The organism is Streptomyces sp. NPDC107581, from assembly GCF_055657175.1.
Window position 1 is genome coordinate 132,728 of record NZ_JBVKBH010000001.1, and the last position, 54,546, is coordinate 187,273.

The window sequence follows — 54,546 nt, forward strand, 5'->3', positions numbered from 1 at the left end:
ACCACGCGGCGTACGAGTCACTGCAGGACTGGCAGAGCACCCATACCGCGCGGGGCGGTTACACCGAGCTGACGGGCCGGCGCAGCGGAGTCCGGACCGCCGATCCTGCCCGGTCCACCGGGTGCCGCTGCCGGCCCTGGACGCCCTGGCGCAATCACCGGGCCTGCTTCCCGGAGGTTCCCGCCACGCCCGCCGGCCATGAACTCGCCCGCGGCATCAGCTCGTTCCAGCGCAACACGGCCCCGCTGGTGCGCAAGGAGCTGGCGCGGCTGGCGCGGGAAGGGCAGCGGCCCTCGCAGCTCTTCCTCACCTGCGCCGACTCCCGGCTCGTCACGTCGATGATCACCTCCAGTGGTCCCGGCGACCTGTTCGTCGTCCGCAACATCGGCAACCTGGTGCCGCCACCGGGCGAGGAGCACGGCGACGACTCGGTGGCGGCCGCCGTCGAGTACGCGGTGGAGGTGCTCGGGGTGCGGTCCGTCACGGTGTGCGGGCACTCCGGTTGCGGGGCGATGCAGGCGCTGCTGACCGCCGAGCCCCGGGGTGCGGCGACGCCACTGAGGAGGTGGCTCAGGCACGGCCTGCCGAGCCTGGAGCGGATGGCCGACGGCCGGCACACCGGGCCCCGGCTGGCCGGACGGGCACCCGCCGACGCGGTGGAGCAGCTGTGCCTGACCAATGTGGTCCAGCAGCTGGAGCACCTGCGGGCGCACGGCCCGGTCGCGCGGGCGCTGGCCGCCGGCGCGCTGGAGCTGCACGGGATGTACTTCCACGTGGGCGAGGCGCAGGCGTATCTCCTCGGCGGCACGGGGAACCGTCAGGTGTTCGAGGACGTGAGAGACGACGGGAGAGCAGGAGCGGAACTGCACAGTCCGGTGTGAGCGGCCCACCATCAGACAGGTCTAAACCAATTTAGCGGTCGGGCCTTGTCATCGGCCCCCCGCTTCTGATGAGCTGTGGCTCAGGACACAACGGACACCCCGGGAAAGGGAGATGTCGTGAGCAACGAAAGCCTGGCCAACCTCCTCAAGGAGGAGCGACGCTTCGCGCCGCCGGCCGACCTGGCCGCGAACGCCAACGTCACGGCCGAGGCGTACGAGCAGGCCAAGGCCGACAGGCTTGGCTTCTGGGCCGAGCAGGCCCGTCGGCTGAACTGGGCCAAGGAACCGACGGAGACGCTGGACTGGTCGAACCCTCCGTTCGCGAAGTGGTTCAAGGACGGCGAGCTGAACGTCGCCTACAACTGCGTGGACCGGCACGTCGAGGCGGGCCTCGGGGACCGGGTCGCCATCCACTTCGAGGGCGAGCCCGGCGACAGCCGCTCGATCACCTACGCGGAGCTGAAGGACGAGGTCTCCAAGGCGGCCAACGCCCTGCTGGAACTGGGTGTCCGCAAGGGCGACCGGGTCGCCATCTACATGCCGATGATCCCGGAGACGGCGATCGCGATGCTGGCCTCGGCCCGCATCGGCGCCGCCCACTCGGTGGTCTTCGGCGGCTTCTCGGCGGACGCGCTCGCCACGCGCATCCAGGACGCGGACGCCAAGGTCGTCATCACCGCCGACGGCGGCTACCGGCGCGGCAAGCCGTCCGCGCTGAAGCCGGCCGTGGACGACGCGATCGAGCGCGTGGACAACGTCGAGCACGTGCTCGTCGTCCGCCGTACCGGCCAGGAAGTGGCCTGGAACGACGGGCGGGACGTCTGGTGGCACGAGCTGGTGGAGGGGCAGTCCGCCGAGCACACCCCGGAGGCGTTCGAGGCGGAGCACCCGCTGTTCATCCTCTACACCTCGGGTACGACGGGGAAGCCGAAGGGCATCCTGCACACCTCCGGCGGCTACCTGACGCAGGCGGCGTACACGCACTGGGCGGTGTTCGACCTCAAGCCGGAGACGGACGTCTACTGGTGCACGGCGGACGTCGGCTGGGTCACCGGGCACTCGTACATCGTGTACGGGCCGCTGGCCAACGGCGCGACGCAGGTCATGTACGAGGGCACGCCGGACACCCCGCACCAGGGCCGGTTCTGGGAGATCGTGGAGAAGTACCGGGTCACGATCCTCTACACGGCGCCGACGGCGATCCGTACGTTCATGAAGTGGGGCGACGACATCCCCGCGCAGTTCGACCTGTCCTCCCTGCGGGTCCTCGGCTCCGTGGGCGAGCCGATCAACCCCGAGGCGTGGGTCTGGTACCGCAAGCACATCGGCGCCGACAGGACGCCGGTCGTGGACACCTGGTGGCAGACCGAGACCGGCGCGATGATGATCTCGCCGCTGCCGGGTGTGACCGAGGCCAAGCCCGGTTCCGCGCAGCGCCCGCTGCCCGGCATCTCCGCGACCGTCGTCGACGACGAGGCGAACGAGGTACCGAACGGGGGCGGCGGCTACCTGGTCCTGACCGAGCCGTGGCCCTCGATGCTGCGCACCATCTGGGGCGACGACCAGCGGTTCCTCGACACCTACTGGGCGCGGTTCGAGGGCAAGTACTTCGCCGGTGACGGCGCGAAGAAGGACGAGGACGGGGACATCTGGCTGCTGGGCCGGGTGGACGACGTGATGCTGGTGTCCGGGCACAACATCTCCACCACCGAGGTGGAGTCGGCGCTCGTCTCGCACCCGTCGGTCGCCGAGGCGGCCGTCGTCGGTGCCGCCGACGAGACCACCGGCCAGGCCATCGTCGCCTTCGTGATCCTGCGCGGTTCGGCGTCGGAGGACGACAAGCTCGTCGGCGAGCTGCGCGACCACGTCGGCGCCACGCTCGGCCCGATCGCCAAGCCCAAGCGGATCCTGCCGGTGGCGGAGCTGCCGAAGACCCGCTCGGGCAAGATCATGCGCCGGCTCCTGCGGGACGTGGCCGAGAACCGCCAGCTCGGTGACGTCACCACGCTGACCGACTCGACGGTCATGGACCTGATCCAGGACAAGCTCCCGGCGGCCCCGAGCGAGGACTAGGCGCCTGGCGAGGACCGAAGGACCGGGCGGCAGCCCCTGAGGGGCGCCCGGCGTGCGAACGCCGGGCGCCCCTTTTGTGCGTAACGTGAACCTCACCGGATGCATCCTGCGGCAACCTTAGGTAAACTAAGCAAAGCTCTGAACGCGAAACGACCCTCAAGGTGTGCCGGGAAGTCTGGTCGGCATGTGCTCCGCCCTGCCCACCGACCCGGAGGTTCCCGCCGTGGCCGCGCCCCGCAACACCGCGCCCCGTATCCCGCACACCGCCCGCAAGGCACTCGGACGCCTGTCCCTGCCCGAGCGGACGTTCGTCGCGGATGCGCTGCGCACCGAGACCGTGGGCGGCGTCCTGCTCCTCATCGCGGCGGTCGCGGCACTGATATGGGTGAACATCCCCGCGCTGCGCCACAGCTACGAGTCGGTCAGCCACTTCCACTTCGGCCCCGGCGCCCTCGGCCTGAACCTCTCCGTGGCCCACTGGGCCGCCGACGGCCTCCTCGCGGTGTTCTTCTTCGTCGCCGGCATCGAACTCAAGCGTGAGCTGGTCGCCGGCGACCTGCGCGAACCCAGGGCGGCCGTGCTGCCCGTGGTGTCCGCGCTGTGCGGGATGGCCGTACCGGCGCTCGTCTACACCCTCACCAACCTCACCGGCCACGGTTCCACCCAGGGCTGGGCGGTGCCCACCGCCACCGACATCGCCTTCGCGCTCGCCGTCCTCGCGGTCATCGGCACCTCGCTGCCCAGCGCCCTGCGCGCCTTCCTGCTGACCCTCGCGGTCGTCGACGACCTCTTCGCGATCCTGATCATCGCGATCTTCTTCACCGACCGGATCAGCTTTCCCGCGCTCGGCGGGGCCGTCGCCGGACTGGTGATCTTCTGGCTGCTGCTGCGCAAGGGCGTCCGCGGCTGGTACGTGTACGTGCCACTGGCGGTCGTGATCTGGGCGCTGATGTACAACAGCGGTGTGCACGCCACCATCGCCGGCGTCGCGATGGGCCTGATGCTGCGCTGCACCACCCGGGAGGGTGAGCAGCACTCGCCGGGCGAGCACATCGAGCACCTGGTGCGGCCGCTGTCGGCGGGTCTCGCCGTACCGCTGTTCGCGCTGTTCAGCGCCGGCGTGTCGATCACCGGCGGGGCGCTCGGGGATGTGTTCACCAAGCCGGAGACGCTCGGGGTGGTGCTCGGGCTGGTCGTCGGCAAGACGATCGGCATCTTCGGCGGCACCTGGCTGACCGCCCGGTTCACCCACGCCGAGCTGAGCGAGGACCTGGAGTGGGCCGACATCTTCGCGGTGGCCTCCCTCGCCGGGATCGGCTTCACCGTCTCGCTGCTCATAGGCGAGCTCGCCTTTGTGGGCGACACGGCACTGACCGATGAGGTGAAGGCGGCCGTACTTGTCGGATCGCTGATCGCCGCCCTGTGTGCGACGGTGCTGCTGAAGATACGCAACGCCAGATACCGCGGGCTGTGCGAGGACGAGGAGCGCGACGAGGACCGGGACGGCATCCCGGACATCTACGAGCAGGACGACCCCGCCTACCACCTGCGGATGGCGAAGATCTACGAGAACAAGGCGGCGGAACACCGGCGCATCGCCGTCGAGAAGACCGCCGTGGCGCGCCACGGGCTTCAGGAAGTACCGGGCGGGGCAGGCGATGAGGACGGTCGTCCGGCATGATCTGACGAGACGGTACAAATCAAGACGGCCTTCAAGACGGCACGAGAAGACTTCAGAGGGAGAACGCGATGAGCGCACCCGACGGCAGCCCGGTCGGCGCCGAACGCAGCATCGGCCAGCTGTTCGCCTCGGCGACGACCGAAATGTCGGCGCTGGTGCACGACGAGATCGCGCTGGCCAAGGCCCAGCTCAAGCAGGACGTGAAGCGCGGCGCGACGAGCGGCGGAGCGTTCTCGGCGGCGGGCGCGGTGCTGCTGTTCTCCCTGCCCATGCTCAACTTCGCGCTGGCGTACGGCATTCGGACCTGGAGCGGCTGGAACCTGGCCGTCTGCTTCCTGCTCTCCTTCGCGGCGAACGTGCTGGTCGCCGGTCTGCTCGCGCTCATCGGCACGGTGTTCGCGAAGAAGGTGAAGAAGAGCCAGGGCCCGCAGATGGTCGCCGCGTCGGTGAAGGAGACGGCGGGCGTCCTGCAGAACGCCAAGCCGCACCCGCGCCCGGAGCTGCCGCAGGACCGGGCTCCGCAGGCCATCGAGGCTGTGGCACGCTCGTCGTCATGACGGAGCCCGCAGCGGCATCGGCCGTAAGGATCGAATTGCCCCACGGGGCGAAGGTGACGCACCGGGACGTCGCCGCCAATGGCGCGCGCTTCCACATCGCCGAGCTCGGCGACGGACCCCTGGTGCTGCTGCTGCACGGCTTCCCGCAGTTCTGGTGGACGTGGCGGCACCAGCTGGTCGCGCTCGCCGACGCGGGCTTCCGGGCGGTGGCCATGGACCTGCGCGGCGTCGGCGGCAGCGACCGCACCCCGCGCGGGTACGACCCGGCCAACCTCGCCCTGGACGTCACCGGCGTGATCCGCTCGCTCGGCGAGCCGGACGCCGCGCTGGTCGGCCACGACCTGGGCGGCTATCTGGCGTGGACGGCCGCGGCGATGCGGCCCAAGCTCGTACGACGGCTCGCGGTCGTCTCGATGCCGCACCCCCGGCGCTGGCGCTCCGCAATGCTCCGGGACGCCCGGCAGACCGCCGCCAGCTCCTACATCTGGGGATTCCAGCGGCCGTGGATCCCCGAGCGGCAGCTGACCGCCGACGACGGCGCGCTGGTGGGCCGGCTGATCCGGGAGTGGTCCGGGCCGCGGCTGCCGGACGACGAGGACGTGGAGACGTACCAGCGGGCCATGTGCATCCCGTCGACCGCGCACTGCGCGATCGAGCCGTACCGCTGGCTGGTGCGCTCGCTGGCCCGACCGGACGGCATCCAGTTCAACCGCAGGATGAAGCGGCCGGTGCGGGTGCCCACGCTGCATCTGCACGGCTCACTGGACCCGGTGACCCGCACGCGCAGCGCGGCCGGCTCGGGCGAGTACGTCGAAGCCCCTTACCGCTGGCGCCTGTTCGACGGCCTCGGCCACTTCCCGCACGAGGAGGACCCGGCGGCCTTCTCCGCGGAGCTGATCAACTGGCTGAAGGACCCCGAGCCCGACCGCTGAGGAACCGACCCGTCCCAGCCCGTTCGGTGACCGGGCCGGTGCGTGGAGTATCCGGTTCCCTGAACACATGTTCTTCGAACGGCCACATGCCTGCCGCATAGGCCAATTGGGGGGCGCGCAGGCGGTTATCGACCTTCGGGCAGGGGCAGACGTCGGGGTATGGGCTGGACGCACGACTACAGTGACGCACCCCGCAACCGCCGTTCCGCCGCCGGGCCGGGCTCCCCGCAGCGGGGCGCCCCGCAACTGGCGGGGACGGACCTGAGGGTGGGGATTCCGCGCATCCTGCGCCGCCGGGCCCGCTGGGTCTCCGTACGCCTGCGTCACCCACGCGGCTGAGCCCCCTCCCCGGGGATCACAGGGCGCAGCTGTCGGTGCCCACCTGCTCGTTCGCCGTACGGCCCCGGGTGATGTCCTGCTGGATCTCGTCCGCCGTGAGGGCGTAGCCGGTGTCGGCGTCGTCGAGGGACTTGGCGAACACCACGCCGTAGACCTTGCCTTCGGGCGTGAGCAGCGGGCCGCCGGAGTTGCCCTGGCGGACGGTGGCGTACAGGGAGTAGACGTCGCGGCGGACCGTGCCGCGGTGGTAGATGTCCGGGCCGTTGGCCGTGATGCGCCCGCGCACCCGCGCGGCGCGGACGTCGTACGAGCCGTTCTCCGGGAAGCCCGCGACGATCGCGCCGTCGCCGCCGGCCGCGTCCTGGGAGGAGAACCGCAGGGAGGTCGCCTTCAGGGCCGGTACGTCGAGGACGGCGATGTCGCGCTTCCAGTCGTACAGGACGACCTTGGCGGCGTATCTGCGGCCCACCCCGCCGATCTGCACGGAGGGCGCGTCGACGCCTCCGACGACATGGGCGTTGGTCATGACGCGGCGCTGGGCGAAGACGAACCCGGTGCCTTCCAGGACCTTGCCGCAGCTCTGGGCGGTGCCGGTGACCTTGACGATGGAGCGCTGGGCGCGGGTGGCGACCACGCTGTGCGCGAGGGCCGGGTCGGGCGGCCGGACGTCGGCGATCGGCTCGTTGGCGAACGGGCTGAAGACCTGCGGGAAGCCGTTCTGCGCGAGGACGGAGGAGAAGTCGGCGAACCAGGTGTTGGCCTGCGCGGGCAGGGCCCGGGAGACGCCGAGGAGCACCTTGGAGCCGCGGACCTCCTTGCCGAGCGTCGGCAGGGTCGTACCGGCGAGGGCGGAGCCGATCAGCCAGGCGACCAGCAGCATTGCGACGACGTTGACCAGGGCGCCGCCGGTGGCGTCCAGGGCGCGCGCCGGGGACCAGGTGATGTAGCGGCGCAGCTTGTTGCCGAGGTGGGTGGTCAGGGCCTGGCCGATGGAGGCGCAGACGATGACGACGACCACGGCGACCACGGCGGCGGTGGTGCCGACCTCCGCATTGTCGGTCACGGCGTCCCAGATGACGGGCAGCGTGTACACGGCGACGAGACCGCCGCCGAGGAACCCGATCACCGACAGAATGCCGACGACGAAGCCTTGGCGGTAGCCCACGACCGCGAACCACACGGCCGCGACCAGCAACAGGATGTCCAGCACGTTCACTGCTTCAGGCCTCGCCTATTCACTCCGCTCCCAGCACAGCACGGACGACACCCTGTCATGACCGCCAGTCGAGCGGGACCTGCTTCTCCCTGTCCCAGGGGCGCTCCCAGCCCGCGTAGTGCAGCAGGCGGTCGATCACCCCGGCCGTGAAGCCCCACACCAGGGCCGATTCGACCAGAAATGCCGGACCTTGGTGGCCTCTGGGGTGGACGGCGGTGGCACGGTTGACGGGGTCCGTGAGATCCGCCACGGGGACGGTGAAGACGCGGGCGGTCTCGTTCGGATCGACGACGCCGACCGGGCTGGGCTCGCGCCACCAGCCGAGCACGGGCGTGACGACGAATCTGCTGACCGGGATGTAGAGAGCGGGCAGGACGCCGAAGAGCTGGACGCCGGCCGGGTCGAGCCCGGTCTCCTCCTGGGCCTCGCGCAGAGCGGCTCTGAGCGGCCCCTCGGTCTTCGGGTCACCGTCCTCGGGGTCGAGCGCACCCCCGGGGAAGGACGGCTGGCCCGCGTGGGAGCGCAGGGAGCCGGAGCGCTCCATGAGGAGCAGCTCGGGGCCGTGCTCGCCCTCGCCGAACAGGATCAGCACGGCCGACTGGCGCCCCGAGCCGTTCTCCGGCGGCAGGAAGCGGCTGAGCTGGAGCGGCTCGATCGTCTCCGCAGCCCGCACCACCGGGTCCAGCCAGCCCGGCAGGCCCTCCTTGCGCAGCGTCACCGGGCCCTCGTGCGTGTCGCGCGTGTACGTCATGGCCTCCCCCGTCCTGCCGTGTCCAACGCCCGAGGGCATGGAGTTCGTTCCGTCATCCGGCCCCCAGCGGCGGCGCCGGCCTGCCGCCCGCGTCGAGATAGGCCTGCGGGGGCTTCAGACGCTGCCCCGGGAAGCCGCCCTTCTCGTACTTCAGCAGCTTCTTCGCCTTCTCCGGATCGGTCTCGCCCTCGCCGTAGGCCGGGCAGAGCGGGGCGATGGGGCAGGCGCCGCAGGCCGGCTTGCGGGCGTGGCAGATACGGCGGCCGTGCCAGATCACGTGATGCGACAGGTCGGTCCAGTCGCTCTTCGGGAACAGCGCACCGACGGCCGCCTCGATCTTGTCGGGGTCGGTCTCGCCGGTCCACTGCCAGCGCCTGACCAGCCGCTGGAAGTGGGTGTCCACGGTGATCCCGGGCCGCCCGAAGGCGTTGCCGAGCACGACGAACGCGGTCTTGCGGCCGACGCCGGGCAGCTTGACGAGGTCCTCCAGCCGGCCGGGCACCTCGCCGCCGAAGTCCTCGGCGAGGGCCTTGGAGAGCCCTATGACCGACCTGGTCTTGGCCCGGAAGAAGCCGCAGGGGCGCAGGATCCCCTCGACCTCCTCCGGGTTGGCGGCGGCGAGGTCCTCGGGGGTGGGGTACTTGGCGAAGAGCGTCGGGGTGGTCTGGTTGACGCGCAGGTCGGTGGTCTGGGCCGACAGCACCGTGGCGACCAGCAGCTGGAAGGGGTTCTCGAAGTCCAGCTCGGGGTGGGCGTACGGGTAGACCTCGGCGAGTTCGCGGTCGATACGGCGGGCACGGCGGACCAGGGCGGTGCGGGACTCGTTCGCCGGGGGCTTCACAACGGCCTTCGCAGCGGCCTTGTCGGCAGGCGCGGCCTTCCCGGCGGCGGCCCTCCCGACGGGCGAGGCCTTCTTGACAGCGGCTTTCCTGGCAGCCGTCTTCTTGGCTGCCGTCTTTTTGGCAGCGGCCCTGTCGACGGGCGCCGGCTTCTCGGCCGCCGCGGCCTTCCCGGCGGCCGCGGGCTTCCCGGCGGCGGCCTTCCTGACCGGCGCGGGCTTCCCGGCGGCGGCCTTCCTGACCGGCGCGGCCTTCCCGGCAGCGGCCTTCTTGGCGGGTGCCGGCTCCCCGGCAGGGCCCTTCCCGGCGGCAACGGTCTGCTCCGCGGACAGAGCCGTGCGGGCAGGCGTAACCTTCTTGGCAGGAGCGACCTCTTTAGTCGTTTTGCCTGTTTTATTACTACCGCCGGGGTCTTGTTCGCCCACAGCGGAATCACGACGTACAGCCACCCGCCCAGCCCCCTTGGCCTGTGCTCTCACCGGCGTTTTGGACACCCGGCCAGCCTAAAGCCCGGCACCGACATCCGCCCCGGACCCGGAAGATCAGCCCCCGATTGGACCCCTGCCGCTTACCTGGCGAGACCTGTGCGGCATCCTTGTGACAGATCACACTGTTTGGATCGTCCGGCAAAATGGGGAACACCGTCCCCTGGCACACGGGGGAGCAAGATCCCCTGAGCAGGTCGACAAGGAGAGAACTCGTGGACGACGTTCTGCGGCGCAACCCGCTCTTCGCGGCGCTCGATGACGAGCAGTCCGCGGAACTGCGCGCCTCCATGAGTGAGGTGACGCTCGCCCGTGGCGACTCCCTGTTCCACGAGGGCGACCCGGGCGACCGGCTCTACGTCGTCACCGAGGGCAAGGTCAAGCTCCACCGCACCTCACCCGACGGCCGCGAGAACATGCTGGCCGTCGTCGGTCCCGGCGAGCTGATCGGCGAGCTGTCGCTGTTCGACCCGGGCCCGCGCACGGCGACCGCCACCGCGCTGACCGAGGTCAAGCTGCTGGGCCTCGGCCACGGCGACCTCCAGCCCTGGCTGAACGCCCGGCCCGAGGTGGCCACCGCCCTGCTGCGCGCCGTCGCCCGCCGACTGCGCAAGACCAACGACGCCATGTCCGACCTGGTCTTCTCCGACGTCCCCGGCCGCGTGGCGCGCGCTCTGCTGGACCTCTCGCGACGCTTCGGCGTGCAGTCCGAGGAGGGCATCCACGTCGTGCACGACCTCACGCAGGAGGAGCTGGCCCAGCTGGTCGGCGCCTCGCGCGAGACCGTCAACAAGGCGCTGGCGGACTTCGCCCAGCGCGGATGGCTCCGCCTGGAGGCGCGGGCCGTGATCCTGCTGGACGTCGAAAGGCTCGCCAAGCGGTCGCGCTGACGTCCCTCCGCACCGAGACCCACGGGCTGCCGGCCCCGGGCTCCCGGTGGTGGCCGCTTCACACCGAGGTCCCCGGGACTGCCGCCCCGGACTCCCGGCGGTGGCCGCCTGGCACCAGAAGTTCCGGGACTGCCCTGCGCAGACTCCTGGTGCCGGTATGAACGGCTTCCTGGTCCTCTTCCTGGTCCGCGAGCACCGTGCGGGCCGATGTCCGCCGGCTCGGGCGCACAGGGCGCCGTGCCCCGTCGTAAATCAGCGGTCCCGGCGCTCCTGACCGGGCACAGTGGCCCCATGACCGCAACCGCTCCCCGTAGAGGCCTCGACGCCCAGGGCTGCATCGAACGCGAAGGCTCCCTCACGCGCGTGCCGCACGCCTTCCGCCCCGTCGTGGCCGCCGCGCGCGACCGGCTGCTGGACGTCTTCGGGCCGTCCTTGCACAGCGCGTACCTCAACGGTTCGGTTCCGCGCGGCACCGCGCGCGTGGGGCGCAGCGACCTGGATCTGCTGGTCGCCCTGCACACGGAGCCGGCCGACGCCGACCGGGAGGCCGTACGTGCCCTCGGGGAGGCGCTCGACAAGGAGTTCCGGCAGATCGACGGCGTCGGCACGCTGCTGTACAGCCGGGCGCGGCTGCTGAGCGACCTGGAGAGGTACGACATGGGCTGGTTCGTCGCCTGCCTGTGCACGCCGCTGCTCGGCGACGACCTCGCCGAGTACCTGCCCCGCTACCGCCCCGACTCCCTGCTCGCCCGCGAGACCAACGGCGATCTCGCGCTCCTGCTCCCGCGCTGGCGCGAGCGGATCGCCGCCGCCGGGGACGGCGAGGAGGCCCGGCGGCCCCTGGTGCGGTTCATGTCCCGGCACCTCGTGCGCACCGGCTTCACGCTCGTCATGCCCCGCTGGAACGGCTGGACCAGCGACCTGCGGGAGATGGCCGAGGCGTTCGGCACGTACTACCCGCAGCGCGCCGCGCAGCTGCGCAGGGCCGCGGAGTACGGCTACGAGCCCGTCGGCGACCCGGACGTCCTGCGGTCGTACGTGGACGACCTCGGGCCCTGGCTCGCCGCGGAGTACGCGCGCGTGCACGGCGTGAAGGCTCCCCGGCCGGACGGTCCCTAGCCGGCTAGATCAGCCCGTGCTCGCGCAGATAGTCCAGCTGGGCCCGTACCGACAGCTCGGCCGCCGGCCACAGGGAGCGGTCCACGTCGGCGTACACATGGGCGACGACCTCGGCGGGGTTGCGATGGCCGTCCTCGACGGCCGTCTCGACCTGGGCGAGGCGGTGGGCCCGGTGAGCGAGGTAGAACTCCACGGCGCCCTGGGCGTCCTCCAGGACCGGCCCGTGGCCCGGCAGGACCGTGTGCACGCCGTCGTCGACCGTCAGCGACCTCAGGCGGCGCAGGGAGTCCAGATAGTCGCCCAGGCGGCCGTCGGGGTGCGCCACGACCGTCGTACCGCGGCCGAGGATGGTGTCACCGGTCAGCACGGCCCGGTCGGCCGGCAGATGGAAGCACAGGGAGTCCGAGGTGTGTCCCGGGGTCGGTACGACCCTCAGCTCCAGGCCGCCGACGGTGATCACGTCCCCGGCGGCCAGGCCCTCCTCGCCTAGCCGCAGCGCCGGATCGAGGGCACGCACGCGCGTGCCGGTCAGCCCGGCGAAGCGGGCGGCGCCCTCGGCGTGGTCGGGGTGTCCGTGGGTGAGCAGGGTGAGGGCGACGCGCTTGCCCGCCTTCTCGGCGGTGTCCACGACCGTGCGCAGGTGGCCCTCGTCCAGGGGTCCCGGGTCGATCACCACGGCCAGGTCGGAGTCGGGCTCGGCGACTATCCAGGTGTTGGTGCCGTCCAGGGTCATCGCGGAGGGGTTGGGGGCCAGCACATTGACGGCCCGTTCGGTCGCGGGACCGGACAGGACCCCGCCACGGGGCTGGCCGGGCAGGGCTGCTGCGTCGGTCATGCGGAGCCTCCACCGGCGGTCGGAGCGGTCGGTATGTGCTTGGTGAACTCGTCGTGCCCCGGCCAGGACAGGACGATCTCGCCGTTCTCCAGGCGGGCGCGGGCCAGCACGGGGGTCATGTCCCGCGCGGGCGCGGCGGCGAGCGCCCGCGCGGCGGAGTCGTACGGGAGCAACTGGCGCAAAGTGGCGATGGTGGGCGGCATCATCAGCAGCTCGCCCTTGTCGTACCCGGAGGCGGCCGTCTCGGGGCGGATCCACACCGTGCGGTCGGCCTCCGTGGAGGCGTTGCGGGTGCGCTGGCCCTCGGGGAGGGCGGCCACGAAGAACCAGGTGTCGTAGCGGCGGGCCTCGAACTCGGGGGTGATCCAGCGGGTCCAGGCGCCCAGCAGGTCGGAGCGCAGCACCAGGCCGCGGCGGTCCAGGAACTCGGCGAAGGAGAACTCGCGCGCGACCAGGGCGGCGCGGTCCGCCTCCCAGTCGTCCCCGGTGGTGTCGCCGACGACCGACTCGGGGTCGGGCCCGGCGAGCAGGACGCCCGCCTCCTCGTACGTCTCCCGGACGGCCGCGCAGACGATCGCCTGGGCGCCGGACTCGTCGACGCCCAGCCGTTCGGCCCACCACGCGCGCGTAGGGCCCGCCCAGCGGACCCGACGGTCGTCGTCGCGAGGATCGACACCACCGCCGGGATATGCGTACGCGCCTCCGGCGAAGGCCATGGAGGCGCGTCTGCGCAGCATGTGGACGACCGGACCGGCCGGCGTGTCCTTCAGGAGCAGCACCGTGGCCGCGCGCCTCGGGGGCACCGGTGTGAGGGCGCCCTGCGCGAGCGCGCGGATACGGTCCGGCCACTCCTTGGGGTACCACTGCCCATTCGCCATGGCCGGAGGCTATCCCGTATAGGGCGAATGTTCGAGAGGTACCCGAGGTCAGAGGGGCTTACGGAGCCAGCTCGACCTGGATCTCGACCTCCACCGGCGCGTCCAGCGGCAGGACCGCGACGCCCACCGCGCTGCGGGCGTGCACGCCCTTGTCGCCGAGGACCTCGCCGAGCAGCTCGCTGGCACCGTTGACGACACCGGGCTGCCCGGTGAAGTCGGAGGCCGAGGCGACGAAGCCGACGACCTTCACCACGCGCGCGATGCGGTCCAGGTCGCCGGTCACGGACTTCACGGCGGCCAGCGCGTTCAGCGCGCAGATCCGGGCCAGGTCCTTGGCCTCCTCGGCCGTGACCTCGGCGCCCACCTTGCCGGTGACCGGCAGCTTGCCCTCCACCATCGGCAGCTGGCCGGCGGTGTACACATACACGCCGGACTGCACGGCCGGCTGGTACGCGGCCAGCGGCGGCACGACCTCCGGCAGGGTCAGGCCCAGTTCGGCCAGCTTGGCCTCGACCGCGCTCATGCCTGCTTCTCCCGCTTCAGGTAGGCCACGAGCTGTTCGGGGTTGGGCCCGGGCACGACCTGGACGAGCTCCCAGCCGTCCTCGCCCCAGTTGTCCAGAATCTGCTTCGTGGCATGGACGAGCAGCGGCACGGTTGAGTATTCCCACTTGGTCATGGGCCGACTGTAGCCGCTGTGACCCACGGGACAGACGGACGGCCGGGGGCGCCGTTGTCCACAGCCTCCCGCGTGACTGTCGGCCGGACTGGTTAGGCTCGAAGACGTGAGCAGGCTCCAGGTCGTCAGCGGCAAGGGCGGGACCGGAAAGACGACGGTCGCCGCCGCACTCGCGCTGGCCCTCGCGACCGAGGGGAAGCGGACGCTTCTCGTGGAGGTCGAGGGTCGGCAGGGCATCGCCCAACTCTTCGAGACGGAGGCGCTGCCCTACGAGGAGCGGAAGATCGCGGTCGCTCCCGGGGGCGGAGAGGTGTACGCCCTCGCCATCGATCCCGAACTGGCCCTTCTGGACTACCTCCAGATGTTCTACAAACTCGGGGGCGCGGGCCGGGCCCTGAAGAAGCTCGGCGCGATCGACTTCGCCACCACGGTCGCGCCCGGACTCAGGGACGTCCTGCTGACCGGCAAGGCCTGCGAGGCGGTGCGCCGCAAGGACAAGAGCGGGCGGTTCGCCTACGACTACGTCGTCATGGACGCCCCGCCGACCGGCCGCATCACCCGCTTCCTGAACGTCAACGACGAAGTGGCGGGCCTCGCCAAGATCGGCCCGATACACAATCAGGCGCAGGCCGTGATGCGGGTGCTGAAGTCACCGGAGACGGAGGTGCACCTGGTGACGCTGCTGGAGGAGATGCCGGTCCAGGAGACCGCCGACGGCATCGCCGAACTGCAGGCGGCGCGGCTCCCGGTGGGCCGGGTCATCGTGAACATGGTCCGGCCCGAGGTGTTGGACGCGGCCGGCCTGGAACTCGTACGGACCGTGCCGCGTTCCTCCGTTGCCCGGGCGCTGTCGGCCGCCGGGCTCGGCGGGGCGCGACGCGGCGGGAACGCCGAGCGGCTGGTGGACCCGCTGCTGGAGCAGGCCGCGGAGTACGCCGAGCGCCACGCGCTGGAGGAGGAGCAGCGCGCGGTCCTCTCCGAGCTGGGCCTGCCGCTGCACGAACTGCCGCTGCTCGCGGAGGGCATGGACCTCGCGGGCCTGTACGAACTCGCCACCGAGCTGCGGAAGCAGGGGTTGTCATGAGTCCGGACCCGGCCGAGGCGCAGGACGCCGCCCGCCCTCGTCTCTCCCCCGCGCGCGTGCTCGACATCGACACGCTGCTGGACGACCGGAAGACCCGGATCGTGGTGTGCTGCGGTTCCGGCGGGGTCGGCAAGACGACGACCGCGGCGGCACTGGGCCTGAGGGCGGCCGAGCGGGGCCGCAAGGCGGTCGTCCTGACCATCGACCCGGCCAGGCGGCTCGCCCAGTCGATGGGCATCGACTCCCTCGACAACGTGCCGCGGCGGGTGAAGGGCACCGAGGGCGAGGGCGAACTGCACGCCATGATGCTCGACATGAAGCGCACCTTCGACGAGGTCGTCGAGGCGCACGCGGACCGCGAGCGGGCGGCCGCCATCCTGGCCAACCCCTTCTACCAGTCGCTCTCGGCGGGCTTCGCGGGCACGCAGGAGTACATGGCGATGGAGAAGCTGGGCCAGCTGCGGGCGAAGGACGAGTGGGACCTGATCGTGGTCGACACCCCGCCGTCCCGCTCGGCGCTGGACTTCCTCGACGCGCCCAAGCGGCTCGGCTCCTTCCTGGACGGCCGCCTGATCCGTCTGCTGACCGCCCCCGCCAAACTGGGAGGACGTGCGGGGATGGCCTTCCTCAACGTCGGCATGTCGATGATGACCGGCACCCTGGGCAAGCTGCTGGGCGGCCAGCTGCTGAAGGACGTCCAGACGTTCGTGGCCGCGATGGACACCACCTTCGGCGGTTTCCGTACGCGCGCGGACGCCACGTACAAGCTGCTCCAGGCGCCCGGTACGGCCTTCCTGGTGGTGGCGGCCCCGGAGCGGGACGCGCTGCGTGAGGCCGCGTACTTCGTGGAGCGGCTGGCCGCGGAGGACATGCCCCTGGTGGGTCTGGTGCTCAACCGGGTCCACGACAGCGGAGCCGGCCGGCTGTCGGCCGAGCGGGCGCTCGCCGCCGCGGAAAATCTTGAGGAGCGCCGCATTGTGGATCAGGGGGGCGGGAAAGCTGGACTTCGTAACTCTCCCGACACGTACGGCAGTTCAGAATCTCCCGCTCCGGCGACACCGGCCCCGGAAGACGGCTCCCCCGCCGCCATGGACGATGGCTCCCCCGCCGCGGACCCGGAGCGATCCGTCAACCAGCTCACCGCAGGCCTGCTGAGGCTGCACGCCGATCGTATGCAGCTGCTCTCGCGCGAGCAGCGCACGCGTGACCGCTTCACCGCCCGCCACCCCGAGGTGGCGGTCGTCGAGGTACCCGCACTGCCCGGCGACGTCCACGACCTCATGGGCCTGCGCGACATCGGAGACCGACTGGCGGCGGGCCATGCGGATCCGTCGTAGCGGCAGCCGCTGCAGGGCGGTCACCGTCCTCACCCAGGACAACGCACAACCGGGCGCCGACCACTTTCGCCTGCCCGGCGCGGGCTGCCTTCGCCTGCCCGGCGCAGTCCGCTTTCGCCTGACCGGCGCGGACCTCCTTGGCCTGCCCGGCGCGGACCGCCTTCGCCTGCCCGGCGCGCGCGTCTCGCGAAGTCATTGCCCGTCCACATGCCTGAGACGGGCGTTGGTATGAGCCTGCCGACCGAGTGGTGCCGGGGCACACGTCTGCCCGATGCCCTGGCGCCGGTCCATCAGATGTTGTCCCAGGACACGGGTCCGACCGTTGCTTCCCGCGGCTCTGCGTCCGGCCGGAGCGGCCCTGGGGCCCTGTCAAAGGGCGATGCCCTCAGCTCACCGCCGCGAAGTTCTCGTACACCTCGTCGTCGTCGAGGGGTACGATCCCGACGCTCCGCTCGTACTCCGAGCGGGCGGTCTCCAGCAGCCTGCGCCACGAGGTCACGGTAGGCCGCCGGCGCAGCAGTGCACGGCGCTCCCGCTCCGTCATGCCTCCCCACACGCCGAATTCGACGCGGTTGTCCAGCGCGTCGGCCAGGCATTCGGTGCGTACCGGGCATCCGGTGCACACCGCCTTGGCCCTGTTCTGCGCTGCTCCTTGAACGAACAGTTCATCCGGATCGGTAGTGCGGCAGGCAGCCTGCGCACTCCAGTCGGTTACCCAGCCCATACCGGCGCCGTCCTCTCCCGAATCGAGGCTCCCCCACGGCGGCAGCGGCATATTCACCGCCGCCAGTTGAGGACGTTACGGAAGGTGGGGACAGCGCAACACCCCCTTCGGGCCCAATCTTGAATGGCCCGAACGGACTATGGGTAAGCGGCAGATCACCCGCGGGAGTGAGCTGACGACATGCGTGATCATTCCGGCAAACCGGGACGGCTGTGGTGCGCCACATCGGGCACCAGATGACACACGAGGTGGATTCGGACACGCCCCCATCAGAAAGTCGGGGTACTTCCGGAACGATTCGGGGTCGCCGGACGTATTGATACGTGGCCGCACCGCTGTGACAGTTGAGAGCAGCTTAGGCCAAGGCCTGCGCGCATGTCCGGCGAATGAGAAGGTAGGCGTCGCGCTGTGCCGTGCCGCAACGCGACGGCATCCCTCCGGCGTGCCCCGACACGGCCATCACCGGACAGACCGGACATCACGATCCGACACCCGAACATCCCGAGAAGCCGTCGCTCCATCGGAACGCTCAGCAGTACGGATTAGGCTGCCCCCATGCCAAAGAAGCGCTCGGGCAGTGGTCTGTCGGCAACACAGCAGGCCGCCAAGTTCCTCGGTGTCAGTGTGCTCGCGGGAGCCGTGATGGCGGGCATCGCGCTGCCCGCGGCCGGCGCGCTGGGCCTCGCGGCCAAGGGCTCGGTCAAGGGCTTCGACGAGATCCCTGCCAACCTCAAGAGCCCCCAGCTCAGCCAGCGCACCACCATTCTGGACAGCCGGGGCAACCAGATCGCGGCCGTCTACTCCCGCGACCGTACGGTGGTGGACCTCAAGGACATCTCGCCGTACATGCAGAAGTCGATCGTCGCGATCGAGGACTCGCGCTTCTACAAGCACGGCGCGATCGACCTCAAGGGTGTGCTGCGCGCCCTGAACCAGAACGCGCAGAGCGGCGGGGTCGCCCAGGGCGCCTCCACGCTCACCCAGCAGCTGGTGAAGAACTACTTCATCGAGGAGGCCGGCGACGACCCGACGAAGGTCGCCGAGGCCACCCAGCAGACCCTCGGCCGCAAGGTCCGCGAACTGAAGTACGCGATCCAGATCGAGGAGAAGCTCGGCAAGAAGAAGATCCTCGAGAACTACCTGAACATCACCTTCTTCGGCGAGCAGGCCTACGGCGTCGAGGCCGCCGCCGAGCGCTACTTCTCCAAGCACGCCAAGGACCTCACCCTGCAGGAGTCCGCGCTGCTGGCCGGCATCGTCCAGTCCCCGAGCCGCTACGACCCGGTCAACGACGAGGCCGAGGCCACCAAGCGCCGCAACGTCGTCCTGCAGCGCATGGCCGAGATCGGCGACATCTCCCAGGCGGAGGCCGACAAGGCCAAGGAGGAGCCGCTCGGCCTGCACCCGAGCCAGCCCAAGAACGGCTGCATCACCTCGGTCGACGGCGCCGGCTTCTTCTGCGACTACGTGCGCGAGGTCTTCCTGACCGACAAGGTCTTCGGCAAGACCCGGGAGGACCGGGCCAAGCTGTGGAACCGCGGCGGTCTGACGATCCGCACGACGCTCGACCCGCAGTCGCAGAAATCGATCCAGGCGTCCATCAAGGAACACGTCTACAAGAGCGACCCGGTGGCGACCGCCGCGACCATCGTCGAGCCCGGCACCGGCAAGATCCTCGCCATGGGACAGTCCCGCCCGTACGGCTTCGGCAAGGACGAGACGCAGATCAACCTGTCCGTGAACCAGAACATGGGCGGCGGCGCCGGCTACCAGCCCGGTTCGACGTTCAAGCCGATCGTGGCGGCGGCCGCCATCGAGGGCGGCAAGCCGGCGACGCAGCGGTACTCGTCGCCGTACGAGATGCCCTACCCGAGCTCGGTGGCCGCGTGCGACGGCCGGATCTGGCACAACGACCCGGCCAAGCCGGCCAAGCTGACCAACGAGAGCACGTCGGAGCACGGCCCGTACGGCATGAAGGAAGCGACCGCCAAGTCGGTCAACACCTACTACGTGCAGCTGATCGGCGACATCGGCATCTGCCCCGTCACCGACATGGCCCAGAAGATGGGTGTGGAGCGCGCCGACGGCCGCAAGATCGACCAGGCCCCCTCCATCGCGCTCGGCACCCAGGAGATGTCCCCGCTGACGATGGCGAGCGCCTACGCCACCTTCGCCTCGCGCGGTATGTACTGCACCCCGGTCGCGATCGAGTCGATCACCCAGACGGTCGGCAGCGAGACGAAGTCCCTGGAGGTGCCGAAGTCGACCTGCTCGCGCGCGATGTCGGAGAAGACCGCCGACACCGTCAGCACGCTCCTGAAGGGCGTGGTCGAGGACGGCACGGGTCAGGAGGCCGGCCTCGGCAGCCGCCCGAGCGCGGGCAAGACCGGTACGACGGACAAGCGGTACGCGGCCTGGTTCGTGGGATACACCCCGAACATGGCGGGCGCGGTCTGGGTAGGCGACCCGCAGCACAAGCGGCAGATGGTCAGCATCACCATCGGCGGCGTCCCGCACGCCAAGGTCTACGGCGGTGAGGTCCCCGGACCGATCTGGCGCGACATGATGACCGGCGCCCTGGAGGGCAAGCCCGCACCGGACTTCCAGCTGGTCGACATCCCCGACGACAGCAAGGGGGGCGACCGGGGAAAAGGCCGCGGGGGGAACAACGGCGGGAACGACGGGAACAACGGGAGCAACGGGGACAACACGGGCGGGATCATCGGCGGACTGATCGGCGGCCTCACTGACGGGGGCACGGCCGGGGACACCGCGGGTGACACGGCCGGCGGCACCACCGGAGGCACCGTCCCGACGCCTACGTTCTCCCTCCCGGGCAACTTCATCCAGGGCCAGGCGAACGGCGGGAGCAACGGGAACGGGAACGGGTTCGGGGGCCGCAGGGGCTGAGAGCGGTCCGGCGGGCCGAAGTTCCCCACGGCCCGCCGGAACACCGACTCGGGGGCTTGAGGGCTTGAGGGCCCGGGGTTGGGGGGCTCGGGGGCCTGGCGGAGACCTACCCGACGGATTCCGTGGAGATTCGTCTACGGATCCGCCGGGAAAGTCCGCATCCGGTCAGCCGGCCAGGAGCTTCTTCACCGCGGCGGCGACGCGGCCGCCCTCGGCCTGGCCGGCCACCTTCGGGTTCACGATCTTCATCACGGCGCCCATGGCCCGCGGCCCCTCGGCACCGCCCGCCTTCGCCTCCTCCACGGCCTGGGAGACGATCGCGATCAGCTCGTCGTCGGACATCTGCTTGGGCAGGTACGCGGCAAGGACCTCGCCCTCCGCCTTCTCCCGCTCGGCCGACTCGGCACGACCACCCTGGGCGAAGGCATCGGCCGCCTCGCGGCGCTTCTTCGCCTCCTTGGTGATCACCTTGAGGACCTCGTCGTCGGAGAGCTGACGCTTCTCCTTGCCCGCGACCTCCTCCTTGGTGATCGCGGCGAGCGTCAGCCGGAGCGTCGAGGAGCGGAGCTCGTCGCGCTCCTTGATCGCGGCGTTGAGGTCGTCCTGCAGCTTCGACTTGAGCGTGGTGGTCATGGGCTCGATTGTCGCAGGTACAAAGGCGCGACCGCCCCCTGATTTAACGGGCGGCCGGTCTCGGGACCGGCAGGGTCTGACACGATGGTCGTATGCGCGCGCGATACGGAGTACCCCTGGGAATCATGGCGGCAGGCGCCGCCGGACTGGCGTACGCGGCGGGCTTCGAGGCCCGCTCCTTCCGCCTCCGACGAGTGACGGTCCCGGTCCTGCCGCCGGGCATGCGCCCCCTGCGCATGCTCCAGGTCTCCGACATCCACATGGTCAGCGGACAGCGCAAGAAGCAGCGGTGGCTGCAGACGCTGGCGGGCCTGCGCCCCGACTTCGTGATCAACACCGGCGACAACCTCTCGGACCCCGAGGGCGTCCCCGAGGTCCTCGACGCACTCGGCCCGCTGATGGAGTTCCCGGGCGCCTACGTCTTCGGCTCCAACGACTACTACGGCCCCAAACTCCGCAACCCCGCCCGCTACTTGCTGGAGAAGACCAACGGCCGCCACGGCCTGAACGGCAATCCGCCCGCCGTGGGAGTGATCCACAACCCCTGGGAGGACCTCAGGGACGGCTTCGACGCGGCGGGCTGGCAGAACCTGACGAACACGCGGGGCGTGCTGAAGATCGAGGGCATGTCGATCGAGCTGACCGGCCTGGACGACCCCCACATCAAGCGCGACCGCTACGCCCGGGTGGCCGGCGGCCCCTCGGGCACGTACGACTTCTCGATGGGCGTGGTCCACGCCCCGTACCTGCGCGTCCTCGACTCCTTCACGGCGGACGACTACCCCCTGATCCTGGCCGGCCACACCCATGGCGGCCAGCTGTGCATCCCCTTCTACGGCGCCCTGGTCACCAACTGCGACCTGGACACGGACCGCGTGAAGGGCCTGTCCACGCACACGGCGGAGGGCCGTACGTCCTACCTCCACGTCTCCGCGGGCTGCGGCACCAACCGCTACACCCCCGTCCGCTTCGCCTGCCCACCGGAGGCGACGCTGCTGACGCTGGTGGGACGGGAGTAGGCCAGCGCGGCGGTCCGGGAACGGGCCGGGACGGGGCGAGGCGGGAGCCGGTCAGCCCGGGGAGCCGGGAGCGAGGCGAGGCGGGAGCAGGTCAGCCCGGGGGGCGAGGAACCAGGGAACCGGCCAGGTGAACGACAGGCCCCGACCTCGGCCGTCAGCCTCTGCCTCGGCCGTCACCCTCTGCCGAAGCCACCCACCCGGAGTACTCCACATAGCCCCTTTCACCCCCTTTGCCTAGCTTGAGGGCATGACGGCCCCGATACCCAGGGACATCCCGGACCTGCCCGCGGTCCCGAGCCCGCCCCTCGTCCTGCCCTCCCCGGTCCCGGCCACGGCGGTGGTGGCTCCGACCCGCCGTCCCCTTACGGCACTGTTCCGCCTGGTGACCGCAGTCGCGGCAGCCGCGGGCGTCGCCCTGGAGCTCCTCCTGGGCACCCCCGCCCGCATCCTGAGCTACTTCAGCATCCAGACCAGCATCCTGCTGGCCGTGGTGATGCTCCTGTCGGCGTCCAGGGCCTGGCGAGCCCGCCGCCCGCTGCCCTCAGCCGTGACGGGCGCCGCACTCCTCTACGTCCTGATCAACGCGCTGGTCTACCACCTGCTCCTGGCTCACGCGACGCCCCCGTTCCTCATGACGGATGCGAGCGCGCCCCCCGCACGCTGGCACACCCAGTGGGCGGCACTCCAGATCCTCCACACCCTGGTCCCGGCGGCAGCGGCCGCGGACTGGCTCCTGCTCACCCCCGCGGCCCGCCTGCACCTTCGCCAGGCCGCGGCCTGGCTCCTCTATCCCCTGGCCTACCTGACCTTCTACCTCTCCCGAGCCGCGTTCCTCGCCCCGTCCTCCCCCGCCCGCTACCTCTACCCCTTCCTCGACGTCGACGCCCACGGCTACCGCAGCACCCTGGCGAACGCCCTCCTCCTGGGCCTCGCGATGTACGGCCTGGCGGTCCTCCTGGTCGCCCTGGACCACACCCGTCCGACCCCGGTCCGACGCCGCTTCTAAACCGGATTTCGTCTCCAGCCACCAGTGGGCTAAAGTAAACGTCGTCGCCGCGACAAGCAGCGACATCGGGGTGTAGCGCAGCTTGGCAGCGCGCTTCGTTCGGGACGAAGAGGTCGTGGGTTCAAATCCCGCCACCCCGACAGCTGAGAAGCAGTTCAGAGGGCCCTCACCAGTTTGGTGAGGGCCCTCTGGCGTTGCTGCGTGTCTAACTGCGTGACTATCGATTCCTGAGTGATTCCTGCGTGCCTACGACGGCCGCGGATCCCCGCCGAAGATCCCGTCCATGACCACGGCGCCGGTCTGGATCACGGGCCGGATCTGCTTCCGGTAGACCTCCTCGGTCACCGCGGTCCCGGAGTGCCCGACGAGCCGGGAGATCTCCTCCAGCGGGACGCCACGGTCGGAGAGCAGGGACACGAAGCTGTGCCGCAGTTCCCTCGGCGTCCACTCGTCGGCGTTGATCCCGTCGATGCCCTTGAGCGCCTGGCGGAAGGCGCGGCGGACGTTGGCGGCGTCGAGCGGCTTGCCCACGGCCGAGGAGAAGACGAGCCCGTGTTCCTCCCACGCGTCATCGGCGGCGAGCCGATCCCACCCCTGGTCCTCGAACTGCTGCCAGAGCGCTTCCACGCAGCGCGCCGGCAGGGCGAGCGTGCGCCGTGACTTCCTGGTCTTGGTGTCCCCGCTGCGCCGGACCGACCGCCAGACGGCGATGTGCGGCGGCTGAGGAGGATCGAAGTCCGGCCGCCCCTTCAGGAAGACGTGGTCCCAGGTGAGCGCCCTCAGTTCCTCGGTACGGGCCCCGGTCAGCAGGGCGACGACGATGTACGCATGCATCGAGGTCCCCTCGGCACCCTTCAACACAGCCTCAGCCTGGGCGAAGGTCAGCGCCTTGGACGGACGCCCCGCCTGCCCCTGAGGCACCGAGCACAGCTCGACGACATTGCGCTTCACCTTGTCCCGCGCCATGGCCCGCTTGACCGCACGGTTCAGGCACGAGTGAACTGACTGGAGTGTGCGCGTGCTGAGCGTCTTCGCCTTCGCGGCAAGCCAGCGGTCAACATCGTCCGCGCTCAGTTCGCGGAGCTTCCGGGCGCCCAGGGCCGGGATGACGTGGTTGTTGCTCAGGATCGTGTTCGTCTCGACGGTCCCCGGGTCGCAGTCTGCGAGGCCGTAGGTGAGCCAGTCCGTCACGGCGTCCTTGACCGTGTAGTTGGTGGGCGCGATCGCAAGACCGTCTTCGTGGTCCCGCAGCACCTCCTTGAGCTTGTTCTTCGCCTCTGTCTTGGTCTTGCCACTCCCCCGCTTCACGATCCGCTTGCCGCTCGGGTCGAAGCCGAGGTTCGCCGTGGCGATCCAGCGCTGCCGTTTCTCGTCCCAATGCAGGCCGCCGTCTCCCCGGCTACGGCGCTTGGTCATCAGGCTGCGTCTCCCATCTGGTGCTTGATGAAGGCATGTACGGCGTCGTCCGGGATCCTGCGGCAGCCGTCGACCTTGATGGAGACCAGTCGGCGGGTTCGGATGAGGTCGTAGACCTTGGTACGGCCGACCTTGAGCCGGGTCATGACCTCCGGCACGGTGAGCAGCTCAGGAGCAGTAGTGGTCATTCGGCGGCTCCTTCCAGGTCGGGGCGGTTGGGCTGGGCTTCGGTGGCGGTCGCGCCGTGGACGCTGGCAGCGAGCCAGGTTTCGGCGTCGGAGAGGCCTGTGCCGGCGAAGACCCAGTGAGCGAGGACGAAGGTGATGTCCTTCTGCGGCTCCGGGTGAGTGGCGGCTGCTTGCGCTCGGCGCCATTCGGCGCGGGCGTGGCGAAGAGCACCGAGGGTGGTGGAGTAGCGGCGGGACTTGGTGGAGAAGCGGCCGCGGAAGCCGAGCATGTGGGCCCAGGCGCGCAGGCGGAGGTGCTCCAGGTCCTTCCGGGCACCGAGGGTCCAGGCCGTTCGGATGAGGCGGCGGGCGTGGTCGCTGATGTCGAGCTGAGCGAGTTCGGCGGCGAACTTCAGCGGCCGGTCGAGGGCACCTGTCGCCGTCTCGGCGCCCTTGGTGGCGTACTTGGCGATGTAGGCGGCAACCGCCCGTTCGGTCAGCTCCTGACCGTCGTTGAAGTCGGCCGAGCGAATCGTGCGCACGTCGAGTTGGCGGCCGAAGGCGAAGGTGAGCGCACGGCCGTCGATCACTGGGCCGTCGACACGGACCTTTGCGACGGCGGCTCGGATGGCATCGGTCAACAGCTCGGCGGTCGCCCAGGGTGGGGGCGGGGTGTCGCCACCGCTGGGGCCGTCCAGGCGAATGACCGCGTGGAAGTGGACGGCGCCCCGCTTCTGGTACTCGGCGACCTTGGCGAAGGAAACCCGGACGTGTTCGCGGAGCCGCCGTTGCGAAAGGCCCGCGCGCTTGGCGACCTCCCGCCGCAGGTAGGTGGAGAAGCGCCGCCACAGGGCACCGGCGTGGGCATTCCACAGGACTGCCGCGTCGTAGTCGTAGGTGTCCGGGTCGAGCGGGGTGCCGAGGGCGTCGTCGTCCTGGTCGTGGTGGGTGCCGCAGCGGCACAGGCGCCCGTCGGAGCGGCGGTTGTGGACCGGGCCGAAGCCCGGGGCGGTGAAGGTGGCGAAGACGCGAGGGTGGGCGGCGACGTGTTCCGGGGTGCCCTTGCCGCCGCGGAGTCCGGCGGTGATCAGCTGGAAGGTGTCGCGGCGGTAGACCTCGGCGCAGGCCGGGCAGCGGGTGACGCGGCGGTTGTTGCAGCGGACGAGGAGTTGGCCGGCCGGAAGGGCCGAGGAGTCGAGGTGCTGGAGGACGCGGCCGATCTCGCCGGTCGTGGTGTTGAGGTCGTACTCGGTGCGGTGGCCGTCCAGGCGGATCGGGTGGGTACAGCCACCGAGCCCGGAGAGTTGCTGGAGGATACCGGGCAGGGTGCCGTCGGCAGCAAGGTTGCTGAGTTCCGGCAGCGGAGGCGGGGTGGTGCGCGTGAAGATGGCTTCTCTCCTTCTGACTGGTGCTGTCGGGAGGGGCAGGCCACCGGGGCGGCGGATGCTTGGCCGTGTCACGCCGCCCCGGAGGTCAAGGCGCATCAGCGCCGGTTGTGTTCGCGGAGCAGCGAGCGCAGGACCACGGCGGCTATGGCCACGGAGACGGCCGTGACGGCGACGGCGGCCAGGAGCGCGGCGAGGACCACACCGCCGACGAGCACAGCCGCGACCGTCTTCTGATCGATCGAGACGGACGGGAGCAAACGCCGGACGGGCGCCGGGTCGGTCGGGGTGTGGGCGTGCGCGGGCGGCGGGGTCGGGTTGTCGGGGTACTTGGGCAGGAACACGGTGAACCTCTCCTCATCTACTCGTCTAGTCATGCGAGCCGTTTACGACGCCCACGCCGGAGCGCGTGCCGGACTCGATGGCGGGGGCGAGGAAGGTGTGCGAGAGCCAGAACCCGAAGAGGGCGATCAGGACGACGATCCAGGTGCGGACGCCGAGGTACTTGACCGCTCCTCAGGCGAAGAAGCCGAGGACGACGACGAGCGGCAGGCTGACAGTCACGGGTTTCCGGGTCCTTTCAGCGGACGGGGCAGCGGTGCGTACGGGCGGCGAGTTCCGCGGCGGCGCGGCTGTCGTAGTCGGCGGAGAAGCCGCAGCGCGGGGCAATGCAGGCGGCGGTGTGCTTCTCGCGGCCCCGGCTGTCGTAGGCGGTGCCGACCTGCACCGGGCCGATGCGGGTGACGTTGCGGAAGCTGCGGTTGGCGGTCATCGGGCTTCCTTTCACAGGTGGGCGGCGATGGCTTCGGCCATGGGGACCGGAACGCCGAGGCGGGCGCGCAGCGTGGGGGTGTCGATCGGGGAGCCGGTACGCGTGTAGTACTCGGCGGCGACCTTGCGGGCGTGGTCGATGAGGGCCGACGGGACCGGGACGGGCGGGTTTTCCGGTGGTGCGTCGATGGCCGGCGGCTCGGGGGTGGGGTTGGTCCCGTTCTCCTGGTCCGCGATGACCTCGGCGGCCGTGGCCGCTCCGGGTACCGAGTGGGCGAGGAGGGTTCCGCCGAGGAAGGCGACAGCAGGCCAGCCCGCGACGAGGATGCGCAGCCAGGCCGGTACGTCGCCGAGGTCGAGCAGGCCGGCGGTGGCGACATTCGCGCCGAGGGACGCGACGAGGGCGATGACGAACCAGCACCAGGCAGCCGCTTTGGCTCCGCCGGAGCGCAGTCGACGCCAGGCGGCGACGAGCAGCAGGTCCACGGACACGGGGTAGGCCCAGGCTTTCCACCCGTCTTGTCCGGCCGCCATCGCGACGTCGTGAAGGTGCGCGAAGGACAGCGCGGCGGCGATGAGCGCTTGGACGAGCACCGCGTCCACGCGAGCCAGTTGGGCGCGCATGAAACGGCTCCTTCCTGGTTCAGGCATGGGAGGGGTAGGGACTTGGCGCGAGACGGTCACGCCAGCCGGTTGGAACGTGAGGGGGTGGCTAGGCGGCGAGGGCCGAGGACTCGACGGGCTGTACGGGCACGTCGGGCCTGAAAGGGTTCAGCGCAGGGAGGTCGGGCACCAGGTGAGCCGCCTCCCGGCAGGTGTCGGCGGCGGCGCCGAGGGAGAGGTACGGGGTCCGGATGCGGGACCAGCCGCCGGAGGTGTCACCTGCAACCGCGAGGCCGGGACGTTCGGGGGCGATGGCACAGGCAGCCAGGACAGCTTCCGGTGCGATGTCGCCCAAGGCCATCTTGGCGGAGGCTTCATCGTTGACGCGGTGGCAGACACGGCCGGTGAGCTGGGCGCGGAGCATGGTGGCGCCCTTACCGAGTTCGGCACCGAAGCGCTGCCCGCAGACTTCCAGGTAGATGCCGGCCGCACGGCCGAGCTGGGCGAGGCGGATGAGCTGGGTGACCATCTGGTCCCGGCGCTCCTCGTCCTTCTTCGTGGCGACGAGGAACAGCTCGGCCACCTCGTCCACGAACAGCACGATGGGTACTGGTCGTTCGCTTCTGGGCAGGCCCCAGATGTCGGAGGTGATCTCTTCTTCGGGGGTGTCCGGTGCGATGCCCTGTCGGGCCTTGATCAGGTCGTATCGGTCCTCCATCTCCTTCACGAGCACTGGCAGCAGATCTGCGGCTTCGGCCGGGTCGGTGGCGAGCGCGGACAGGCGCGGGGCGAAGGGCGCCAGCTCCACACCCCGTTTGCAGTCGATGCCGACCAGGGCGACGCGCTGAGGGGCGAGTCCGGATATCAGGTGGCGCAGGTACATGGACTTGCCCGACAGCGTTGCGCCGAGAGTGAGCTGGTGGGGAACGGTCCGGTAGTCGCGTATGAAGGGCGTGGCGTCCTCCCGCAGCGCGACCGGCACCTTGAGGAACCCGCCTTCGGCCTTACGCGGCATGCGCACCTTGCGCAGGACGTCGAAGCCGACCAGGCGCAGTTCCACGACGCCCGGCTTGACGGTGGTGACGTAGACGGCGTGCACACCCCAGGCATGCCGAAGGCGTTCCGCCGAGGCGGCGAGGTCGGCGGGTTCCTGTCCCGGCGCGAGACGGAGCCGGAGCCGTAAGCCGGTCGTGGTGGGCCGGATGATGCCCCGGCGGGGCGGCACCGGCCGCACTTCACGTCGGGTGGTGGCCTTCACGGCAAGGACGCGCAGCCGTGAGGGCGCCACCGTCAGGCCGCACGCTTCCATGACCGAGGCGTACGAGCTGAGCAGCCGGACGGTGGACGCCGGTCCGCCGACTGTGCACCAGAAGAGGACGGGATGCTTGGCCCGGGCGTAGGCGGCCCCACCGCCGAGCGCGGCGACAGGACCACCCACTTCCAGGAGCGTTGTCAGGTCGGACATCAGGCGGCATTCCCCATGGCGTTCGGGAAGGCGGCCGGGGTGACGGCGGCGGCACGATAGGCGATCCCGTGACGCTGCTGCCCGTTGAAGACGCTCTCCCACGGCCGGGCGACCAGCCCCGGCAGCGAGACCGGCGAGCCGAGCGCCAGCCCCTCGGAGATCCCGCCCTCGGGGATGGTGACCTTGATGAGCGACGACTCTCCTTCTTCGATGTAGACGACGCCGATGGTCATCAGCGCCTCGCCACTGGTGGCGTCCTTGGCGATCTCGCCGGTCTGGCGGTCGCGGACCTTCGGCTCCGGAGCCTCGGTGAGGAGGATCGTGGCGGCGGCGGTCTCAATGCGGATGGTGCGCAAGGCACGCACTCCTATCTACTCGTCTATACAAGATGCAATCTGCGAACCCGATCTCCCGGGGTCACGTGATCACTCTGCCACACAACTTGCCCACTCGTCTATACGAGTATGCCTGTTGGGACGTACGAGTTCGAAGAACTGGCCTACGCCCTTGTCAGACCCACCCACCAGAATCCACCCATGCTGATTGCGACCAACGGCCGAGGCCACGCGTTGAAGCGGCCCTCGAAGCCCGCCATAGGAACCATGCTCGCCAACCTGCGACGCGGGAACGAGTACTTGATCCTTGAGCGGCAGGACGAAGCCATCGAGGGCGACTGGTACATCCAGGTCTGGTTCCGTGAGAACAACACCTACCAGTTGGAACACCGCGACGGCGTCCCCGCGGAGCACTACCAGACACAGACGGTGTCCCAGGAGAAGGTCCTGCAAGCACTCCTCGCCTGGGTGGCCGACAAGCCCGGCTGGCAGGAGAGCTTCATGTGGAACAACATCGGCCACATGTTCACCCCTCGCGCCCCCGAAGACGAGGATGAACCGTCCGCCTAGAGCCGTGCCGCCGCTCATCCGGTCACGTCGCCGGGAGCTGGTACGACAGGACGTAGGCGTCCGCCGCCATGACCGTGTCGCAGACCTCGACCGCTCGCCCGTCGGTGTCGAAGGCGGTGCGGATCAGGTGGATGACGGGCACACCGGCCGCCAGGTGCAGCGTCTTGACCTCAGCAGGCGAGGGCATCCGGGCGCGGATCTCCTCTTCGAAGTGGTCGAGCTGATGACCCAGCTCTTCGAGTCGGGCGTAAATGCCGCCGGGACCGGGGTTCGGCTCGGCGATCGGAGTCCCGCGGGCGATGTCGAGCGGGAGGTAGGAAGTGGCGAACTCCACCGGCTTCCCGTCGAGCAGATACCGGCGCCGACGGGCGAGGACTCGCCGTACGGATCCGAGCCGGGTGGAGATGTCCTGGCTCGGCTTCTCCTCCTTGACCTCCAGGCTGTCGACCTTGGGGTGACCGCCGGCCGCGTCGGCCTCCACGATGAAGGCGGACTTGCCCTGCTCCCGGTGACGCCGGGCGAACCTGTCGGAGGCGAGCCGCCGCACGGGCGGACGGGGCCGGACGAAGACGCCCTTGCCGTGCTCGGCGTGCACCAGGCCCTCACCCGTGAGGACGGAGAACGAGTTCCGGACGGTCATCCGGGACACGCCGTAGTGGTCCACCAGCTCGGCTTCCGAGGGCAGCTTCTCGCCCTCGCGGAATCGCCCACGGTCGATGGCCTCGCGCAGTTGGTCGGCGATCTGCCGAAAGACCGCACGATCGCTCGTGGGGTCGAGATCACCGAGGAGACCCGAAGGAAGAGGGCTCACGTTGACTACTCCTTTAGGTATCTAGACGAGTGGGCGAGTGGTGTTGCTACGGTGGAGAGCCTAGCCAGCCGAGAGGGCCGAGGAACGTGAGCACAGAACGCCCGCACTCCGTGAGCGTGGCCGGAGTCGTCATCGACGACCTCGGCCGGGCCCTCTTGATCCAGCGCCGGGACAACGGTCACTGGGAACCGCCGGGCGGCGTCCTCGAACGCGAGGAAACCATCCCCGAGGCCCTCCAGCGCGAAGTCCTCGAAGAGACCGGCATCAAGATCGCACTTCCGGCGACCCTGACCGGCGTCTACAAGAACATGACGGGCCTGATCGTCTCGCTGGTCTTCCGCTGCGAAGCCGCAGACGGCACGCCCACCACCGGTGACGAGACCCGCGCGCTGCGCTGGGCCACCCGTGAAGAAGTATCCGAACTTGCCGACGAGGCGTACGCGATCCGCGTCCTGGACGCACTCGACGCGGCGTCCCCGCCGGCCATCCGCGCCCACGACGGCGTGAAACTCGTCTAGCCCGAACCCGCTGCACATGGCGGCCTACCAGCATGAAGGAACTTGTATGCACGAGTATACGAGTATGACGAAGGTCTGGGGGCTCAGTTGCCCAGGATTCCCGGAAGAGGTGAGTCGGGCCCGCCGATGGACCCGCGACATCCTGCGCGGCTCCCCCTTAGCCGAAGACGCCGAACTGATCGTGAGCGAGCTGAGCGCGAACGCGATCCTCCACACGGCCAGCGGCTGTGAGTCCGGCAGCTTCCACTTGGCCGTCGCCGTCTCGGCACAGGTGGTCGCAGTGTCGGTGACGGACGACGGAGGCTCGGCCAGCGCTCCGAAGGTCGAGCACCAGGACCAGGACGCCGAGCACGGCCGAGGCCTGGGCATGGTCAGCGCGATCGCCCACCGGGTCGTCGTCCACGACAGCGACCAGGGCCACACGGTCACCGCGGAGCTGTTCGCAGGTACTCACGGAGGAGGCCACCCGTGCTGATGGGCAACACCCGACGCGGTTTCTGGTGCGAGTGCTGGACGGAAGACCTCATCGAGCAGCGGGGGCCGGCGCTGATGGCATCCTTCGACGCCTACTCGGCACCGCAAGCCGATCGATGGGTCGCGGTCGCACTCCGCACGATCTCACCTGCTCTGGACGCGGACGCGTCGGACGAGGCGTGGGAGTGGCTGTACGACGGCCGCACCGAGACCAGACGAGCCCTGCTGCAGTCCAAGTCCTGCACGGTGTCCGTCACCCACGCTGACACCCGCGTCACCTGGACGATCCGACCAGTGACCTACCTGCCGCTCGCCCACCGCGAGTGGACCGAACTCCCAGCCTGTGCATACGACTTCAAGCCCCGCCCCACTGAGTGAGTTACAACTTTCTCTACTGGTTCAAGCACCCGTCGTCGCGTCGCTCCTCCGGGCGGGAGCGGGCGGCCGGCGGCGCCCGCGCTCATGTCTCCGCCCCGCTCGGCACCGCCGGCCGCCCGCTCCCGCCCAAGAGGCAGGCATACAGAGCATGAGGTCAGAACACGTCGTGGCTGGGGCGGTCGGCTCCACGACTTTAGCCAGCCACTTTGGCGCGAGCCTCGAAGATCATGGCCCCAACGTCGTGCTTTAACGGGCAGGTCAACAGACTGCCCGACGCGCCGGAAGCTTACGGGGCCATGATCACTCGCGCCAAAGCAGCTCCCGGCCAAAGTCGTTCCGCCGACCGCGTGTCCAAGGTGCAGGTCGTGGCGAGGATCTCGCCCTTGGCAGCGAGGGCGGCCACCTGTCACGATCAAGCCGTGGTCAACCTTGCAAAGATCGCGGCGCGGATGGACATCCTCCTCCCAAAGATCGCGAAGCAGGTGAGCCTCCTCCTCGACCTGGTGGGCGGCCCCGTGGTCGGTGCACTGATGCTGTCCGTAGGTATCGAGACCTACCGCGAGGGTGGATCCGTAGGCTGGCCCATCGCGGGATCAGCTCTGCTCTTGATCAACTTGTGGGTGGCCTGGCGACGATTCTCCCGACTCAGGAAGCGCGCCACGTCGCCGTAGAGGCGCACAGACAGCCGCTCGTGCCCCCGACGTGCCCGATCAGGCGGGGAATGACGGGGAACAGCGGTACGCAACGGGCTTCCGGAACGGCGACGGCCTCTGACCAAGTCACCTGGTCAGAGGCCGTTCCTCCTGGCGGCTTTGGGATTTGAACCCACGGTGACTCGCGCCACGACGGTTTTCAAGACCGTGTACGGATCGACTCTCCCAGGGCGTCGAGTGCGCCCACGGCCGTGTGGATATGAGCCGGGCCGCGACGCAACCGTTCTCCCGCGCACCACCAGGACAGTCGCTCCTGTGCATCCTCCGTCAGATGCATGCCCAGGCCATGCTCGGGGCACAGGGGCCACGCCTGCCACAGAAGCTCCATGACGGTCTCCTGCGCGGCATCGGCGACGCTCGCCAGTGCAGAGGCAAGGCTGTCCTGTGAGTTCGGGTCCAGGTGATTGCCGTGCCACTCACCGTTGGCCATGGCGACGTAGACGTTCTCCGGCTCCTCCGCATCGCAGGACGGAAGGGCCAGCAGTTGCAGGGGTTCCAGCTGGGGAAGCGTCACCGCCAGGTCCCGGTTCAGAAGGGCGAGAGCCTGATCCCACACCAGGTACTCGCCCGGCGAGACGCGGCGAGGCTCGGGGGGTTCGAAAAGAGCGCACATGAGCACCATCCTCCGCCACACCGGAGACAGCCCCAATCGCTCAACAGCGTCGCCCTCTGCAAGAACCGCGTGTGACGGCTGGCATCAGCGGCTGACACCAACAAGCACGAACAACAGCGCTCGGCGGCGGACCTCAGGGGACGATCGGCCGAGGCGCAGGCCAGGTTGACCGATGTCGACAGTCCCCTGTGATCGACCTGATAAGGATGAGGCCAGACCTCAAAGCTTTGACCTCGTATGGGTGCCGTTCTCACTGTGGGACGGCGCCCATCGCCTTGACTCAGCCATTGAGACGCGGGCGCCCGGGAGGGTGGTAGCGGCGTGACTACGTCGTGTCCGACGGGTCAGTCGAACCAGTTCGGTCGCAAGGTCGGTCTTGCTATGCCTGCGGCCCCTCGGCATCCCTCCGGCTGGACACGACGTGCCGCGCGATCGTGGACAAGGCCAGCTCACGATCCTCGTCAACCACAAGCCAACCCTTGCCCAGGAGTGATTGCAGCAGTGGGCGGACCTCTTCGCCCAGCTCCTCCGCCAAGTCGTCATCCGTGGGGAAGAAGCCATCCTGGACAAGGCTCGCCACGTGGAACACGACGGCTTCCTCCCCCACGGTGATGTTGAAGTCCATGACGTGAAGGTATGCGAGCCCCTTGGCCGCAGCATGCCGGTGGCCCCTGAAGCCGGGAAATTCATCGGACACTTCTTAGGTGCGAGGCCCCTGCCACAGCCGCCTGCTAGGGCAACACCCCCACCGGGACCTTCCCGAGGGGGTGTTTATGCGTCGGCCCCGAGAGCGTTCCGGGCTCGGCACCGACTGCTCGGCTGGTGAGTTCGCGGGAAGGGTGAGTGTCTAACTGCGTGACAACGCCGACGCACCTCGGCGAACAAGCACGAACGCGCGCGGACCATCAGCACAGGTGAGCTGCACACCAACCCAAGGTCCAGCGCTCACCCAAGTTGCTTCGGGACGAAGAGGTCGTGGGTTCAAATCCCGCCACCCCGACAGCCGAAACACCAGGTCAGGCCCGGTACTGAGAAATCAGTACCGGGCCTGATTTGCGTTGGGGGGCCATTTTGGGAGCCGTTTGGGAGCCAACTTCGGGATCCGGCTCCCACGGCCAAGGCGAAGCTGTCTGGAGTAATCGGGAGGCGATGCAGGTGGGGGATGGGGAACACTCGCTCGGTGATCGTGATGCAGCCCGTCCTGGAGATAGACGCACCTGACGGCTTCGACCTCTGGCCTGTCGCCGAGATCAAGCCGTTCAGCTTCCTACCTCTCAGCGGTGAGCTCTCACCCGCTGAAGTCGGAACCGCAGTGATGCGCATCGCTCTTGCGGTTACGGGCAGCCCCAACGCTGATGCCCAGGTGGGCGGCGACCTCGGGGTATCCCCAGAGTTGCTGGTCGTCGGCCATCGCGTCCTCCTCGTTCGTCGGTGATGAGCGTACGCAACATGCGGCTGGGCGTACGGCAAGGCCGCCCCTGCCTGATCGGCGCGGGGCGGCCTTCTGCGGTTCGGTCAGACGTGGGCGAGGCGGTTCGAGAGGTCGAGGGCGGCGGTCGCGACTGCTAGGGCGGCACAGAGGCCAAGCACCTCGTGGAGGGTCGGGCGGACCAGGCGCGGCCAGTCGTCCGGGGCAGCAGGCCACGAGGCCAGATGCACCTCGGTGGTGGCCAGGCCCAGCCGCCGCACGTGCAGATGGCCTGGGTGTACGCGCGGCCGGGGCAGTCGGGGTGGAGCGGCTTGCCGGAACTCGTGTGCTTGTGGTCCGCCGCGCAGAGAGTGCCGTCGGCGTGGTGGTTGGTGAGCGGGGCGCGGTGTGCCACGAGGTTCCTCCGAGTCGGGGTCGATAGCGCGGTCAGCGGGTGGGGGTGGCGATGAGCGCGGCGAGGAATCCAGCAACCGCCTCGGAGGGGGTGTAGAGGCCGAACTCCTGGACCCACGGGTCGCCTTCAGAGGGCTGCACTCGGACTTGCCAGACGATGCCGCGCTTCCAGGCGACGGTGTCCTCGGGGAGCCAGCCGACGTAGACGCGGCCGTCCGGGCTCGTCGCGTGGACGTTGGCCTCCGGGGTGTCAACGATCGCCCAGCCGAGGGCAGCGAGGAGGTCGAGCACCGGGCCAGCGCAGTGGTCGGAAGAGAGCCAGCGGCGGTCTTCCACGGCCGGTCGGATGACGGCGGGCAGGAGCGTGGGGGAGGTGTTCACGGTTGGACGATCCCTTCGTTGACCTGCGGTTTTCCCAACACCCGTACGTTGACGTGCCGTGTCCCGAAGTGCGTAGTCCTTTCCCGGGAAGCGGCGTCTGCCGTGGGCGAACTGGCCGGCCGTGCGTGGGGGGACACCGACGCCGGGAATGGATCGGTGAACGCGGTTGTCGTAACTGGGTTGCGGCGACGGGCCGTACGAAACCGAAGGGGGAGCAGGGATGGCGGAACCGAGCAGACACTGGGACGGGGCCGGGCTGGAGCGCAAGATCCGCGCCGCCGGGCGGCCGTGGACGGTGGGCGACATCGCGATGGTCGCTGACGGCCAGTGGGCTGTCGGTGTGCAGCCCGACGGACGCCGAGACGAGGACGCCGTGGTGAAGGAACGGATCGCGGATGGGCGTCGCGTCGAGTTGACGTTGGAGGACCTGGCCCGCGCGGTGGGCTCCCGCATCGGGGATGCCCACCGCGACGAGGACCTCGGCTGAGCGATCAGCGGTGCGGCCCCGGGGCGGCCACCAACGGGCTGGAAACGGCCGAGGCAGCGGGCTGATCGGGCGACTGGCCCAGGGTGCGTGGAGCGTGCCCGGAGCGGGCGACGGCGGCCTGGGCCAGTCGGGCTGCCGGGGCCCGGTCCGCGGTCGCGGCGGCTACACGCGCCTCGATCACGTGGCTGATGGCCTGAAGGGACGTCCGGCTCTCAGCTTGAGCGACGCGAAGGTCCGCCGCTGAGCCGGTGATCCGTTCCAGGTCGTAGAAGGCCGGCACCCGACCGGACCGAGTGAGGGCGTGCAGACGGTCTTGGTGAACGGCCACGGCGTTGTCCGTGACGACCAAGGCCGAGCGGATGTGCATGACCGAGCGCAGGAGCGGGTCTTCGCTCGGGCGGTGGACCGCGAGAGATTCCAGAGCTTCGATCGGGCGGCCCCAGGCTTTCTCGATCATGGCCGTGGCCTGATCGAGTGCGGTGGCGTCGGGCATGGTGGAACTCCCGGCATTCGGAATGGCGCTTCGGGCGGAGGGGCTGTCCCAGAGGGACCGGAGTCGGTAGTTAGCGGCTGTGGCGTGGAGGCGTCGGGGCGGCCAGCGGCCTGCCCCCGAAGGCGGGTGCGGGATTGCTCGACCGGTTTTGCGCCGAGGCCCCTGTACGGCTGCGGGCGGCCATGACCCGCAGGTCGGCGGCTGTCCGGGGGAAACGCGCGGCGCGGTTGACGGCCTGCGTGACGGCGGTGCGGCGTACGTCAAGGGGGGTGGGAGCCCGAGGAACCTGCGGGGCGGTCGGGCCGACTGGGGTGAGCGAGACCAGGTGCTCCACCTCGCGGTGGATCTGGTGCCGCTCACGTGCCGCCGGGGCTGGATCGGCCATGACAGCTGCCGTTGCGACGATCAGGTGGGAGGGGGTACGGGCGGAGAAGACCGCCTCCGCGCGCGTGCCCCACCCTGGTGGACCCGCCCAGAGCGTTACGGCTTCGTCGTCCGGACGGGAGCGAAGGTTGTCGATGAGGATCCCTGCTTGTCCGTCCGGGGCGATGATCTCGACGGTGCCCAGTTCGGCGCCGCCGTCGCGGGTCCAGCCGGCATCGGTCAGTGGCCGGACGGCATCGGCCCAGCGATACGACGGGCTCGCCAGGAAGCGCCCGTTGCCCTCGTAGGCATCGGCTTCGGCGTAGTCGTGAGCGAGAGCGGTGGTGAGACCGGCGACGATCTCGGCCGGGGTGACGTGGTTGAAGGTCGCCGTCCAGCGGGGGGCGGAGACGGCCTCCTCGGCGGCAGTGATCTTCCACAGCTCGAAGTCGTCACCGAACCAGCCGATACGGATCCTTTGATCGGGCGAGGTGACGAGAAGCTGGCAGGGGCCCTCGTCGAGGTAGTGGTGAGGCCAGTGAGCGACGGGGGCGAGGCCAGCTTCTCCGGTCCCGTTGGAACCGTCGAGGTACATGGGGCTGACCAGTACCTCTTGGAAGGGGTCTTGGGTGTAGGGCTGCCGGGTGTTCATGGCCGAGGCTCCGGGGCTAAGGGGAACGCGCCCGCGTGCGCAGCGGAAATGGCTGCTCGACTGCACGCGGGCGCCGTGGCATCGGGGAGGCGTGGTTGGCTCTCAGCGCCACCCGGATCACCGGCCTCGAGAGGGCGTCGACTGGGCGGTGACGGTTGCGGCCACCCGCGGTTGCGGCTGCGGAGCGTGGCTGAACAGGGCGCTCGGCGCGGCTGCGCTCCGGCGCAGGGCCGCTGCAGTTCGGACGTTGTCCGACCCCAGCGGGACACCGGCGTGGGTCCGGGTTGCCGCCGCGACAGGGGTCTGCGGTGCCGAGCGATGCCGCGTGGAGACGGGGTCGCTCCAGTGCTCGACGGCTGCGTAGACGGGGCCCAGCGCCCGCCCGGCGCCGGTCAGGACGTACGGGTCGCCGTGGCGTGGCCCGGTACGGGCGACCAGGCCGTCGGCCTGAAGCCGGTTGAGTCGCTGCCGGGCCCAGCCGTTGTCCAGGCCGGCCTCCTCGGAGATGTGGACGAACCGCATGGGGCCGCCCGCGTCGAGAACCTGGATCACGGCGGTCGAGTCCCGCAGGTACGCCGCACAGCGTCCTCAACACGTTCGGCACCGGCTACTCGGCCGCCGAGCGAGAGGTTGGCCTGGGACCAGTCGGAAAGGGCATGGTGCACCTGAGAAAGCGATTCGCCGGAGGCGCTGAGCTGATACGGAGCCCCGTGGCGGTCGCCAACTCGGGTGACCAGTCCATCAGCGTGCATCTGGGCCAGCCGCTTGCCGACGAGCTGCTCGCTGACGAAGGGAAGCCTGGCGGCGACGTCACGCACACGCATGGGGCTGCCCTGCTGCGCCAGGGTCTGCGCCGACCAGGTGGTTCACTTCGGTGCTATCAGGGAAAACGCGTTCTCGACCCGCTGGGCACCGACCGAACTGATCGAGGCAGCGGAGGACTGAGAGGTGGCGGACATGGCTCGAACTCCATCAAGGCAAGGTGGGTTTGTGGATCTATTGGCGCGACTGAGCGGTCAGCGGGACGCGCTCTCGGCTCGGAGCCTCTGGAGCACTGCGCCGAGGAGGCGATTGCTGACTGGGACGCCACGGTCACGAAGGCCCTGGCGCAGTGCCTCGCGGTTGAGGCGATGCAGGCCGGCGGCAACGTCGCGGGCTATGTCCAGCAGGTCCTGATCGTCAGGAGAAGAGGCGGCTCGATGAGCCGACGGCCGCCGAGCGGAAGCGCGGTCCAGGAGGAGGCGGACATCCAGCAGGTCCCAGACCGCCTCCGTCTCGCTCTGTTCCTGGCGTTCGAGATCGACGACCTCGGTCGCATACAGCAGCACGAGATCGTCGAGGGCGTGTTCGCCCGAGCGGTGTCGCTGCGAGACCGCTTCGAGGTTGCGGCGGGCGGACTGGGCATCGGCGCCGGTCCGGGCGAGCCCGTCGAGCCGTCGCAGCAGAATGGGCAGGACAGGGTCGTCGGAACGGTCGGAGGCGTTGCTGCGCAGCAGCTTCTCCAGCGGGCGGCCGTACCGGTGCTCGACCAGGCGGCGGGTGTAGATCGCGGTGGACATGAGGGGCGTCCTTTCAAGGGAGATCAGCGGGAACGGGATGGCTGGGCGGTCGGGCTTGTCGCAGGGGCGGGGACCGGGCCGACGCTGGGGCCGGAGATCGCTGCGGCACCGCTGCGGCTGAGGGCGGCCGATACGCGCGGCGTGGCCGTACGGGCGTCTCGAAGCGCCCTCTCGCCCTGCGGTGTGAGCGACAGGAGCTGTCCAGGCCGGTAAAGCCCCTCGCTGGTGTCCTGGACGAGTAGTCCGTCGGCGACCAGGCGCTGGACGGTTTCGGGCCAGACCTCCGGGTTGGGGCGCTGGCCTTGTCCGTCGGAGAGGTAGATGTATCCGTAGACCGCGCTCTGGTGGAAACGCAGTTCGCCGGCCTCGACGGCTTCGAGTGCCCCGAGGCCGCGATCACCCGAGATGGCCCAGTCATCGTCCCGGTCGGCACCGTGATCGTTGTCCAGTTCATGGGTCTTTACATGCGTGATCTGGGAGCTGTTCGACTCGGACAGAAGATCGCGGTACCCGAAGATGAACTCGTTGAGCTGCTCGAAGGCTTCGTTCTGCCGCGAGACGAGCTGTCCGATCTGTTGGACCGCAGACCGCAGTGGTACGTACGAGCGAGCCGAGCCGTTGAACTCGCCTCGACTGACGGGTCCGAGAACCTCAACGGCAGCCTGAGCCGCACGGGCAACTTGACCGTGCAGTTCGTTGAGTTCGTGTGCGGCGCCGATGACGCGTGTCGCGGCACCGTACAGCGGCTCTCCTGGTCGATACGCGATGTTCAGCATCCAGAAGTTTTCGACGCCAAGCAGCTCGGCAACGAGGTCTGCGCCGGGCCGCGCAGTGGGGTTCTGCGCGTTCATTCCGCCGCCTCCATCCGGGCGAGCAGGGAGCGGACCAGGGTGGGCAGGCTCTCGGGCCCGTCGCCGATCCAGATGTGGTCGGTCGCCTCGCCGAGAACGTACGCGGCGTCTTCGAGCAGGCCGCTGGAGATCTCCATGCAGGCGTCGGTGATCCGGGAGGCTGCGAGCAGGGACTCGGAGAGCACCTCGACGTAGTCGACCGGCGCCAGACCGGCGGCCTCGGCCGCAGTACGGATCGCCGCCAACTCCAGTGCGCTGAAGGCAAAGTCGAACTCGCCGTTCTGCTCAACGCTGGCCGATGCAGCGAAGGCCGGGTCCGGCGGCTCCGTGGGGATGCCGACGCGCGTAGAGATACGGTCGACCGCCGCGGTCAGCTCGGCGAGGGACTCGGTGAGCCATCCCAGGCGTCTCCTGGGGGATCTGCTGAAGGTGCTCGGCGCGGTGGAAACCACGCTCGTGGTCGCTGAGGATTCGCCGGCCGGTCGTGGCGCCGTGCAGGGCGCGGTCCTCGGACGTGTTGGTGATGCCGACAGGGGCGGTAGTCGTGGTCTCCGTACCGGCACGGGATTCTCAGCAGGTGGTACCAACGGCTCTTGGTCACGCCGATGCGGGGTTCCAGTCGGGTGATCGACACGGGCTGGAGGACGCGGGTGCCGTCGTAGATGCGGATGCTTTCGGCGATGCGGCCCTGGTAGCACCAGAGGTCGTGACCGCTACGGCAGGGCTTGATTCGTTCATAGAAGACGGGGCTGACCGAACCGTGCAGCCTGTTGATCACGAGTAGCCCGCGGCGGGCCAGTGCGTCCCGGTGGACATCGCGCAGGGCTCCGTCGTAGATGACGCCCATGCAGTCAGGAAGAACAGTCTTGAGCTGGGAGAACTGGCGGACTGTGACGGCGGCCTCGTCCTCGTACCCGCCACCCGCCACCCGCCACCCGCCACGTGGGCGAAGGTCGCCCCCGTTGCCGCGGGCAGGCAACGGGGCTGGTCAGGGCGGGCGGGGTGGTGTCAGTTGTGGCTGTGCAGGATGTCGTTGAGGCCGCCCCAGACCGCGTTGTTCGGGCGGGCCTCGACGGCGCCGGTGACGGAGTTGCGGCGGAAGAGGATGTTCGAGGCGCCGGAGAGTTCGCGGGCCTTGGTGATCTGGCCGTCGGGCAGGGTGACCCGGGTGCCGGCGGTGACGTAGAGGCCGGCCTCGACGACGCATTCGTCGCCGAGGGCGATGCCGATGCCGGCCTCGGCGCCGATGAGGCAGCGTTCGCCGATGGAGATGATCACGTTGCCGCCGCCGGAGAGGGTGCCCATGGTGGAGGCGCCGCCGCCGATGTCGGAGCCGTTGCCGACGACGACGCCGGCGGAGATGCGGCCCTCGACCATGGAGGTGCCGAGGGTGCCGGCGTTGAAGTTGACGAAGCCCTCGTGCATGACGGTGGTGCCGGCGGCGAGGTGGGCGCCAAGGCGGACGCGGTCGGCGTCGGCGATGCGGACGCCGGCGGGGGCGACGTAGTCGGTCATGCGGGGGAACTTGTCGATCGAGGTGACCTGGAGGTGCAGGCCCTCGGCGCGGGCGTTGAGCCGCACCTTCTCGACGTCCTCGACGGCGACGGGGCCCAGCGAGGTCCAGGCGACGTTGGTGAGGAGGCCGAAGACGCCGTCGAGGTTCTGGCCGTGCGGCCGGACGAGCCGGTGGCTGAGCAGGTGCAGACGCAGGTAGGCGTCGTGGGCGTCGAGCGGCTTGTCGTCGAGGGAGGCGACGGCGGTGCGGACGGCGACCACCTCGACGCCGCGGCGGGCGTCCACGCCGAGGGCCTTGACGGCGCCTTCGCCGAGGACGTTGAGGGCCTCGTCGGCGGTGAGCCGCGAGGTGCCGGCGGGGCCGGGCTCGTCGGTCAGCTCGGGGGCGGGGAACCATGTGTCGAGAACGGAGCCGTCACCGGCGATGGTGGCGAGGCCGGCGGCGACGGCGCCGGTGGTACGAGGAGCGGTGGTGGTCATGGCTGAGCCTTTTTCTGCGGTTGCTTGGGTCGGGTCGGGCTACGTGCGGGGGATCATCGGCCGGTGCCCCCGTAGACGACGGCCTCGTCCGAGTCGCTGTCCAGACCGAAGGCGGTGTGGACGGCGCGCACGGCCTCGTTCACGTCGTCGGCGCGGGTCACGACCGAGATGCGGATCTCGGAGGTCGAGATCTGCTCGATCGCGACGCCCGCGTCGGTCAGAGCGTCGAAGAAGGAGGCGGTGATGCCAGGGGCGGCCTTCATGCCGGCGCCGACCAGCGAGATCTTGCCGATCCGGTCGTCGTGGCGCAGCGAGTCGAAGCCGATCGCCGACTTCGCCTTCTCCAGCTCCTCGATCGCCTTGCGGCCCTCGGCCTTGGGCAGGGTGAAGGAGATGTCCGTGAGGCCCGTGGAGGCCGCGGACACGTTCTGCACGATCATGTCGATGTTGATCTCGGCGTCCGCGACGGCGCGGAAGATGGCCGCGGCCTCGCCCGGCTTGTTCGGCACGCCGACGACGGTGATCTTCGCCTCGGAGGTGTCGTGGGCGACGCCCGAGATGATGGCCTGCTCCACCTTGCGGTCCCCTTGTGGCTCGGTGCTGACCCACGTCCCCTGAAGCCCCGAGAACGAGGACCGGACGTGTATCGGGATGTTGTAACGGCGCGCGTACTCGACGCAGCGGTGCAGCAGCACCTTGGAGCCGGAGGCGGCGAGCTCCAGCATGTCCTCGAAGGAGATCCAGTCGATCTTCTTCGCCTTCTTCACCACGCGCGGGTCGGCGGTGAACACGCCGTCGACGTCGGTGTAGATCTCGCAGACCTCGGCGTCGAGCGCGGCGGCCAGCGCGACGGCGGTGGTGTCGGAACCGCCGCGGCCCAGCGTGGTGATGTCCTTCTTGTCCTGGGACACGCCCTGGAAGCCGGCGACGATGGCGATGTTGCCCTCGTCGAGGGCGGTGCGGATCCGGCCCGGCGTGACATCGATGATGCGCGCCTTGTTGTGGACCGAGTCGGTGATGACACCGGCCTGGCTGCCCGTGAACGACTGGGCCTCGTGGCCCAGGTTTTTGATCGCCATGGCCAGCAGGGCCATGCAGATCCGCTCCCCGGCGGTCAGCAGCATGTCGAACTCACGTCCGGCAGGAATCGGGGATACCTGCTCGGCGAGATCGATCAGCTCGTCCGTCGTGTCGCCCATCGCCGACACCACGACGACCACCTGGTGGCCGTTCTTCTTGGTGTCGACGATCCGCTTGGCGACGCGCTTGATGCCCTCGGCATCGGCAACGGAGGAGCCTCCGTACTTCTGCACGACAAGGCCCGCGCGCGCTCCTCGCGGTTCGTCCCTGCCGCGATGCGGAAGGACGGTCATGACACCCATTGCGTAACTCCTTGAGCGGCCGGTGCCGCGAACACGTCGTCTGTTGGTGGAAGTCGGCCCTCGACGAGGCCTGGGGGGCTCACGCCCCGCGGGAGTCCCGGATCGCGTTCACCAGTCCGGTGACGAGGTGCGCCCGTTCCGCCATCGCGTCGACCACGAGGTACTCGTGGTCGGCGTGGGCACCGCCGCCGACCGCGCCCAGGCCGTCGAGCGTGGGCACCCCCAGCGCGGCCGTGAAGTTGCCGTCGCTGCCGCCGCCGACCGCCTTGCCCTCGATGCCCGGCAGCAGACGCCGCGCCACCTCGAACAACTCCGCCGACGCCGATTCCGGCATCGGAGGCCGGCCCACGGCCCCCCGAACGGTGATCTCCGCCTCGTCCAGGTGGGGAGCGAGCGCCGCGAACGCCGACTCGATCCGCTCCTTCTCCTCGGCCGACTCGACGCGGACATCGACGATCACCGTCGCCTCCGCGGGAACCACGTTGTCCAGGGTCCCCGCCGACGCCACGGTCGGCGTCACCGTCGTCCCGATCTCCGGGCGGCTCAGCGCCGCGATGTCCAGGACCTGGTGCGCCGCCTCGACCAGGGCGTTCACCCCGGCCGCCGGTTCGAGGCCCGCGTGCGACGCCCGCCCCTTGACGGTGACGTCGAACGTGCCGCACCCCTTGCGGCCTGTCTTCAGGCCGCCGCCGTCGGCGGCACCCTCGAAGACCAGCACGGTGCCGCACGCACGGGCCCGCTCCTCGATCAGAGCCCGCGAGGAACCCGAACCGACCTCCTCGTCGGCGGTCACCAGGATCTCCACGCCCGACAGGTCGTCCAGCGCCGCCAGTCCGTGCACGGCCTGGACCAGACCGCCGAGCATGTCGAAGACCCCGGGGCCCGTCGCGTGCCCGTCCACCACCTGGAAGGGGCGCCGCGCCAGCGTGCCCAGCGGGAACACGGTGTCGTGGTGACCGAGGACCAGCACCCGGGGTTCGCCACCGCCGGACCAGTGGACGTGCGGTCCCGCGCCGCTCTCCACCAGGACCGCCTGCCCGCCCAGCCTGCTCTCGATGACCGCCGCGACCGTCATGGCCGACTTGCTCAGGGCGTCGAGATCACGCGACGGGGACTCGACCTCGACGAGCGTCCGCAGGTCCTCAAGCATCGCTTCCACGCTGACGTCAGCGTTCCTGTACATCCTCATGTCCTCACGGTAGGGGGCACGTTCGCCCGCCGGTCCTCCCGTCCGGTCCGTGAGCCGGGCGGGAGGACCGGGACGGCGGACCCGGGGAATCTCAGAATCCGACCTTCGCGACCACGCGCACGGACTCCTCCAGGGCCGTCAGGAAGTGGTCGTCGGTCTCCGGAGTCTGCGGCAGCGACAGCGTGGCGAAGCCGCTCTTGCCGGTGTAGATGCCCCGCTCCAGCATCTCGTGGAACAGGAGCTCCACCGGTCGCTTGTCCAGGCCGGCCAGGTCGGACGCGCGGCGGATGGGGATGTCCGTGGGGTGGAAGCCCATGAGGGACCCCCAGCCGGTGGCCTGGAAACCGTGCTCCCGCAGCACGTGGTCGGCGCGCTTGCGCAGGTCCTCGCCGCGCTCGAACAGCGCGTCGAGGCTCGACCGCGTCAGTACGGTGCCGAGCATGGCCGAGCTGGCCGCCATGGAGAACCGGTTGTTGTTGAAGGTGCCCGAGTGGTCGTAGGACCGCTCCCCGCCGCGCGCGATCTGGAGCATCAGCTTCTCGGCGCCACCGACGACACCGAATCCGAGACCGCCGCCGATGTACTTGCCCAGAGTCGTCAGGTCCGGACGGACGCCGAGCAGGGCCTGGCCGCCGCCGTACGACATGCGGGAGGTCTGGACCTCGTCGAAGACGAGCACGGAGCCGTTCTCGTCGCAGAGCGTCCTGATCCCCTCCAGGAAGTCCGCGCCCGCCTGGATCCGGCCCCCGGACCCGAGCATCGGCTCCAGCAGCACACACCCGATCTGCTCGGGCCACTGCGCGAACGCCTCCCGCACGGAGTCCAGGTCGTTGTAGTCGCAGATGACGGCGTCGAAGGGGACGTTCAGCGACGGGCGGCCGCGGCTGAAGCTGAGGAAACCACCGTGGTACCCGCCGTCGAACACCAGGACCTTGCTCCGGTCGGCCGCCTTCAGGGCAAGGGAGATCGCCACCAGGTTGGCCTCGGTGCCGGAGCTGGTGAAGCGTACGAGATCCATCGACTCGAACCGCTCGCACAGCATCCGCGCGACCTCGGCCTCCTCCGCGGCGACCGCCCCGAACGACCACCCCTTCTCCAGGACCGCCGCGAGGGCCTCCCGTACGGCCGCGGGGTTGTGGCCCGCGAGGCCGACGCTGTAGTCACCCAGGTAGTCGAGGTACTCGAGGCCGTCGACGTCCGTGAGCCGGCAACCGGCCGCGGAGGCGACGGTGAAGGGGTACGGGTCGAAGTCCAGCACAGATCGCGTGGTTCCCGACGGCAGGAACGTCCTGGCCCGGGCGTGTCGCTGCTCGCTGATCGGACGCTTCGCGGCGTACCGGCGGTACGCGTTGTCCAGCGCGGTGGTGATCAAGGAAAACTCCCTTGGGGTAGTCCGGAGTTCAGAGTTCGGAGTTCGGATCTGGGTTCAGAGTTCGGGGCTCGGAGGGTCCTGAGCCCTCTGCGTGGACCACATGACCGTGGCGATCAGCGCGCCGGCGGCGACCGGGGCCATCCAGACGAACGGGTCGTCCAGGGACACGGTGTAGCCGAGGATCACGGAGGACAGGGCCGCGCCGCTGATGACGGCGGCACGGATCACGGCGTTGACCCGGCCGAGCAGCTCGTTGGGGATCGCGTTGAACCGGTACTCGTTCGTGGTGACGTTCATGCCGCCCGCGCCCATCGACGACAGGAAGAACCCCGTCACCAGCGCGAGCGAGTGCCCGAAGAGCAACAGCACGCCCCCCAGGGCGCAGACCCCGAACCAGAGGCCGATGCGCTGCTGGAGTCCGCGCTCGCGTGCGATGCGCGGAGCGACCCACGCGCCGGCGGCGGCGCCCAGCGCGCCGAGACCGAGCACGACGCCGGTGGTCTCGGGGCTCCAGTGCCAGCGCGTCTGCGCGATGACGACGAGTACCGTCGGTACGGCTCCGGCGCCGAGGTTGTAGACCGCCATGGCCGCGGTGAGCCGCCGCACCTTCCTGAGGTGCCAGAAGGAGCTGAGGCCCTGCGTCAGCATCTTGCGGAAGGCGCCCGTTTCGCCCTTCTCGGCGGTGTGCAGCGGCAGCGACATCGCGGCGGCGGCCGTGACCAGGAACGTGCCGGCATCGATCCAGAGCGCGCCCGAGGGGCCCAGCGAACCGATGACGACACCGACCAGGGCCGGCCCCACGAACCTGACCAGCGAGATGGTGGTCGTGTACCTGCTGTACGCCTTCGCCAGGCCGTCAGCCGGGGCGAGGGCGGGGATCAGCCCGAAGTCGCTCGTCAGCTCGGAGGTCAGGCCGCCGCATCCGATCAGGAAGAGCAGCGCGAGCACCGGCAGGACGGTGTCGTCCGAGATCACCAGCGGCAGCAGGCCCACCATGACGCACTGCGCCACCTCGCACCAGATGAACAGCCGCCGCCGGTTGAACCGGTCGACGACGACACCGAGAACGGGCGAGAGCGCGTACGGCGCCAGTTGGACGCCGAAGGCCAGCGCGGCGATGACTCCGGAGCCGGTGACCGAGAGCAGGATCCACGGCATGGCGAAGTTCAGGAACGTGTTGCCGAGCTTCGAGACGGCCGAGGCGCCGGTGAAGATCCAGAAGTGACGCATCGAACCGCGCGGGCGGTTCTCCTCGGCGCTGTCGTCCCGCGCGACGTCGGCGGAAGCCACCTCGCTGGTCACGGCGTCGGCTCCGGCCGCGGTTCCGACTGCGGTTCCGGCTCGTCGTCCTCGTACTCGACGACGAACCGCTTCTCCAACGCGCTGACCAGCCCGGGGATCCGGTCGACCGAGTCGACCCGGCAGTGCGCCATGCCCGCCATGCTCGTGGAGTAGAGCATCCCGGAGATGCGGGCGCCCGGCCCGATCTTGATGTCGACCTTCTCGACCTCGGGGAAGTCCGCGAACACGTCCGGGTCCGGTACGCGGCGCACGACGCCCGGGCGGACCGGGAACATCAGGAAGGCGAAGATGCCCTCCGCCGCGTCCGGAGTCCACTCCAGCGGCCTGTTGAGCTCCGTGGCCAGGAAGTGCTCCCAGACGTCGAAGCCGTAGGCGCGCCGGAGGGTCTGCGGGATCCCCCCGCCTCCCGGACGGCACGCGATCTCCCCGACGACGAGGCCGTCCCGGGTCCGGAAGACCTCGAGGTGGGTGACCGAGTCGGAGAGCCCCATGGCCCGGACGACCTCACCGTGCAGCTCGGCGAGTTCCCTCGCCTCGTCGCCGTCCGCCGGCAGGGTGTGGGACCCGAACACGGAGCCCTTCCCGCGAAGGGGCGGGCGGGTGTACTTCGACACGGAGACGAACCGCACCTCGCCGTCGCGGACGAGCCCGTCGCAGTGGTACTCGTCCTCGAACTCGACGAAGTCCTCGATCAGGAACGGCGCCTCGTCGTTGCTGAGGAGCGGGCCGTCGGGGCGGCTGATCCAGGCGATGTCGGACTCGTCGCGCACCACGTGCACGTTGGCCGCCCCGTCCCCCCAGGCAGGCTTGATCACCGCCGGCAGTCCGTGCTTGCGCAGGAACGGCCCCACGCTTTCGGCCGACGGGGCCAGGGTGCAACGGGCGACGGTCAGTCCGGCCCGGCGGAGCCGTGCCTTCATCGCGTTCTTGTTGCAGAAGGCGTGGGCCACGTCGAAGGGAATGCCGGGCATCCCGAGGTAGCTGCGGAGGTAGCCCGCCGTGGGGATGGAGCTCTCGGCCGGCGCGACGACGGCGTCGAACGTGTAGCGGTTCATCAGGTCGAGGGTGGCGTGCCTGACCTCGTCCAGGTTCTGGACGTTCTCGACGAGGGTGACCGACTCCATGCCGGCCGTGTCGGGATAGTCCGGCAGACAGCCGGGCTCCGTGACGAGGAACAGGCGCAGGCTCGGATCCTGCAGGATGCGGGTGACTAGCTCTTGCCGACGACGGTTCACAACCAGGACGTCGCGGACGCGCTGAGACATGACGGAATTCAACTTTCGATTGACACGCGTGGGCCGCGGAGCCCTCAGGACATGCTCAGCGCGGGGGCGCGATGCGGTTGGTTCAGCAGCTGCCGGACGTCCTCGACCCCACCGTCGATCCTGTCGAGGTACGGGAGGTACGTCGTGCAGGAGCCCGGGTCCGCCCCGATCTTCCGCAACCCCCCCTGGACGTCGTCGAAGTACGACTCGGTGTGGGGCATCTCCAGCCCGGCCGTCTCTGCGAGCCACCGGATCGTGAGGAAGGCGGGTACGTCCTCCAGGACGATGCGCGAGGCCCGCAGCTCGGGGATGCTGCCGCTCGACAGCGACCGGTACATGCCCCGGCAGGACTGCATCATGTCGTAGAACGTGTCCTGGGCGGGAAGCCCGTACTGCCGCTGGATGATCTCCGGGAAGGTCTGGGCCTCGGCGCCGAGCGTCCGTGCCAGCAGCACGCGCTCCCTGTCCAACAGGTCGAGCCGGGCGGCGAGCTCGGGCGAGATGCCGTCGATGTAGTGCGTGTAGCGGATCCCCTTGCGCGTCTTCTCCAGGTTCGGGGGATCGAGCGCCACGCCCACGTGGATGATGTAGCCGAGCGGGTTGAACAGCAGGTCGATGCCGTCGCAGACGCGCATGTCCGGCCAGGACGGTCGGCCGATCCGCTCGCCGAGCGGGAACATCCGGCGCAGCCTGGCGAGCGCCGTGTCCGGGTCGAGCGAGTAGACCGACACGTTCACGGAGATCTTGCGCTTGTACTGGATCCTCGAACCGATGACCCGCGTTCCGTAGAACGAGTCCTCGACGAGGATGATCGACGTGTCCCGCAGACCGGGCGAGTCGCTGATCCACTTCGCGAGGACGGGCTGTCCGCCCTGGCCGCCGCGCACGAAGACGATCACCTTGCCGGCGAGGTCGACCGTGCGCTCGAAGTGCTCCAGCAGCTCCAGCCTGAGCTTGGGTATGTCGGGAACCGTCACGACGATGGTGCCGGCGTTCTCCAGGACGCGGCGGCCCTCCTCGCTCCAGAGCGAGGCGAACCGGCTCTCGGACAGTGCGCAGGTCTCCTCCGAACCGGTCATGAGGTTCTCCATGACCAGCCGGGTCCAGTCCTTGCTGCGCTCCCGCATCGAGGCGGAGTCTCCGAGGGAGAGGAGGTGCGCCGTGAGTCCGTGGTGGGACTTCGTGAGCTCCAGGTCCGCCAGCAGGGTGAGGCCGACGTGTCCCGCTCCGATGATGACGATGTCGGACATCGCGTGAACCGCCTTGTCTAGCTGCTGAGGTGGACCATGGTGTTGCCGTGGCGCGCCGCCACCGCGTCCGGCAGGACGTAGGAGCGGAGGAGCAGTCGTTCGCACTTGTCGGGCTGGATGGTGTCCCGGCCGTGCACGCAGTGGTCGTTGGGGATGAGCACCGACTCGCCCTTGCGGATCGAGATGCCGAGGCGTCGGCCGACCTCGAGGGCGGCCCGGCTCAGGTCGGTCAGGGCCCGCGACGCCCGCTCCGCCTCGGCCGGGGAGAGACCGGCGGCCGGCGTGTAGGTGCCGAAGTTGAGCCGGACGACCGGCGGCTTGCCCTCTTCCTCCACGAGCAGCTCCATGCGCCGTACCCGCTCGTGTCCCCAGGACAGCGCCGAGCCCGAGCGGGCCTCGAACTGCCGGGTCCGCAGGACGTCCTTGGTCTCCTCGTCGAGCAGGGCGAGCACGTCGCGGGCCGGAGCCAGGAGGGTCTTCGGCACCTCGCCGGAAGCGATGTGCGGGACGAGCACCAGCGTCCGGGGGCGGCAGTTGTCGCTCGCCCAGGCCAGGTCGTTGTGCATGCTCAGCAGCTCGACGCCGGAGCTCTTCTCCGACGAGAGCGTGGTGGGTCGGATGTCGGTGATGTACGAGTGGTTGTACTCGGCGTAGGCGACGCAGGCGCCGATCGCCTCGCCCAGCAGCAGGCAGAGGATCTTGCTCCGCTCGACGTCGTCGAACTGCGGGAGGTTCCGCACGTGGACGGCGTCCCCGTCGGAGTGGGCGAAGGCCTCGGTGATGTAAGGAAGCTCGGTACGGATGTCCAACTGCTGCCGGACGTAGGACAGATAGCGGAACTCGGTCTGTCCCGGGCAGTTCTCCAGCACCGTCTCGACGAGTTCGGCGAGACGCCGCTGATCGTCGGGCGTGAGCTCGACGACGGGCATGGTGCGCATGGCGGTACTCCTTTGAGGTCTTCCGGTGAGGTCTTCCGGGCATGGCCGACACCGGTGCCGGGGTGGCCGACGGCGAACCGACGGGGATCCCGGCACCGGGCAGGGGCCAAGGGGAGGGGCAGGTGGGGGGGTGGGAGAGTGGGGGGTGAGGAAGGGATCAGGCGAACGCGACGAAGACCTGACGGTCGCCGCTGTAGGGCCGGCGGCCGTGCATGGCCGCCCGGTTGTCCACCAGGAGGACATCACCGGCCTCCCACTCCACCGCCACCTCGCACTCTTCGAGGGTGGTGCGGACCAGCTCCATGTACGCGGTGGGGATCTCCGTGCCGTCGCCGAAGGTCGCCCCGTAGCCGATCCAGGTCTTCCAGCGCTCCATGTCCGTCACGTCGGGAACGGTGCTGGGGTCCTTCCGCCAGATGTGGGTCTGGTTGAACCAGGACTGGCGCCGGTCCGCGCCGACCTCGACGGTGCCGGGCGTCCGGTTGGTGGTGAGCAGGCCGAGGGGGGTCCACTCGGCCGTGGTGTAGCTCGACCGGCAGTGCGCGATGACGTCGTCCCGCGCGTCGGTCTCGAACGTCTCCGGCCAGGACTTGATGCCGCTGGGGTCCCCGGCGGCGTTCGGCAGGTGCTGGATGTAGGTGACGCCGCGGTCCCGGAAGGCCTCCCGGACCTCGGCGGGAAGGGACGCGTACACGCGGTGGCCGTCCACGATGGTGGTGGCCCCGCCTTCCGCCGCCACGACGCTGCAGCCGAAGACGAGCCGCTCGGGGTGCCAGGGCGCGTAGGAGAGCTCGTTGTGGGCCCGGACCGCACGGGTCCTGTCCGGCCCGGAGGCGTTGTAGACGAGCCCCCTTTCCGCGTGGCGCGGGGCGTCTCCGCCCTTGTACGCGGCGAGGTCGCCGAGGAGGCTCCGGGCGACGTCCTCGAATTCGTCGATCGAAAGGACGTTGAATCCGCGGAAGAGTATCGCGCCGGTCTCCTGCATGAGACGTTCCACCGTCTCGCGCTGTTCGGAGTCGATCTTCGCGAGGATCGCAGCCGGCGTCGCTTCCTCGTCGACCAGCTGGACGACCGAGGGGAATCCCGGTTCGAAGGAAAGAGACCCTACGGTCTTCTTGGACATCATGATGGTCGTTCTCCGTATTCGTTTACATCATGCCGTTTCGGTCACGACCGCTTCGGCGAACCACGAGCGGAGGGATCGGATGCGGTCGACCGCATCCCCCTCGGTCGCCGCGCGGACGATCGCGGACCCGGCTCTGCGGACCGTGTTCTTGGTCATGTCGGGGGTGGGTGCTCCCACGACCTGGTCGACCGTCCCCTGGAGGACGCCGGGTCTGGCCAGGAGCTCGTCGACGGTCGGCACGCTGACCGCGGTCCCCTGGGGGGCGCGCAGGAGGGTGCAGCCGAACGCGTCGGAGGAGACGACGGGGATCCCCGGGGGAAGGCCCGCCGCGGCCTTGGCGTGTTCCTCGACCAGGTTCAGGCCGAACTTGGCCTGGAACACCTCGATGATTCCGCCGCCGCCGGCCCGTGCCGCGCACTCCGAGAACCAGAGTCCGTCGTCACCAGCGAAGACCTCCATGTGGAAGACGCCGTCGGTGAGCCCGAGGGCCTCCAGGCACGACAGCGCGAATTTCTCCGCGGTCGCGTACACGTCCTCGTCCCTTTCCGGGTCGAGCATGTACGAGCCGTTGATGCCGCCCGCCTGGATGTTGATGTTGTTGGTGAGATAGCGGGAGGCGGCGAAGGCGGTGAGACGCCCCTCGAACAGGCAGCCGTCGAGGTGCATTTCCCTGCCCGCGACGAACGATTCCAGTAGGAACGGTCCGGCGCCGGGGTCGGATTCCAGGAGTGCGCCGAGCCGCTCCCTGAGCTCTTCGGGCGTGTCCACGCGATAGGTGTGGGACGTACCGGCCCCCGCGACGGACTTGATCACCGCGGGCAGTCCGACGGCGGCGACGCCCGGATCGCCGAGGTCGTCGAGGGACGCCAGGAGGGCGGTGTCGGCGACGGGGATACCGGCTCGCGCGACGGTCCGCTTCTGCACGTACTTGTCGCGGAACCTCAGGGCGGTGGTGACGTCGGTGCAGGACCTCAGGCCGAGGAGCTGCGCCAGGGCGGCTCCCGCGACGAGGGCGAACTCGTCCGCGGTCCAGACCGCCACGATGTCGGAGACCGGGGTGTCCGACCGGTGCAGGGCCCCGAGCAGCGCCTCGACGCAGGTGATGTCGCCGCAGGGAAGGAGGACGCGGTCGGCGTCGGCCCGGAAGCGGACGCCGGGGTACTTCGCCGTCTCGACCAGCGTGACGTGGGGGATACCGGCGCGCTCCAGGGCGTCCTCGACGACGGGCTTCCAGCCGACGACGAGGATGCGCCCGTTCACACCGGCTCCGGGCGGGGGGTGATCACCGTGGACTCGTCGAACCACCGCACGACGTCGTCCAGGACTCGCCGTACGTCCTTGTGCGACGCACCGTGGACGACGGCGGAGGCGATGTGCGCGCTGCTGTGCGCCGCGACGCCCAGGTCGCTGCCGATCTCCGCGGTCAGGCGGTACTGGTCGACTCCGTCGACGGGGCACGACGTGGGTGCCTCGTCCAGCGTGCCGGCCCGCTCCGGGAAGATGACGAACCCGGCCAGGCGGTCCGGCGACTCGACGGCCTCGGGCGGCGGGAACCCGCCTCCCTCGGCGTGCACGCACGCGGCGACCGTGTCCACGCCGTAGGCGAGCTTGCACGCCTCGTAGATCTTTCCTCCGCCGACGCGTGAGGCGATCTCGTTGAGCAGCAGGTCGCCCTGCGGGGTCAGGAACGCCTCGGCGTGGAAGATGAAGGACTCCGGAGTGGGCAGCGCCTCGACGGTCCGCAGGGTCAGCTCGCGCAGGGGCTCCGTCAGCGGGTCGTCGGCGTCCAGCATCGCGCTCGTCAGGCCCACGCCGTCCCGGTAGGACAGGCAGGATCCGCACGCGGACACCGAGGTGAAGACCAGCTTCCCGTGCGCGACGAGCCCGTCGACGTGGAACAGCTCGTGCTCGATGAACCGCTCGGCGAGCAGCGGTGCCCCGTCGTCCCCTCCCAGTTCGGGGTGGCGGGCCGCGTAGTCGGCGAGCTCCGCGGGGTCGCGCAGGACCTCCACGCCTATGGACCCGCCGCCGCGCCGGGGCTTGACCACGATCGGGTAGCCCTGCTCGGCGGCGAACGCGTGGAGCGCGGTGGCGTCCGGGACGGCGGCGAACGGCGCCACGGGCACCCCGGCCGCGGCGAGCGTCTGCTTCATCCGCAGCTTGTCGCGGAAGGCCTCGGCGCTCTCGACGGTCTGCCCGGCGACCCCCATGGCGGCCCGCAGCCGCGCGGCCCGTAGGAGGTCGAACTCAGAGGTCGCGACGACCGCCTCGAACCCGTGCGTGGCGTGCAGCTCCAGCGCCTTCTGCTCGACGAGCGGGTTGCCGTGGAAGTCGGGCAGCACGACCGCGTCGGTGTAGCCGGCGAGTTCGGCCCGGGCCTTGTCCGGGTCCGCGCTCACCCCGTCGGCCGAGGAGAGCAGCACCACCTCGTGGCCGGGGCCCAGCCACTTCAGATACGTGGTGGTGGCCAGCTTCCACCGGTTGATGACCAGGATCTTCACGATGTTTCCTTCTCGACGTACGTGGCGTTGGCGGGGAATGCGACCGCCGTAAGGAGCGGCACCGCTCCGGCCGCGAGGAAGACCCAGGCGAGGCCGACGGTCGCCGCGAGGGCTCCCGCGATCAGGGAACCGAGCGGGAAGACGCCCCAGGTGATCCACCGGTAGGCGGCGTTGACGCGGCCGAACAGGGCCGCCGGGATGGTCGTCTGGCGGTACGAGACGATCGACACGTTCCACACGATGACCACCAGGCCGTAGCAGAACAGTCCCGCCGCGACGACCGGCACGCTCGGCACCGCGAGGGCCAGGAAGCACAGGCCGAGGACCGGGCCGCCGTACCGCATCAGCGGCTGCTGCCCGAAGCGCCGCACCAGGCGGCCCGTCAGCGGACCCGCGAGGACGCTGCCGACGGCGAGGCAGGAGAGCAGCAGGCCGTACGTGGTCTCCGAGAGCCCGAGCCGGCCGGGGGCCACCGCCCACAGGGGCAGGAGGGTCAGGCACATGGAGTACGAGAGGTTGTTCGCGGCGGCGG

The 54,546-nt window shown here is 69.9% G+C and carries 60 protein-coding genes, 1 tRNA gene and 1 pseudogene (2 of these 62 only partly in view); 21 read left to right on the plus strand and 41 right to left on the minus strand.

Going from position 1 to position 54,546, the window contains the following annotated elements:
- The 6 genes from ACZ7P3_RS00600 to ACZ7P3_RS00625 all read left to right on the plus strand — a co-directional run.
- Window positions 1–881, plus strand: the final stretch of a protein-coding gene (locus ACZ7P3_RS00600; protein WP_472078167.1) for a SulP family inorganic anion transporter. It extends 1,426 nt beyond the left edge of the window; 881 of the gene's 2,307 nt are visible here — the last part of the coding sequence; its start codon lies off the left edge, out of view; it ends in the stop codon at window positions 879–881.
- A 117-nt stretch (window positions 882–998) separates the two neighbouring features.
- Window positions 999–2,954, plus strand: a complete 1,956-nt coding sequence (gene acs, locus ACZ7P3_RS00605) for an acetate--CoA ligase (RefSeq protein WP_472078168.1) — start codon at window positions 999–1,001, stop codon at window positions 2,952–2,954.
- Window positions 2,955–3,138: 184 nt separating this feature from the next.
- A complete protein-coding gene (gene nhaA / locus ACZ7P3_RS00610) occupies window positions 3,139–4,635 on the plus strand; it encodes a Na+/H+ antiporter NhaA (protein WP_472078789.1) in 1,497 nt (498 codons plus the stop codon).
- A 68-nt stretch (window positions 4,636–4,703) separates the two neighbouring features.
- Complete coding sequence (locus ACZ7P3_RS00615) at window positions 4,704–5,192, plus strand: phage holin family protein (RefSeq protein WP_472078169.1); 489 nt, start codon at window positions 4,704–4,706, stop codon at window positions 5,190–5,192.
- Complete coding sequence (locus tag ACZ7P3_RS00620) at window positions 5,189–6,124, plus strand: alpha/beta fold hydrolase (RefSeq protein ID WP_472078170.1); 936 nt, start codon at window positions 5,189–5,191, stop codon at window positions 6,122–6,124. The genes ACZ7P3_RS00615 and ACZ7P3_RS00620 overlap by 4 nt, the downstream gene beginning before the upstream one ends.
- A gap of 159 nt (window positions 6,125–6,283) precedes the next feature.
- Entirely contained in the window at window positions 6,284–6,463 is a 180-nt protein-coding gene (locus ACZ7P3_RS00625) for a hypothetical protein (RefSeq protein ID WP_472078171.1), read from the plus strand.
- Between the two features lie 16 nt (window positions 6,464–6,479).
- Here the strand turns inward: ACZ7P3_RS00625 and ACZ7P3_RS00630 are convergent, their stop codons facing one another.
- From ACZ7P3_RS00630 to nth, 3 genes are read right to left on the minus strand one after another with little or no spacing between them, the layout of a single operon-like run.
- Window positions 6,480–7,679, minus strand: coding sequence for a MarP family serine protease (locus ACZ7P3_RS00630; protein ID WP_472078172.1), 1,200 nt, complete (start codon window positions 7,677–7,679; stop codon window positions 6,480–6,482).
- 55 nt (window positions 7,680–7,734) lie between these two features.
- Window positions 7,735–8,430: an NUDIX hydrolase gene (locus ACZ7P3_RS00635; protein WP_472078173.1), complete on the minus strand. Its 696-nt coding sequence runs from the start codon at window positions 8,428–8,430 to the stop codon at window positions 7,735–7,737.
- Window positions 8,431–8,482: 52 nt separating this feature from the next.
- Window positions 8,483–9,601: an endonuclease III gene (gene nth, locus ACZ7P3_RS00640; protein ID WP_472078790.1), complete on the minus strand. Its 1,119-nt coding sequence runs from the start codon at window positions 9,599–9,601 to the stop codon at window positions 8,483–8,485.
- Between the two features lie 368 nt (window positions 9,602–9,969).
- On the opposite strand from nth, the gene ACZ7P3_RS00645 reads away from it, so the two are divergent.
- Both ACZ7P3_RS00645 and ACZ7P3_RS00650 read left to right on the plus strand, forming a co-directional pair.
- Entirely contained in the window at window positions 9,970–10,644 is a 675-nt protein-coding gene (locus ACZ7P3_RS00645; protein WP_018547939.1) for a Crp/Fnr family transcriptional regulator, read from the plus strand.
- A 291-nt stretch (window positions 10,645–10,935) separates the two neighbouring features.
- Window positions 10,936–11,763, plus strand: coding sequence for a nucleotidyltransferase (locus ACZ7P3_RS00650; RefSeq protein WP_472078174.1), 828 nt, complete (start codon window positions 10,936–10,938; stop codon window positions 11,761–11,763).
- Window positions 11,764–11,767: 4 nt separating this feature from the next.
- On the opposite strand, the gene ACZ7P3_RS00655 is transcribed toward ACZ7P3_RS00650, so the two are convergent.
- From ACZ7P3_RS00655 to ACZ7P3_RS00670, 4 genes are read right to left on the minus strand one after another with little or no spacing between them, the layout of a single operon-like run.
- On the minus strand, window positions 11,768–12,598 hold the full coding sequence (locus tag ACZ7P3_RS00655) for an MBL fold metallo-hydrolase (RefSeq protein ID WP_472078175.1): 831 nt from the start codon (window positions 12,596–12,598) through the stop codon (window positions 11,768–11,770).
- Window positions 12,595–13,476, minus strand: a complete 882-nt coding sequence (locus tag ACZ7P3_RS00660; RefSeq protein ID WP_472078176.1) for an NUDIX hydrolase — start codon at window positions 13,474–13,476, stop codon at window positions 12,595–12,597. Before ACZ7P3_RS00660 ends, ACZ7P3_RS00655 begins: the two co-directional genes overlap by 4 nt.
- Window positions 13,477–13,534: 58 nt before the next feature.
- Entirely contained in the window at window positions 13,535–13,999 is a 465-nt protein-coding gene (locus ACZ7P3_RS00665) for a RidA family protein (RefSeq protein WP_472078177.1), read from the minus strand.
- A complete protein-coding gene (locus ACZ7P3_RS00670; protein ID WP_018547934.1) occupies window positions 13,996–14,154 on the minus strand; it encodes a DUF4177 domain-containing protein in 159 nt (52 codons plus the stop codon). The genes ACZ7P3_RS00665 and ACZ7P3_RS00670 overlap by 4 nt, the downstream gene beginning before the upstream one ends.
- 106 nt (window positions 14,155–14,260) lie before the next feature.
- Between ACZ7P3_RS00670 and bagA the strand changes: the two genes are divergently transcribed.
- Together bagA and bagB are read left to right on the plus strand one after the other, a co-directional pair.
- Window positions 14,261–15,238: an ATPase BagA gene (gene bagA / locus ACZ7P3_RS00675; protein ID WP_472078178.1), complete on the plus strand. Its 978-nt coding sequence runs from the start codon at window positions 14,261–14,263 to the stop codon at window positions 15,236–15,238.
- Window positions 15,235–16,575 carry an ATPase BagB gene (gene bagB / locus ACZ7P3_RS00680; protein ID WP_472078179.1) on the plus strand — a complete coding sequence of 447 codons (1,341 nt, stop codon included), beginning with the start codon at window positions 15,235–15,237 and terminating at the stop codon, window positions 16,573–16,575. Before bagA ends, bagB begins: the two co-directional genes overlap by 4 nt.
- A gap of 385 nt (window positions 16,576–16,960) precedes the next feature.
- On the opposite strand, the gene wblA is transcribed toward bagB, so the two are convergent.
- Window positions 16,961–17,299 carry a transcriptional regulator WblA gene (wblA, locus tag ACZ7P3_RS00685; RefSeq protein ID WP_472078791.1) on the minus strand — a complete coding sequence of 113 codons (339 nt, stop codon included), beginning with the start codon at window positions 17,297–17,299 and terminating at the stop codon, window positions 16,961–16,963.
- A gap of 555 nt (window positions 17,300–17,854) precedes the next feature.
- Between wblA and ACZ7P3_RS00690 the strand changes: the two genes are divergently transcribed.
- A complete protein-coding gene (locus ACZ7P3_RS00690) occupies window positions 17,855–20,209 on the plus strand; it encodes a transglycosylase domain-containing protein (RefSeq protein ID WP_472078180.1) in 2,355 nt (784 codons plus the stop codon).
- 165 nt (window positions 20,210–20,374) lie between these two features.
- Here ACZ7P3_RS00690 and ACZ7P3_RS00695 read toward each other — a convergent pair whose 3' ends face one another.
- Window positions 20,375–20,842, minus strand: coding sequence for a GatB/YqeY domain-containing protein (locus ACZ7P3_RS00695; RefSeq protein ID WP_472078181.1), 468 nt, complete (start codon window positions 20,840–20,842; stop codon window positions 20,375–20,377).
- 92 nt (window positions 20,843–20,934) lie between these two features.
- Here ACZ7P3_RS00695 and ACZ7P3_RS00700 point away from each other — a divergent pair, with 92 nt between their 5' ends.
- The 3 genes from ACZ7P3_RS00700 to ACZ7P3_RS00710 all read left to right on the plus strand — a co-directional run bounded on the left by ACZ7P3_RS00700 (window position 20,935) and on the right by ACZ7P3_RS00710 (window position 23,007).
- Complete coding sequence (locus tag ACZ7P3_RS00700) at window positions 20,935–21,861, plus strand: metallophosphoesterase (RefSeq protein ID WP_472078182.1); 927 nt, start codon at window positions 20,935–20,937, stop codon at window positions 21,859–21,861.
- A gap of 247 nt (window positions 21,862–22,108) precedes the next feature.
- Window positions 22,109–22,867: a Pr6Pr family membrane protein gene (locus tag ACZ7P3_RS00705; RefSeq protein WP_472078183.1), complete on the plus strand. Its 759-nt coding sequence runs from the start codon at window positions 22,109–22,111 to the stop codon at window positions 22,865–22,867.
- A 66-nt stretch (window positions 22,868–22,933) separates the two neighbouring features.
- A tRNA-Pro gene (locus ACZ7P3_RS00710) sits at window positions 22,934–23,007 on the plus strand.
- Between the two features lie 106 nt (window positions 23,008–23,113).
- Here the strand turns inward: ACZ7P3_RS00710 and ACZ7P3_RS00715 are convergent.
- From ACZ7P3_RS00715 to ACZ7P3_RS00755, 9 genes and pseudogenes are all read right to left on the minus strand, one after another.
- A complete protein-coding gene (locus tag ACZ7P3_RS00715; RefSeq protein WP_472078184.1) occupies window positions 23,114–24,283 on the minus strand; it encodes a site-specific integrase in 1,170 nt (389 codons plus the stop codon).
- Window positions 24,283–24,471: a helix-turn-helix domain-containing protein gene (locus tag ACZ7P3_RS00720; RefSeq protein WP_472078185.1), complete on the minus strand. Its 189-nt coding sequence runs from the start codon at window positions 24,469–24,471 to the stop codon at window positions 24,283–24,285. Before ACZ7P3_RS00720 ends, ACZ7P3_RS00715 begins: the two co-directional genes overlap by 1 nt.
- A complete protein-coding gene (locus ACZ7P3_RS00725; RefSeq protein WP_472078792.1) occupies window positions 24,468–25,811 on the minus strand; it encodes a replication initiator in 1,344 nt (447 codons plus the stop codon). The genes ACZ7P3_RS00720 and ACZ7P3_RS00725 overlap by 4 nt, the downstream gene beginning before the upstream one ends.
- A 122-nt stretch (window positions 25,812–25,933) precedes the next feature.
- On the minus strand, window positions 25,934–26,179 hold the full coding sequence (locus tag ACZ7P3_RS00730) for a SpdD protein (protein ID WP_472078793.1): 246 nt from the start codon (window positions 26,177–26,179) through the stop codon (window positions 25,934–25,936).
- Window positions 26,180–26,204: 25 nt separating this feature from the next.
- Window positions 26,205–26,399 (minus strand): annotated as a pseudogene (locus tag ACZ7P3_RS00735) (hypothetical protein).
- A gap of 16 nt (window positions 26,400–26,415) precedes the next feature.
- The gene (locus ACZ7P3_RS00740) at window positions 26,416–26,607 is read right to left on the minus strand and encodes a mobile element transfer protein (RefSeq protein ID WP_472078186.1); all 192 of its coding nucleotides are present in this window, start codon (window positions 26,605–26,607) and stop codon (window positions 26,416–26,418) included.
- A gap of 11 nt (window positions 26,608–26,618) precedes the next feature.
- Window positions 26,619–27,230 carry a DUF2637 domain-containing protein gene (locus ACZ7P3_RS00745; protein WP_472078187.1) on the minus strand — a complete coding sequence of 204 codons (612 nt, stop codon included), beginning with the start codon at window positions 27,228–27,230 and terminating at the stop codon, window positions 26,619–26,621.
- 88 nt (window positions 27,231–27,318) lie between these two features.
- Window positions 27,319–28,674 (minus strand): FtsK/SpoIIIE domain-containing protein, encoded by a 1,356-nt coding sequence (locus ACZ7P3_RS00750; protein WP_472078188.1) that lies wholly within the window; start codon window positions 28,672–28,674, stop codon window positions 27,319–27,321.
- Complete coding sequence (locus ACZ7P3_RS00755) at window positions 28,674–29,030, minus strand: SCO3933 family regulatory protein (protein ID WP_472078189.1); 357 nt, start codon at window positions 29,028–29,030, stop codon at window positions 28,674–28,676. The genes ACZ7P3_RS00750 and ACZ7P3_RS00755 overlap by 1 nt, the downstream gene beginning before the upstream one ends.
- A gap of 180 nt (window positions 29,031–29,210) precedes the next feature.
- Here ACZ7P3_RS00755 and ACZ7P3_RS00760 point away from each other — a divergent pair, with 180 nt between their 5' ends.
- Complete coding sequence (locus ACZ7P3_RS00760) at window positions 29,211–29,579, plus strand: hypothetical protein (RefSeq protein WP_472078190.1); 369 nt, start codon at window positions 29,211–29,213, stop codon at window positions 29,577–29,579.
- Between the two features lie 22 nt (window positions 29,580–29,601).
- Here ACZ7P3_RS00760 and ACZ7P3_RS00765 read toward each other — a convergent pair whose 3' ends face one another.
- Window positions 29,602–30,390, minus strand: coding sequence for a GntR family transcriptional regulator (locus tag ACZ7P3_RS00765; protein WP_472078191.1), 789 nt, complete (start codon window positions 30,388–30,390; stop codon window positions 29,602–29,604).
- 110 nt (window positions 30,391–30,500) lie between these two features.
- Here ACZ7P3_RS00765 and ACZ7P3_RS00770 point away from each other — a divergent pair, with 110 nt between their 5' ends.
- The 4 genes from ACZ7P3_RS00770 to ACZ7P3_RS00785 all read left to right on the plus strand — a co-directional run bounded on the left by ACZ7P3_RS00770 (window position 30,501) and on the right by ACZ7P3_RS00785 (window position 32,431).
- Window positions 30,501–30,908, plus strand: a complete 408-nt coding sequence (locus tag ACZ7P3_RS00770) for an NUDIX hydrolase (RefSeq protein ID WP_472078794.1) — start codon at window positions 30,501–30,503, stop codon at window positions 30,906–30,908.
- A gap of 46 nt (window positions 30,909–30,954) precedes the next feature.
- Window positions 30,955–31,383 (plus strand): ATP-binding protein, encoded by a 429-nt coding sequence (locus tag ACZ7P3_RS00775; protein WP_472078192.1) that lies wholly within the window; start codon window positions 30,955–30,957, stop codon window positions 31,381–31,383.
- Window positions 31,383–31,760, plus strand: a complete 378-nt coding sequence (locus ACZ7P3_RS00780; RefSeq protein WP_472078193.1) for a hypothetical protein — start codon at window positions 31,383–31,385, stop codon at window positions 31,758–31,760. The genes ACZ7P3_RS00775 and ACZ7P3_RS00780 overlap by 1 nt, the downstream gene beginning before the upstream one ends.
- A 296-nt stretch (window positions 31,761–32,056) precedes the next feature.
- Window positions 32,057–32,431, plus strand: a complete 375-nt coding sequence (locus ACZ7P3_RS00785) for a hypothetical protein (protein ID WP_472078194.1) — start codon at window positions 32,057–32,059, stop codon at window positions 32,429–32,431.
- Between the two features lie 181 nt (window positions 32,432–32,612).
- On the opposite strand, the gene ACZ7P3_RS00790 is transcribed toward ACZ7P3_RS00785, so the two are convergent.
- Both ACZ7P3_RS00790 and ACZ7P3_RS00795 read right to left on the minus strand, forming a co-directional pair.
- Window positions 32,613–33,086: a hypothetical protein gene (locus ACZ7P3_RS00790; protein WP_472078195.1), complete on the minus strand. Its 474-nt coding sequence runs from the start codon at window positions 33,084–33,086 to the stop codon at window positions 32,613–32,615.
- Between the two features lie 379 nt (window positions 33,087–33,465).
- The gene (locus ACZ7P3_RS00795) at window positions 33,466–33,711 is read right to left on the minus strand and encodes a hypothetical protein (protein ID WP_472078196.1); all 246 of its coding nucleotides are present in this window, start codon (window positions 33,709–33,711) and stop codon (window positions 33,466–33,468) included.
- 555 nt (window positions 33,712–34,266) lie between these two features.
- Between ACZ7P3_RS00795 and ACZ7P3_RS00800 the strand changes: the two genes are divergently transcribed.
- On the plus strand, window positions 34,267–34,521 hold the full coding sequence (locus ACZ7P3_RS00800; protein ID WP_472078197.1) for a hypothetical protein: 255 nt from the start codon (window positions 34,267–34,269) through the stop codon (window positions 34,519–34,521).
- Between the two features lie 420 nt (window positions 34,522–34,941).
- On the opposite strand, the gene ACZ7P3_RS00805 is transcribed toward ACZ7P3_RS00800, so the two are convergent.
- The gene (locus ACZ7P3_RS00805) at window positions 34,942–35,289 is read right to left on the minus strand and encodes an SPDY domain-containing protein (RefSeq protein WP_472078198.1); all 348 of its coding nucleotides are present in this window, start codon (window positions 35,287–35,289) and stop codon (window positions 34,942–34,944) included.
- A 220-nt stretch (window positions 35,290–35,509) separates the two neighbouring features.
- Here ACZ7P3_RS00805 and ACZ7P3_RS00810 point away from each other — a divergent pair, with 220 nt between their 5' ends.
- Window positions 35,510–35,776, plus strand: coding sequence for a hypothetical protein (locus ACZ7P3_RS00810; protein ID WP_472078199.1), 267 nt, complete (start codon window positions 35,510–35,512; stop codon window positions 35,774–35,776).
- A gap of 4 nt (window positions 35,777–35,780) precedes the next feature.
- Here ACZ7P3_RS00810 and ACZ7P3_RS00815 read toward each other — a convergent pair whose 3' ends face one another.
- From ACZ7P3_RS00815 to ACZ7P3_RS00905, 19 genes are all read right to left on the minus strand, one after another.
- A complete protein-coding gene (locus tag ACZ7P3_RS00815; RefSeq protein ID WP_472078200.1) occupies window positions 35,781–36,269 on the minus strand; it encodes a hypothetical protein in 489 nt (162 codons plus the stop codon).
- A 70-nt stretch (window positions 36,270–36,339) separates the two neighbouring features.
- Window positions 36,340–37,284 (minus strand): SPDY domain-containing protein, encoded by a 945-nt coding sequence (locus ACZ7P3_RS00820; protein WP_472078201.1) that lies wholly within the window; start codon window positions 37,282–37,284, stop codon window positions 36,340–36,342.
- 117 nt (window positions 37,285–37,401) lie between these two features.
- Window positions 37,402–37,836 carry a winged helix-turn-helix transcriptional regulator gene (locus tag ACZ7P3_RS00825; protein ID WP_472078202.1) on the minus strand — a complete coding sequence of 145 codons (435 nt, stop codon included), beginning with the start codon at window positions 37,834–37,836 and terminating at the stop codon, window positions 37,402–37,404.
- Window positions 37,833–38,108, minus strand: coding sequence for a winged helix-turn-helix transcriptional regulator (locus ACZ7P3_RS00830; RefSeq protein ID WP_472078203.1), 276 nt, complete (start codon window positions 38,106–38,108; stop codon window positions 37,833–37,835). The genes ACZ7P3_RS00825 and ACZ7P3_RS00830 overlap by 4 nt, the downstream gene beginning before the upstream one ends.
- Window positions 38,109–38,300: 192 nt before the next feature.
- Window positions 38,301–38,843, minus strand: coding sequence for a hypothetical protein (locus ACZ7P3_RS00835; RefSeq protein ID WP_472078204.1), 543 nt, complete (start codon window positions 38,841–38,843; stop codon window positions 38,301–38,303).
- Window positions 38,844–38,866: 23 nt separating this feature from the next.
- Entirely contained in the window at window positions 38,867–39,694 is an 828-nt protein-coding gene (locus ACZ7P3_RS00840) for a large ATP-binding protein (RefSeq protein ID WP_472078205.1), read from the minus strand.
- Window positions 39,691–40,146, minus strand: a complete 456-nt coding sequence (locus ACZ7P3_RS00845; RefSeq protein ID WP_472078207.1) for a hypothetical protein — start codon at window positions 40,144–40,146, stop codon at window positions 39,691–39,693. The genes ACZ7P3_RS00840 and ACZ7P3_RS00845 overlap by 4 nt, the downstream gene beginning before the upstream one ends.
- A gap of 556 nt (window positions 40,147–40,702) precedes the next feature.
- Window positions 40,703–41,689 (minus strand): 2,3,4,5-tetrahydropyridine-2,6-dicarboxylate N-succinyltransferase, encoded by a 987-nt coding sequence (dapD, locus tag ACZ7P3_RS00850; protein WP_472078208.1) that lies wholly within the window; start codon window positions 41,687–41,689, stop codon window positions 40,703–40,705.
- Window positions 41,690–41,742: 53 nt separating this feature from the next.
- Window positions 41,743–43,062 (minus strand): aspartate kinase, encoded by a 1,320-nt coding sequence (locus tag ACZ7P3_RS00855; protein WP_472078795.1) that lies wholly within the window; start codon window positions 43,060–43,062, stop codon window positions 41,743–41,745.
- An 88-nt stretch (window positions 43,063–43,150) separates the two neighbouring features.
- Complete coding sequence (locus ACZ7P3_RS00860; protein WP_472078209.1) at window positions 43,151–44,260, minus strand: M20 family metallopeptidase; 1,110 nt, start codon at window positions 44,258–44,260, stop codon at window positions 43,151–43,153.
- Between the two features lie 91 nt (window positions 44,261–44,351).
- Window positions 44,352–45,632 (minus strand): aspartate aminotransferase family protein, encoded by a 1,281-nt coding sequence (locus ACZ7P3_RS00865; RefSeq protein ID WP_472078210.1) that lies wholly within the window; start codon window positions 45,630–45,632, stop codon window positions 44,352–44,354.
- A gap of 54 nt (window positions 45,633–45,686) precedes the next feature.
- Window positions 45,687–46,934 (minus strand): MFS transporter, encoded by a 1,248-nt coding sequence (locus ACZ7P3_RS00870; RefSeq protein ID WP_472078211.1) that lies wholly within the window; start codon window positions 46,932–46,934, stop codon window positions 45,687–45,689.
- On the minus strand, window positions 46,931–48,199 hold the full coding sequence (locus ACZ7P3_RS00875; protein WP_472078212.1) for an ATP-grasp domain-containing protein: 1,269 nt from the start codon (window positions 48,197–48,199) through the stop codon (window positions 46,931–46,933). Before ACZ7P3_RS00875 ends, ACZ7P3_RS00870 begins: the two co-directional genes overlap by 4 nt.
- 44 nt (window positions 48,200–48,243) lie before the next feature.
- Complete coding sequence (locus ACZ7P3_RS00880) at window positions 48,244–49,449, minus strand: NAD/NADP octopine/nopaline dehydrogenase family protein (RefSeq protein WP_472078213.1); 1,206 nt, start codon at window positions 49,447–49,449, stop codon at window positions 48,244–48,246.
- A 17-nt stretch (window positions 49,450–49,466) separates the two neighbouring features.
- Window positions 49,467–50,387 (minus strand): TauD/TfdA family dioxygenase, encoded by a 921-nt coding sequence (locus tag ACZ7P3_RS00885; protein WP_472078214.1) that lies wholly within the window; start codon window positions 50,385–50,387, stop codon window positions 49,467–49,469.
- A 157-nt stretch (window positions 50,388–50,544) separates the two neighbouring features.
- Complete coding sequence (locus ACZ7P3_RS00890; RefSeq protein ID WP_472078215.1) at window positions 50,545–51,513, minus strand: TauD/TfdA family dioxygenase; 969 nt, start codon at window positions 51,511–51,513, stop codon at window positions 50,545–50,547.
- A gap of 27 nt (window positions 51,514–51,540) precedes the next feature.
- Window positions 51,541–52,773: an ATP-grasp domain-containing protein gene (locus tag ACZ7P3_RS00895; protein ID WP_472078216.1), complete on the minus strand. Its 1,233-nt coding sequence runs from the start codon at window positions 52,771–52,773 to the stop codon at window positions 51,541–51,543.
- A complete protein-coding gene (locus ACZ7P3_RS00900; RefSeq protein WP_472078217.1) occupies window positions 52,770–54,014 on the minus strand; it encodes an ATP-grasp domain-containing protein in 1,245 nt (414 codons plus the stop codon). Before ACZ7P3_RS00900 ends, ACZ7P3_RS00895 begins: the two co-directional genes overlap by 4 nt.
- Window positions 54,011–54,546 carry the end of an MFS transporter gene (locus ACZ7P3_RS00905; RefSeq protein WP_472078218.1) on the minus strand. Its footprint extends 757 nt past the window's final position, so only the last 536 of its 1,293 coding nucleotides appear in the window; its start codon lies beyond the right edge, outside the window; the stop codon is at window positions 54,011–54,013. Before ACZ7P3_RS00905 ends, ACZ7P3_RS00900 begins: the two co-directional genes overlap by 4 nt.

Coding starts and splice junctions, on each gene's coding strand:
- nhaA (WP_472078789.1), top strand. CDS start 3,139: ATGTGCTCCGCCCTGCCCACCGACCCGGAGGTTCCCGCCGTGGCCGCG.
- ACZ7P3_RS00615 (WP_472078169.1), top strand. CDS start 4,704: ATGAGCGCACCCGACGGCAGCCCGGTCGGCGCCGAACGCAGCATCGGC.
- ACZ7P3_RS00620 (WP_472078170.1), top strand. CDS start 5,189: ATGACGGAGCCCGCAGCGGCATCGGCCGTAAGGATCGAATTGCCCCAC.
- ACZ7P3_RS00625 (WP_472078171.1), top strand. CDS start 6,284: ATGGGCTGGACGCACGACTACAGTGACGCACCCCGCAACCGCCGTTCC.
- ACZ7P3_RS00635 (WP_472078173.1), bottom strand. CDS start 8,430: ATGACGTACACGCGCGACACGCACGAGGGCCCGGTGACGCTGCGCAAG.
- ACZ7P3_RS00650 (WP_472078174.1), top strand. CDS start 10,936: ATGACCGCAACCGCTCCCCGTAGAGGCCTCGACGCCCAGGGCTGCATC.
- ACZ7P3_RS00655 (WP_472078175.1), bottom strand. CDS start 12,598: ATGACCGACGCAGCAGCCCTGCCCGGCCAGCCCCGTGGCGGGGTCCTG.
- ACZ7P3_RS00660 (WP_472078176.1), bottom strand. CDS start 13,476: ATGGCGAATGGGCAGTGGTACCCCAAGGAGTGGCCGGACCGTATCCGC.
- ACZ7P3_RS00665 (WP_472078177.1), bottom strand. CDS start 13,999: ATGAGCGCGGTCGAGGCCAAGCTGGCCGAACTGGGCCTGACCCTGCCG.
- ACZ7P3_RS00670 (WP_018547934.1), bottom strand. CDS start 14,154: ATGACCAAGTGGGAATACTCAACCGTGCCGCTGCTCGTCCATGCCACG.
- bagB (WP_472078179.1), top strand. CDS start 15,235: ATGAGTCCGGACCCGGCCGAGGCGCAGGACGCCGCCCGCCCTCGTCTC.
- wblA (WP_472078791.1), bottom strand. CDS start 17,299: ATGGGCTGGGTAACCGACTGGAGTGCGCAGGCTGCCTGCCGCACTACC.
- ACZ7P3_RS00690 (WP_472078180.1), top strand. CDS start 17,855: ATGCCAAAGAAGCGCTCGGGCAGTGGTCTGTCGGCAACACAGCAGGCC.
- ACZ7P3_RS00695 (WP_472078181.1), bottom strand. CDS start 20,842: ATGACCACCACGCTCAAGTCGAAGCTGCAGGACGACCTCAACGCCGCG.
- ACZ7P3_RS00700 (WP_472078182.1), top strand. CDS start 20,935: ATGCGCGCGCGATACGGAGTACCCCTGGGAATCATGGCGGCAGGCGCC.
- ACZ7P3_RS00705 (WP_472078183.1), top strand. CDS start 22,109: ATGACGGCCCCGATACCCAGGGACATCCCGGACCTGCCCGCGGTCCCG.
- ACZ7P3_RS00715 (WP_472078184.1), bottom strand. CDS start 24,283: ATGACCAAGCGCCGTAGCCGGGGAGACGGCGGCCTGCATTGGGACGAG.
- ACZ7P3_RS00720 (WP_472078185.1), bottom strand. CDS start 24,471: ATGACCACTACTGCTCCTGAGCTGCTCACCGTGCCGGAGGTCATGACC.
- ACZ7P3_RS00740 (WP_472078186.1), bottom strand. CDS start 26,607: ATGACCGCCAACCGCAGCTTCCGCAACGTCACCCGCATCGGCCCGGTG.
- ACZ7P3_RS00745 (WP_472078187.1), bottom strand. CDS start 27,230: ATGCGCGCCCAACTGGCTCGCGTGGACGCGGTGCTCGTCCAAGCGCTC.
- ACZ7P3_RS00750 (WP_472078188.1), bottom strand. CDS start 28,674: ATGTCCGACCTGACAACGCTCCTGGAAGTGGGTGGTCCTGTCGCCGCG.
- ACZ7P3_RS00760 (WP_472078190.1), top strand. CDS start 29,211: ATGCTGATTGCGACCAACGGCCGAGGCCACGCGTTGAAGCGGCCCTCG.
- ACZ7P3_RS00775 (WP_472078192.1), top strand. CDS start 30,955: ATGCACGAGTATACGAGTATGACGAAGGTCTGGGGGCTCAGTTGCCCA.
- ACZ7P3_RS00780 (WP_472078193.1), top strand. CDS start 31,383: ATGGGCAACACCCGACGCGGTTTCTGGTGCGAGTGCTGGACGGAAGAC.
- ACZ7P3_RS00785 (WP_472078194.1), top strand. CDS start 32,057: ATGATCACTCGCGCCAAAGCAGCTCCCGGCCAAAGTCGTTCCGCCGAC.
- ACZ7P3_RS00790 (WP_472078195.1), bottom strand. CDS start 33,086: ATGTGCGCTCTTTTCGAACCCCCCGAGCCTCGCCGCGTCTCGCCGGGC.
- ACZ7P3_RS00795 (WP_472078196.1), bottom strand. CDS start 33,711: ATGGACTTCAACATCACCGTGGGGGAGGAAGCCGTCGTGTTCCACGTG.
- ACZ7P3_RS00810 (WP_472078199.1), top strand. CDS start 35,510: ATGGCGGAACCGAGCAGACACTGGGACGGGGCCGGGCTGGAGCGCAAG.
- ACZ7P3_RS00815 (WP_472078200.1), bottom strand. CDS start 36,269: ATGCCCGACGCCACCGCACTCGATCAGGCCACGGCCATGATCGAGAAA.
- ACZ7P3_RS00820 (WP_472078201.1), bottom strand. CDS start 37,284: ATGAACACCCGGCAGCCCTACACCCAAGACCCCTTCCAAGAGGTACTG.
- ACZ7P3_RS00830 (WP_472078203.1), bottom strand. CDS start 38,108: ATGCGTGTGCGTGACGTCGCCGCCAGGCTTCCCTTCGTCAGCGAGCAG.
- ACZ7P3_RS00835 (WP_472078204.1), bottom strand. CDS start 38,843: ATGTCCACCGCGATCTACACCCGCCGCCTGGTCGAGCACCGGTACGGC.
- ACZ7P3_RS00840 (WP_472078205.1), bottom strand. CDS start 39,694: ATGAACGCGCAGAACCCCACTGCGCGGCCCGGCGCAGACCTCGTTGCC.
- dapD (WP_472078208.1), bottom strand. CDS start 41,689: ATGACCACCACCGCTCCTCGTACCACCGGCGCCGTCGCCGCCGGCCTC.
- ACZ7P3_RS00855 (WP_472078795.1), bottom strand. CDS start 43,062: ATGACCGTCCTTCCGCATCGCGGCAGGGACGAACCGCGAGGAGCGCGC.
- ACZ7P3_RS00860 (WP_472078209.1), bottom strand. CDS start 44,260: ATGAGGATGTACAGGAACGCTGACGTCAGCGTGGAAGCGATGCTTGAG.
- ACZ7P3_RS00875 (WP_472078212.1), bottom strand. CDS start 48,199: ATGTCTCAGCGCGTCCGCGACGTCCTGGTTGTGAACCGTCGTCGGCAA.
- ACZ7P3_RS00880 (WP_472078213.1), bottom strand. CDS start 49,449: ATGTCCGACATCGTCATCATCGGAGCGGGACACGTCGGCCTCACCCTG.
- ACZ7P3_RS00885 (WP_472078214.1), bottom strand. CDS start 50,387: ATGCGCACCATGCCCGTCGTCGAGCTCACGCCCGACGATCAGCGGCGT.
- ACZ7P3_RS00890 (WP_472078215.1), bottom strand. CDS start 51,513: ATGATGTCCAAGAAGACCGTAGGGTCTCTTTCCTTCGAACCGGGATTC.